General features: G+C 62.3%; 55 protein-coding genes, 1 other RNA gene and 1 riboswitch (1 of these 57 cut by a window edge). Of the genes, 35 read left to right on the top strand and 21 right to left on the bottom strand.

Annotated elements, in window-relative coordinates:
• On the bottom strand, positions 1-1,908 hold the 5' portion of the coding sequence (locus ACX80E_RS09355) for a DUF6541 family protein (RefSeq protein WP_459301641.1). It extends 54 nt beyond the left edge of the window; the window shows 1,908 of its 1,962 coding nt (coding positions 1-1,908); it begins with the start codon at positions 1,906-1,908; its stop codon lies off the left edge, out of view.
• A 400-nt stretch (positions 1,909-2,308) separates the two neighbouring features.
• Here ACX80E_RS09355 and ACX80E_RS09350 point away from each other — a divergent pair, with 400 nt between their 5' ends.
• From ACX80E_RS09350 to ssrA, 14 genes are all read left to right on the top strand, one after another.
• Positions 2,309-3,532 carry a CpaF family protein gene (locus ACX80E_RS09350; protein ID WP_459301640.1) on the top strand — a complete coding sequence of 408 codons (1,224 nt, stop codon included), beginning with the start codon at positions 2,309-2,311 and terminating at the stop codon, positions 3,530-3,532.
• Positions 3,532-4,386 carry a type II secretion system F family protein gene (locus ACX80E_RS09345; protein ID WP_459301639.1) on the top strand — a complete coding sequence of 285 codons (855 nt, stop codon included), beginning with the start codon at positions 3,532-3,534 and terminating at the stop codon, positions 4,384-4,386. Before ACX80E_RS09350 ends, ACX80E_RS09345 begins: the two co-directional genes overlap by 1 nt.
• Positions 4,383-5,321 (top strand): type II secretion system F family protein, encoded by a 939-nt coding sequence (locus tag ACX80E_RS09340; protein ID WP_459301638.1) that lies wholly within the window; start codon positions 4,383-4,385, stop codon positions 5,319-5,321. The genes ACX80E_RS09345 and ACX80E_RS09340 overlap by 4 nt, the downstream gene beginning before the upstream one ends.
• Before the next feature lie 138 nt (positions 5,322-5,459).
• Entirely contained in the window at positions 5,460-5,657 is a 198-nt protein-coding gene (locus ACX80E_RS09335) for a hypothetical protein (protein ID WP_459301664.1), read from the top strand.
• 44 nt (positions 5,658-5,701) lie between these two features.
• A complete protein-coding gene (locus ACX80E_RS09330; RefSeq protein WP_459301637.1) occupies positions 5,702-6,049 on the top strand; it encodes a TadE/TadG family type IV pilus assembly protein in 348 nt (115 codons plus the stop codon).
• Positions 6,030-6,485, top strand: coding sequence for a hypothetical protein (locus tag ACX80E_RS09325; protein WP_459301636.1), 456 nt, complete (start codon positions 6,030-6,032; stop codon positions 6,483-6,485). Before ACX80E_RS09330 ends, ACX80E_RS09325 begins: the two co-directional genes overlap by 20 nt.
• Positions 6,482-6,982, top strand: a complete 501-nt coding sequence (locus ACX80E_RS09320; RefSeq protein ID WP_459301635.1) for a pilus assembly protein TadG-related protein — start codon at positions 6,482-6,484, stop codon at positions 6,980-6,982. Before ACX80E_RS09325 ends, ACX80E_RS09320 begins: the two co-directional genes overlap by 4 nt.
• Before the next feature lie 56 nt (positions 6,983-7,038).
• Positions 7,039-8,157, top strand: a complete 1,119-nt coding sequence (gene prfB, locus ACX80E_RS09315) for a peptide chain release factor 2 (protein ID WP_459301634.1) — start codon at positions 7,039-7,041, stop codon at positions 8,155-8,157.
• Positions 8,158-8,386: 229 nt separating this feature from the next.
• On the top strand, positions 8,387-9,304 hold the full coding sequence (gene ftsE, locus ACX80E_RS09310) for a cell division ATP-binding protein FtsE (RefSeq protein WP_459301633.1): 918 nt from the start codon (positions 8,387-8,389) through the stop codon (positions 9,302-9,304).
• The gene (gene ftsX, locus ACX80E_RS09305) at positions 9,301-10,215 is read left to right on the top strand and encodes a permease-like cell division protein FtsX (RefSeq protein WP_459301632.1); all 915 of its coding nucleotides are present in this window, start codon (positions 9,301-9,303) and stop codon (positions 10,213-10,215) included. The genes ftsE and ftsX overlap by 4 nt, the downstream gene beginning before the upstream one ends.
• Before the next feature lie 137 nt (positions 10,216-10,352).
• Entirely contained in the window at positions 10,353-11,741 is a 1,389-nt protein-coding gene (locus ACX80E_RS09300) for a peptidoglycan DD-metalloendopeptidase family protein (protein WP_459301631.1), read from the top strand.
• Between the two features lie 116 nt (positions 11,742-11,857).
• The gene (gene smpB, locus ACX80E_RS09295; RefSeq protein WP_459301630.1) at positions 11,858-12,328 is read left to right on the top strand and encodes an SsrA-binding protein SmpB; all 471 of its coding nucleotides are present in this window, start codon (positions 11,858-11,860) and stop codon (positions 12,326-12,328) included.
• A gap of 92 nt (positions 12,329-12,420) precedes the next feature.
• Positions 12,421-13,701: a glycoside hydrolase family 3 N-terminal domain-containing protein gene (locus tag ACX80E_RS09290; protein ID WP_459301629.1), complete on the top strand. Its 1,281-nt coding sequence runs from the start codon at positions 12,421-12,423 to the stop codon at positions 13,699-13,701.
• A gap of 93 nt (positions 13,702-13,794) precedes the next feature.
• Positions 13,795-14,160: a transfer-messenger RNA gene (gene ssrA, locus ACX80E_RS09285) on the top strand.
• Between the two features lie 259 nt (positions 14,161-14,419).
• On the opposite strand, the gene ACX80E_RS09280 is transcribed toward ssrA, so the two are convergent.
• The 3 genes from ACX80E_RS09280 to ACX80E_RS09270 are packed head-to-tail and all read right to left on the bottom strand — an operon-like array spanning position 14,420 to position 16,305.
• Positions 14,420-15,127 carry a hypothetical protein gene (locus ACX80E_RS09280; RefSeq protein ID WP_459301628.1) on the bottom strand — a complete coding sequence of 236 codons (708 nt, stop codon included), beginning with the start codon at positions 15,125-15,127 and terminating at the stop codon, positions 14,420-14,422.
• Positions 15,124-15,858 carry a hypothetical protein gene (locus ACX80E_RS09275; protein WP_459301627.1) on the bottom strand — a complete coding sequence of 245 codons (735 nt, stop codon included), beginning with the start codon at positions 15,856-15,858 and terminating at the stop codon, positions 15,124-15,126. Before ACX80E_RS09275 ends, ACX80E_RS09280 begins: the two co-directional genes overlap by 4 nt.
• 54 nt (positions 15,859-15,912) lie before the next feature.
• Positions 15,913-16,305 (bottom strand): hypothetical protein, encoded by a 393-nt coding sequence (locus ACX80E_RS09270; protein WP_459301626.1) that lies wholly within the window; start codon positions 16,303-16,305, stop codon positions 15,913-15,915.
• A 324-nt stretch (positions 16,306-16,629) separates the two neighbouring features.
• Between ACX80E_RS09270 and ACX80E_RS09265 the strand changes: the two genes are divergently transcribed.
• Together ACX80E_RS09265 and ACX80E_RS09260 are read left to right on the top strand one after the other, a co-directional pair.
• On the top strand, positions 16,630-16,929 hold the full coding sequence (locus ACX80E_RS09265) for a DUF4193 domain-containing protein (RefSeq protein WP_103464613.1): 300 nt from the start codon (positions 16,630-16,632) through the stop codon (positions 16,927-16,929).
• Between the two features lie 60 nt (positions 16,930-16,989).
• The gene (locus ACX80E_RS09260; RefSeq protein WP_459301625.1) at positions 16,990-18,645 is read left to right on the top strand and encodes an AMP-binding protein; all 1,656 of its coding nucleotides are present in this window, start codon (positions 16,990-16,992) and stop codon (positions 18,643-18,645) included.
• An 18-nt stretch (positions 18,646-18,663) separates the two neighbouring features.
• Here ACX80E_RS09260 and ACX80E_RS09255 read toward each other — a convergent pair whose 3' ends face one another.
• From ACX80E_RS09255 to ACX80E_RS09225, 7 genes are all read right to left on the bottom strand, one after another.
• Positions 18,664-19,425: a metal-dependent transcriptional regulator gene (locus ACX80E_RS09255; RefSeq protein WP_459301624.1), complete on the bottom strand. Its 762-nt coding sequence runs from the start codon at positions 19,423-19,425 to the stop codon at positions 18,664-18,666.
• An 84-nt stretch (positions 19,426-19,509) separates the two neighbouring features.
• Positions 19,510-20,283, bottom strand: a complete 774-nt coding sequence (locus tag ACX80E_RS09250; RefSeq protein ID WP_459301623.1) for a class I SAM-dependent methyltransferase — start codon at positions 20,281-20,283, stop codon at positions 19,510-19,512.
• A gap of 171 nt (positions 20,284-20,454) precedes the next feature.
• Positions 20,455-21,864 carry an aminotransferase class V-fold PLP-dependent enzyme gene (locus ACX80E_RS09245; RefSeq protein WP_459301622.1) on the bottom strand — a complete coding sequence of 470 codons (1,410 nt, stop codon included), beginning with the start codon at positions 21,862-21,864 and terminating at the stop codon, positions 20,455-20,457.
• A gap of 42 nt (positions 21,865-21,906) precedes the next feature.
• Positions 21,907-22,020, bottom strand: a riboswitch (SAM riboswitch).
• Positions 22,021-22,175: 155 nt separating this feature from the next.
• Positions 22,176-22,991 carry a histidinol-phosphatase gene (gene hisN / locus ACX80E_RS09240; protein ID WP_459301621.1) on the bottom strand — a complete coding sequence of 272 codons (816 nt, stop codon included), beginning with the start codon at positions 22,989-22,991 and terminating at the stop codon, positions 22,176-22,178.
• Positions 22,992-23,195: 204 nt separating this feature from the next.
• The gene (gene rsgA / locus ACX80E_RS09235) at positions 23,196-24,314 is read right to left on the bottom strand and encodes a ribosome small subunit-dependent GTPase A (protein WP_459301620.1); all 1,119 of its coding nucleotides are present in this window, start codon (positions 24,312-24,314) and stop codon (positions 23,196-23,198) included.
• 3 nt (positions 24,315-24,317) lie between these two features.
• Positions 24,318-25,637 (bottom strand): 3-phosphoshikimate 1-carboxyvinyltransferase, encoded by a 1,320-nt coding sequence (gene aroA, locus ACX80E_RS09230; protein ID WP_459301619.1) that lies wholly within the window; start codon positions 25,635-25,637, stop codon positions 24,318-24,320.
• Between the two features lie 6 nt (positions 25,638-25,643).
• Positions 25,644-26,159, bottom strand: a complete 516-nt coding sequence (locus ACX80E_RS09225; RefSeq protein WP_459301618.1) for a DoxX family protein — start codon at positions 26,157-26,159, stop codon at positions 25,644-25,646.
• A gap of 206 nt (positions 26,160-26,365) precedes the next feature.
• Between ACX80E_RS09225 and ACX80E_RS09220 the strand changes: the two genes are divergently transcribed.
• Together ACX80E_RS09220 and rsrA are read left to right on the top strand one after the other, a co-directional pair.
• The gene (locus ACX80E_RS09220; RefSeq protein WP_459301617.1) at positions 26,366-27,145 is read left to right on the top strand and encodes a sigma-70 family RNA polymerase sigma factor; all 780 of its coding nucleotides are present in this window, start codon (positions 26,366-26,368) and stop codon (positions 27,143-27,145) included.
• 2 nt (positions 27,146-27,147) lie between these two features.
• Complete coding sequence (gene rsrA, locus ACX80E_RS09215) at positions 27,148-27,408, top strand: mycothiol system anti-sigma-R factor (protein ID WP_459301616.1); 261 nt, start codon at positions 27,148-27,150, stop codon at positions 27,406-27,408.
• On the opposite strand, the gene ACX80E_RS09210 is transcribed toward rsrA, so the two are convergent.
• The 5 genes from ACX80E_RS09210 to ACX80E_RS09190 form a co-directional block, all read right to left on the bottom strand.
• Positions 27,405-27,953 (bottom strand): group III truncated hemoglobin, encoded by a 549-nt coding sequence (locus ACX80E_RS09210; RefSeq protein WP_459301615.1) that lies wholly within the window; start codon positions 27,951-27,953, stop codon positions 27,405-27,407. The genes rsrA and ACX80E_RS09210 overlap by 4 nt on opposite strands.
• Positions 27,954-28,127: 174 nt before the next feature.
• Positions 28,128-28,202: a 50S ribosomal protein bL37 gene (locus ACX80E_RS09205; protein ID WP_370739471.1), complete on the bottom strand. Its 75-nt coding sequence runs from the start codon at positions 28,200-28,202 to the stop codon at positions 28,128-28,130.
• 93 nt (positions 28,203-28,295) lie between these two features.
• Complete coding sequence (locus ACX80E_RS09200) at positions 28,296-29,057, bottom strand: PadR family transcriptional regulator (protein ID WP_459301614.1); 762 nt, start codon at positions 29,055-29,057, stop codon at positions 28,296-28,298.
• A gap of 156 nt (positions 29,058-29,213) precedes the next feature.
• A complete protein-coding gene (locus tag ACX80E_RS09195; RefSeq protein ID WP_459301613.1) occupies positions 29,214-29,813 on the bottom strand; it encodes a GDSL-type esterase/lipase family protein in 600 nt (199 codons plus the stop codon).
• 83 nt (positions 29,814-29,896) lie between these two features.
• Positions 29,897-33,697, bottom strand: coding sequence for a multifunctional oxoglutarate decarboxylase/oxoglutarate dehydrogenase thiamine pyrophosphate-binding subunit/dihydrolipoyllysine-residue succinyltransferase subunit (locus ACX80E_RS09190; RefSeq protein ID WP_459301612.1), 3,801 nt, complete (start codon positions 33,695-33,697; stop codon positions 29,897-29,899).
• Between the two features lie 321 nt (positions 33,698-34,018).
• Here ACX80E_RS09190 and guaB1 point away from each other — a divergent pair, with 321 nt between their 5' ends.
• From guaB1 to ACX80E_RS09140, 10 genes are all read left to right on the top strand, one after another.
• Positions 34,019-35,518: a GMP reductase gene (guaB1, locus tag ACX80E_RS09185; protein ID WP_459301611.1), complete on the top strand. Its 1,500-nt coding sequence runs from the start codon at positions 34,019-34,021 to the stop codon at positions 35,516-35,518.
• Between the two features lie 310 nt (positions 35,519-35,828).
• Positions 35,829-36,371, top strand: a complete 543-nt coding sequence (locus ACX80E_RS09180; protein WP_459301610.1) for a gluconokinase — start codon at positions 35,829-35,831, stop codon at positions 36,369-36,371.
• Entirely contained in the window at positions 36,355-36,870 is a 516-nt protein-coding gene (gene soxR / locus ACX80E_RS09175) for a redox-sensitive transcriptional activator SoxR (protein ID WP_459301609.1), read from the top strand. The genes ACX80E_RS09180 and soxR overlap by 17 nt, the downstream gene beginning before the upstream one ends.
• 71 nt (positions 36,871-36,941) lie before the next feature.
• Positions 36,942-37,472, top strand: coding sequence for a flavin reductase family protein (locus ACX80E_RS09170; protein WP_459301663.1), 531 nt, complete (start codon positions 36,942-36,944; stop codon positions 37,470-37,472).
• Between the two features lie 275 nt (positions 37,473-37,747).
• Positions 37,748-39,094: a hemolysin family protein gene (locus ACX80E_RS09165; RefSeq protein ID WP_459301608.1), complete on the top strand. Its 1,347-nt coding sequence runs from the start codon at positions 37,748-37,750 to the stop codon at positions 39,092-39,094.
• Positions 39,091-40,149: a hemolysin family protein gene (locus tag ACX80E_RS09160; protein WP_459301607.1), complete on the top strand. Its 1,059-nt coding sequence runs from the start codon at positions 39,091-39,093 to the stop codon at positions 40,147-40,149. Before ACX80E_RS09165 ends, ACX80E_RS09160 begins: the two co-directional genes overlap by 4 nt.
• An 89-nt stretch (positions 40,150-40,238) precedes the next feature.
• Positions 40,239-41,156, top strand: coding sequence for a metal ABC transporter solute-binding protein, Zn/Mn family (locus tag ACX80E_RS09155; protein WP_459301606.1), 918 nt, complete (start codon positions 40,239-40,241; stop codon positions 41,154-41,156).
• On the top strand, positions 41,153-41,998 hold the full coding sequence (locus ACX80E_RS09150) for a metal ABC transporter ATP-binding protein (RefSeq protein WP_459301605.1): 846 nt from the start codon (positions 41,153-41,155) through the stop codon (positions 41,996-41,998). Before ACX80E_RS09155 ends, ACX80E_RS09150 begins: the two co-directional genes overlap by 4 nt.
• On the top strand, positions 41,995-42,873 hold the full coding sequence (locus ACX80E_RS09145) for a metal ABC transporter permease (RefSeq protein WP_459301604.1): 879 nt from the start codon (positions 41,995-41,997) through the stop codon (positions 42,871-42,873). The genes ACX80E_RS09150 and ACX80E_RS09145 overlap by 4 nt, the downstream gene beginning before the upstream one ends.
• A 105-nt stretch (positions 42,874-42,978) precedes the next feature.
• Positions 42,979-44,403 carry a lipase maturation factor family protein gene (locus ACX80E_RS09140; RefSeq protein ID WP_459301603.1) on the top strand — a complete coding sequence of 475 codons (1,425 nt, stop codon included), beginning with the start codon at positions 42,979-42,981 and terminating at the stop codon, positions 44,401-44,403.
• Between the two features lie 4 nt (positions 44,404-44,407).
• Here ACX80E_RS09140 and ACX80E_RS09135 read toward each other — a convergent pair whose 3' ends face one another.
• Positions 44,408-44,815: a Fur family transcriptional regulator gene (locus tag ACX80E_RS09135; protein WP_459301602.1), complete on the bottom strand. Its 408-nt coding sequence runs from the start codon at positions 44,813-44,815 to the stop codon at positions 44,408-44,410.
• A gap of 116 nt (positions 44,816-44,931) precedes the next feature.
• Between ACX80E_RS09135 and ACX80E_RS09130 the strand changes: the two genes are divergently transcribed.
• Complete coding sequence (locus tag ACX80E_RS09130) at positions 44,932-45,588, top strand: MBL fold metallo-hydrolase (RefSeq protein WP_459301601.1); 657 nt, start codon at positions 44,932-44,934, stop codon at positions 45,586-45,588.
• 42 nt (positions 45,589-45,630) lie between these two features.
• Here the strand turns inward: ACX80E_RS09130 and ACX80E_RS09125 are convergent, their stop codons facing one another.
• Complete coding sequence (locus ACX80E_RS09125; protein ID WP_459301600.1) at positions 45,631-46,710, bottom strand: PLP-dependent cysteine synthase family protein; 1,080 nt, start codon at positions 46,708-46,710, stop codon at positions 45,631-45,633.
• A gap of 63 nt (positions 46,711-46,773) precedes the next feature.
• Here ACX80E_RS09125 and ACX80E_RS09120 point away from each other — a divergent pair, with 63 nt between their 5' ends.
• Genes ACX80E_RS09120 through ACX80E_RS09110 form a run of 3 tightly spaced genes read left to right on the top strand, consistent with a single transcriptional unit; the run spans position 46,774 to position 49,127 of the window.
• The gene (locus tag ACX80E_RS09120; RefSeq protein WP_459301599.1) at positions 46,774-47,619 is read left to right on the top strand and encodes a sulfurtransferase; all 846 of its coding nucleotides are present in this window, start codon (positions 46,774-46,776) and stop codon (positions 47,617-47,619) included.
• Positions 47,616-48,665, top strand: coding sequence for an NAD(P)-dependent alcohol dehydrogenase (locus ACX80E_RS09115; RefSeq protein WP_459301598.1), 1,050 nt, complete (start codon positions 47,616-47,618; stop codon positions 48,663-48,665). Before ACX80E_RS09120 ends, ACX80E_RS09115 begins: the two co-directional genes overlap by 4 nt.
• Before the next feature lie 33 nt (positions 48,666-48,698).
• Positions 48,699-49,127 (top strand): HIT family protein, encoded by a 429-nt coding sequence (locus ACX80E_RS09110; RefSeq protein ID WP_459301597.1) that lies wholly within the window; start codon positions 48,699-48,701, stop codon positions 49,125-49,127.
• 22 nt (positions 49,128-49,149) lie between these two features.
• Here ACX80E_RS09110 and hrpA read toward each other — a convergent pair whose 3' ends face one another.
• The 3 genes from hrpA to ACX80E_RS09095 all read right to left on the bottom strand — a co-directional run bounded on the left by hrpA (position 49,150) and on the right by ACX80E_RS09095 (position 54,554).
• Positions 49,150-53,124 carry an ATP-dependent RNA helicase HrpA gene (gene hrpA, locus ACX80E_RS09105; RefSeq protein ID WP_459301596.1) on the bottom strand — a complete coding sequence of 1,325 codons (3,975 nt, stop codon included), beginning with the start codon at positions 53,122-53,124 and terminating at the stop codon, positions 49,150-49,152.
• Between the two features lie 13 nt (positions 53,125-53,137).
• Positions 53,138-53,983: a hypothetical protein gene (locus ACX80E_RS09100; RefSeq protein ID WP_459301595.1), complete on the bottom strand. Its 846-nt coding sequence runs from the start codon at positions 53,981-53,983 to the stop codon at positions 53,138-53,140.
• A gap of 85 nt (positions 53,984-54,068) precedes the next feature.
• Entirely contained in the window at positions 54,069-54,554 is a 486-nt protein-coding gene (locus tag ACX80E_RS09095; RefSeq protein ID WP_459301594.1) for a MarR family winged helix-turn-helix transcriptional regulator, read from the bottom strand.
• A 45-nt stretch (positions 54,555-54,599) separates the two neighbouring features.
• Here ACX80E_RS09095 and ACX80E_RS09090 point away from each other — a divergent pair, with 45 nt between their 5' ends.
• The 3 genes from ACX80E_RS09090 to ACX80E_RS09080 all read left to right on the top strand — a co-directional run.
• Positions 54,600-55,592 (top strand): EamA family transporter, encoded by a 993-nt coding sequence (locus ACX80E_RS09090; RefSeq protein ID WP_459301593.1) that lies wholly within the window; start codon positions 54,600-54,602, stop codon positions 55,590-55,592.
• Positions 55,480-56,001, top strand: a complete 522-nt coding sequence (locus tag ACX80E_RS09085; RefSeq protein WP_459301592.1) for a GNAT family N-acetyltransferase — start codon at positions 55,480-55,482, stop codon at positions 55,999-56,001. Before ACX80E_RS09090 ends, ACX80E_RS09085 begins: the two co-directional genes overlap by 113 nt.
• A gap of 264 nt (positions 56,002-56,265) precedes the next feature.
• Positions 56,266-56,497: hypothetical protein (locus tag ACX80E_RS09080; protein WP_459301591.1), on the top strand; the 232-nt coding region annotated here is incomplete at its 3' end.

Genomic DNA, 56,497 nt, shown 5'->3' with positions numbered 1-56,497 from the left:
CAATCCAGTAGTCTGCGCTAACTGTTCCGATGTTGGAAAGGGTTTGTCCATTTCGTTGATTTGCTGACTCCCAAAATCCAGCAGGTAGAACGAATTAAGGCTCGTGATCGCGTCACAGACTTTCGGATCCCTTTCCATCTCCGACAGATGGCGGAGGATGACCATCTCCTGAGGCGTTGGCGAGGAACTGACCGCTGGAAGTAGAACATGTCGACTCCCCAAGGCATAGACCAATGATGCTCCAGTGGCTGGGTTTGCGATCACGGTTGCATCCGCTGGAATGGTCTGGTGCACTCGCGCAATCAGAGCGGCCTCATTTGTGGAGAGAAGCGGCGCCTCCGGCGATATGCTGTAGCCGCTTCGAGCGCGTTCAACGGCACTGTCGACCGAGTTGTCCTGTGCCATGACACCCAGACCAGCGGCCGCCAGGCTTCCTACGGTCAAGGCGGAGACCCAGCGACGGGGGTGTCCTACCTGGTTGGCCTGCAGTTTTAGACACGCTAGATCAAACAGCCAAATAGTGCCAAAGACCGCAACGGCGATCCCGATGACCGGCAGGAGCGCGGCCAAGCGGTAGCTGTCGTTGTAGAAAACGCCAGTTAGTGATGTGCGCAGCGCGCCCTCTTCGAAGCCGGACACCACTACATATAAGAAAGTGCCTACGGCCAATGTGCCCACTAGCCAGACTTGCTTTTGGCTGCGCACGAGCGCATAGAGCCCTATAACTGTCAGGCAGACAACAACCCAGGAGATGGGGCCTCGCATAGGGGCGTTGGCTACAGCCTCACCTAGGGCTTGTGCGATGGTTTGGGTCGGGAGCCAGAACGAGGCTTTTTCGCTCGGCCGGAACTTATCCCAAACGAACTTTAGTATGAACGAATACGCGACTATTGCAGCAACAGACGCCATCAGCCAGGGCCATGCCAGTTCATGAACATGAGCCGCGCGCAGTCTCATGTAAAACCAGTATGCAATAAGTGGCAACGCGAAGGCTCCGAGCACGATTGCGATGCTGGGATGACTTAGTGTAAGCCCGGGAAGAAGCGCTATCAGCAGAATCAGGCCTCTTAGAGTCCCGGGATGACCGACTCTGGTTACTCTGAGAACATCCGCTACGAGCCCAATGGCGACTGGCAGCAAGGCAATGGCCAGGAAGTTGGGATACAGGACTCCAAACCCGAGCAAAAGATAAGGGAATGCACTGAACGCCCCGGCTAGTGCCCCGGTCATCAAGTAAACGGCGGGCCGGCTGCCCAGCACACGCGTTGTCAGGTACATGGATGAGATTGTCCAGACCAGTGAGCCAATGATGATGTTTGACGCGTTGAGGCTTACTGGGATGGTGGACCCGGCCAGCTGCGCCACTAGCGAGACAAGACCATGCCAGACTGCCGGATAGAACGATCCTGTTGCCAATGGGTCGAGACTTGCAAGTTGCATCGACGAAGCATTGCCGGTGTCCAAGATGTAGCGCACGGCGTTCAGATGGAACACATTGTCATACGTTTGGGAAATGTTTTCTGGCGAAATGAAAACCCTGGTCAGTCGCCAGCCAAGAACTGCGGCCGCAATAGTCAGGCCTCCGATGAGCCCCGCGACGGTTGCGTTGGGAGGGCGAACCCAGAGTGAAACAGCGTCTTTACGGTGCTTAATTTCCACCAAGTAGCGGATACCCAAGGCGGCGCCCGCTACGACCATGGTCACAATGAGCAGAACAATTGGCGTCCAGCGGATATTCGCCGATTGGGCAAAGATGGCACCGGAACCAATCAAGCTCATGGTCAACGGGGCAGACAATGCCAGCCAAGTGATACCGCGGGCTCCCAGCGCCCGTGCCAAGATGGCTCCGGGCAGGAAGATGAGCGCCGCTGCCACTAGCAGGGTTGGAACGGTGTCAAACCAATTCATGAAATTTGGAAGCTCTCCTATGGGGCACAAGCCCATTAACGCCCCCAGGCAGATCGTGGGCTCATGTGATTGTAACAACTGCACTTGTGCTGAGTTGACGAGATCGCTGAATGCCAGGTTAGGGGGGCGAGTTTGAGCCGAGTCTTGGCCAGCGGGTTTTTGGCCGATCCTGAAACGGCGAATCCGCCACGTCGGGCAGTTTGGCCAGACAATAGATTTGCAGATTTCGCGTATCCCAACTCAATCCTGAGATGACTCCCAACGAGTAGGACACTCAGTAGTCCCTACCATCACAGTGTTATCCACAGCGTGTTTTTTGCCACTGGCGCGCCCCGGAGACGAGGGCTATGCTCCTGAACACAGGGTAGGCGAACGCCGCAAAGGGGCGGAAGTGGTTTGATTGGATGCACTGGCACTCGTTGAGGATGAAGTCCGTGAACTCATCCGCCGCAAAGGCCTCGATCCGCTCCGGCAAGGCTCCGAGGTGCGGGCGCTGGTTGATGCAGCCATCAACGACTACGGTGAACGGTCTCTCCTGGGTGCCGTCCCAGCCCTGGCGCAAGGCGACGACGCCCGACGGCACGTTTATAACGCCGTCGCCGGTTTCGGCGTACTCCAGCCCTTCCTCGATGACCCGGATATAGAAGAGATCTGGATCAACGCCCCCGACCAGGTGTTTGTGGCACGGCACGGCGAGTCGGAGCTGACGGGTGTCAGCTTCACCGCCCAGCAGGTGCGGGACTTGGTGGAGCGCATGCTCAAGAGTTCCGGGCGGCGACTGGACCTCAGCTCACCCTTTGTGGATGCCGCGCTGCCGGACGGGAGCCGCTTGCACGTGGTGATACCCGACATCACCAGAAACCATTGGGCGGTGAATATTCGCAAATTTACCGCCCGGGCCAGCAGGCTTGACCACTTGGTGGAGTTGGGGTCCCTCACCCCGCAAGCAGCCCGCTTCCTGGGCGCCGCCGTCAGCAGCGGGTTGAACATTCTGGTCTCCGGCGCCACTCAGGCCGGCAAAACGACCATGCTCAACTGTCTTGCCGCCGGGATTGGCTCGCGCGAGCGGGTGGTCACCGTGGAGGAGATTTTCGAGTTGAGACTGCCACTGCGCGACGTGGTGGGGTTGCAATGCCGCCAGCCGAACCTTGAAGGGGCCGGTGAGATACCGCTGCGGCGCCTAGTCAAGGAGGCGTTGCGCATGCGCCCGGACAGGCTCATTGTGGGCGAGGTGCGCGAGGCAGAGAGCCTGGACATGCTCATAGCACTCAACAGTGGGCTTCCAGGAATGGCAAGCGTTCACGCCAACTCCGCCCACGACGCCGTCGTGAAGATTTGCACGCTGCCACTTTTGGCCGGGGAGAACATCACCGCGGCCTTTGTGGTGCCAACGGTGGCCGCCTGCATCGACCTGGTGGTGCACTGTGTCAGGGCGCCCAACGGCAAACGCAGTGTGGGGCAGATTCTGGCGTTGGGACGCCGGGTGGAGAACGGCATTATCGAGTCGGGACTGGTGTTCAGCACAGTCAACGGCATCCTGAGCGCCTCCGAGACAGCCATGCCGGCGCCGGAAAAATTTGCTGCTGCCGGGTACAGTGTGGCCACCTTGATGGGCGATTCCTAGTGTCCGCCGTGGTGGGGCTGTTGGCCGGGATGGGGTTGTTCCTGATCTGGGGTGCCTGTTGGAGCACCCCAGCCCGCCAGCGCTCGCCGGGGCATGCCAGTAAAATGGCGCAACTGCTGCAGCGGGCCGGGCTGCCCCAAGTCACTCCCGCATCCCTGGTCGTCAGCGCCGCAGGGTTCGCGGTGTTGGTGGCGCTGCTGGTCTTTGTTCTCACGGGGGCTCCGGCCATCGCCGCATGTTTTGCGTTGTTGAGCGGCTATGTTCCGTTCGCTCTGTTGCGGGCTAGGGCGCGACGCCGGACGGCTGTCATGCGCGAACTCTGGCCTGAGGTTGTGGACCACTTGCGCTCAGCCATCCGCGCTGGTCTTTCCCTGCCTGAAGCATTGGTTCAGCTGGGCGCCAAGGGCCCCGTCCAGTTGCGCGAGGAATTCCAATCCTTTGGGGCCGACTACCGGGCGACAGGTCAATTCGAGGGTGCGCTGCAAAAACTCAAGATCAGGCTGGCGGACCCCGTTGCGGACAGAATTATTGAGGCGCTAAGGCTGACCCGAGATGTGGGTGGTACTGATTTGGGCAAGCTCCTGGGGACCCTCTCCGAATTCCTGCGCGACCACGCCAGGACTCGAAGCGAACTTGAAGCCAGACAGTCCTGGACTGTCAACGCTGCACGGCTGGCTGTGGCAGCGCCGTGGATAGTCCTCATGCTGATGGCCACCAGGCCCGAGGCGATAGCCGCCTACAACTCCCCGGCGGGGTGGGCGGTGCTCGGGGGCGGGCTGCTGATCTCGGTGATCTGTTACCGGGTCATGTTGCGCATTGGTGCCTTGCCACAGGAGCAACGGGTACTGCAATGAACGTGCACCAGTTGGTTGTTGTTGCTGCCGGGATAACACTGGGCGCGGGGCTGTGGCTGATTCTCATCAGGCTCCCCGCCATGCGCAGGCCCAGCTTTGCCCAGCGCGTGGAGCCACAACTTCGCTCGGTGACCAGCCGTTCCAAACTCTTGGACGGTGATGAGGAACGCGCGCTCTTTGGCCCGTTGGAGCGGATCTTCCGGCTGGTCTTGTCCGACGCTGCGCACAGGTTGGGGCGATTCAATGTCAGCGTGCACGGACTCAGCGCCCGGCTGGAGCAGGCGGGACGCAGCGAGTCGGCGCTGGAATTTCGGGCCACGCAGCTCTTGTGTGCTGGTGCCGGGCTCGTCGCGGGAAGCCTGGTTTCGCTCTTTCTCCTGTGGCAGGGCAGCATCAACCTCCTGGGCGCGGTGGCGTTGGCGGTCGGCCCCATGGTGAGCGGGTACGTGCTGTACGACTATTTGCTCGGCACCCGGATCCGGCGCCGGCAAACACGCATGCTCGCCGAATTTCCAGCGTTGGCGGAACTCATGGCCCTGGCGGTGGGGGCGGGGGAGAGCGCGGCAAGCGCACTGGAGCGGGTGGCACGCACCTCCAACGGGGTGCTCTCGGTTGAGTTTGGCAAAGTCCTAGCCCAGACCCGTACTGGCATGCCGTTGGTGGAAGCCCTGAGCCAGTTTTCTGACCGCGTCAACGTTGGTGCACTGGCGCGCTTTGTCGACGGTATTACCGTCGCAGTCAACCGGGGCACGCCACTTGCCGATGTGCTCCGTGCCCAGGCCCAGGACGTGCGTGATGTGGCCAAACGGGAGCTGATGGAATCGGCCGGGCGCAAGGAGATAGCCATGATGGTGCCGCTCATTTTTGGGGTGCTGCCGCTGACGGTCGTTTTTGCCGTCTTCCCCGGCCTGGCCTTGCTGCAGCTCGGCTTCTAATGAACAGCCCCATGAACCCAACCAGACAATCGCTTCAGGAACTCAAGCAGCATTATTCGGAGAGGAAGCACCATGCTAATCATGAACAAAATACTGGGGCTGGGCGTTGCGGTGCTGATAGTGGGGAAACAGCTACTCATGACGTTGACACGGCGCCTGAGTCAGCTGTTTCCGCGGTTTGCCCTACGCCCGGCAACGGACCGAACACGCGCCGACGTGCCCGGCTGGGTGCTCATCACCTTGATGAGTGCTGTGCTGGTGGCTGGGCTGCTGGCCATCGCGGGGCCTGCCCTGGAAAGGCTCTTCAACCAGGCCATGGACCAGGTTCAGCCCTAAAGGCAACGACGGCCCGCACCAACACCAGGCAAGCGGGTGCGGCCGTGGTGGACTTTGTTCTGGTCGGTGCCTTGGTCACGGTGATCTTCGTGGCCCTGCTCCAACTGGCGTTGGCCCTGCACGTGCGCAATACCGTGGCCGACGCCGCCTCGTCAGCGGCCAGGTACGGTGCACTGGGGGACAGGACAGCAGCTGATGCCCACGAGCGGGCCACCATGCTGGTGGGCACGGCACTGGGACCCAACTATGTCCAAGACGTCTCCGTCAGCGTGGAAACCCAGAACGGGCTGAACATTCTGCAGGTGTCCATCACCGCGCCGTTGCCGTTGATAGGGCTGTTCGGTCCGGCGCGTTCCCTGGAGATGAGCGGCCATGCCGTCATTACCAAGTAGCACCCCGGCACCAGGGCAGGAGGGGCAGGAGCAGGACGGCAGTGCCATTGTCGAGTTCATCTTCCTGGCCGTGCTCCTCATGGTGCCTGTGGCGTACCTGATCCTGACTGTGGGTCAGGTTCAGGGCGGCGCCTACGCCGCGGTGGGGGCCGCCGATCAAGCAGCAAAAGTGTTTGTCATGCACCGCGACCTACCGGACGCACAGCTCGCGGCAGAACAAGCAGTCCGCCTGGCCATCGAGGACCTGGGTTTTGACGCGGGCGCCGCCGACCTGACCATCAGCTGCAGTGCCGGCTGCCTCACACCCGGCTCAACAGTGAGCGCCCATGTGCAGCTACGGGTGGAACTTCCCGTGGTGGGAGCAGTGCCCGGCGTCAACGCCAACGCGGCCACTGTCGATGCCATGGCCACACAAAAAGTGGGTCGCTTCAAATGATGCTCACTCAAGCAACCACCGCGCTGCACGATCCGGCACCGGCCAACAAGGGCGCAGCGCCCCGGCCAGGCAATGCTGACGGCCATGTCATGGTGCTCCTGATTGGCTACGTCCTGCTCACGCTCCTGGTGGTGACTGTGGTGGCGGCCGCCGGCAGTTTGTATCTGGGGCAGAAGAAACTCCTCTCCATGGCGGACAGCGCAGCGCTCGCGGCCGCTGACACCTTTGAACTCAACGGCGGCAGCACCAGCAGCGACCCGGGCACGCTGCTGACCAATCAGGGCGTGTTTGGTGCCGCACAGGACTACCTGGCCAGTATCCCGGCGCCCGACTCGATCAGCAATGTGGTCCTGGCTGAGGCCACCGGGGCCGGGGACGGGCGAACAGCGCACGTGAGCATCACCGGCGTCGTGCATCCGATGTTTATCAACTTTCTGGTGCCCGAGGGCATCAGCATCACCGTGACCAGCACGGCCCGGGCCAATCTGCTGCTCTGACCCCGGCCCACGCGATCGCCGCTAGGACCACTGCGCATGCCGTAGGCTTGAATATCATGGCAGAGATCGATTTTCCCGCAGAGATCCGCGCACTACGCGCAACCTACATCTCCATTGAGCAAGTTTCCGAAGTGGAGAAGCTCCTGGAGAATATTGAGGATTTGTCCGATCAGGCGGGCTCCCCCAATCTGTGGGATGACCCTGCCGCGGCGCAGAAGGTCACCTCCAAGCTCAGCCACGCCCAGTCAAAGCTGGAAAAGTTGCGCACCTTAGAAGCCCGGATCGATGACCTCGAAGTTCTGGTGGAGCTGGGTCAGGAAGAGGGCGACGCCGATTCTCTCGCCGAAGCGGCCAAGGACCTCCCCGGGCTGCAAAAGTCCCTGCAGGACCTGGAAATTGTGACGCTGTTGGCGGGGGAGTACGACGAACGCGAGGCCGTCGTCACCATCCGCTCAGGCGCCGGTGGTGTGGACGCCGCCGACTTCGCCCAAATGCTGCTGCGCATGTACCTGCGCTGGGCTGAACGCCACGGCTACCCCACAGCCGTCCTGGATACCTCCTACGCCGAAGAGGCCGGGCTGAAGTCCGCCACCTTTGAGGTCAAGGCGCCGTACGCCTTTGGCACGTTGAGCGTTGAAGCCGGCACTCACCGCCTAGTCCGGATCAGCCCCTTCGACAACCAGGGCCGGCGCCAAACCTCCTTTGCCGCCGTGGAGGTCATCCCGCTGATCGAACAAACCGACAGCATCGAGGTCCCGGACAACGAGATTCGGGTTGACGTTTTCCGCTCCTCGGGCCCCGGCGGCCAGTCGGTGAACACGACGGACTCCGCCGTGCGCCTGACACACCTTCCCACGGGCACAGTGGTGTCCATGCAGAATGAGAAGTCGCAGATCCAAAACCGCGCCGCCGCCATGCGTGTGCTGCAATCGCGCCTGCTGTTGCTGAAAAAGGCTGAGGAGGACGCCACGAAGAAGGCCATGGCGGGGGATGTGAAGGCATCGTGGGGGGACCAGATGCGCTCCTACGTGCTCAACCCCTACCAAATGGTCAAGGACCTGCGCACCGAACACGAGGTGGGCAACGCCGCGGCCGTGCTCGACGGCGAGATCGATGACTTCATCGACGCCGGTATCCGCTGGCGCGCCGACAACCGCAACGCCGCCAAGGCCTAGGCGCGTACCTGCAATCCCGGCGGAAACGCCCCATGGCGGCGTCGTCATTGCAGATGCAGCCTAAGAATCCGCGGGTTCACTGATAACGATTCAGCTTCGACACACCGTCGAGGAACCAGTAATCGTCGTGTGCGGAGCCTATAGTCGTTAAGCTGGCGGTTTCTTCCCCCAAACCTCTGCCCGGCCGTCAGCATGCCAGTGATTCTGCTGGGCGGGCAACGAAAAAGTCATGATTCGTTTTGAAAATGTGAGCATTGCTTACGATCGCAAGTCCAAACCTGCGCTCGACGACGTCTCCTTGGACGTGGATCGCGGCGAGTTTGTGTTCTTGGTGGGGTCCTCTGGCTCCGGCAAGTCAACACTGCTGCGCCTCGTACTCCGCGAATACAAGACCCCGCACGGGCAGGTCTACGTGGCCGGCCAGAATGTGGCCAATGTGCCCAGCTGGCGTGTGCCCAAGTTCCGCCGTGGCATCGGCGTGGTCTTCCAGGACTTCCGCCTGATCCAAACCAAGACCGTCTTCGCCAACGTGGCCTACGCCATGCAGGTCCTGGGCAAATCCCGCGCAGCCATCCGCACCGAAGTGCCGCGCGTGCTTGAACTGGTCGGTCTGGAGGACAAGGGCCACCGCAAGCCCACGGAGCTTTCAGGTGGTGAGCAGCAGCGTGTGGCCATTGCCCGCGCCATTGTGAACCAGCCCGGCATCCTGCTGGCGGATGAGCCCACAGGCAACTTGGACCCCATCACCAGCGCCGGCATCATGGACATTCTGGACAAGATCAACCAAAATGGCACCACAGTTGTCATGGCCACCCACGACGACGACATCGTGAACTCCATGCGCAAGCGCGTCATTGAACTGCACTTCGGCAAGGTCGTTCGCGACGAGCACGCGGCCCAGTACACCGCCATGATCCCGATCGTCCCGGCGGCGGTTGCGGCTCCCGCCGCCGTGCCCGTGAAGACCGACGACGCCGAACCCCAGACCCGCCGCCAGCGCGCAGTCAGTGTTGCTGCCGCCGGTGACGATTCAGCCACCCCGGACTCCATGCCGCCGCGGCTGGAACGCAAGCGTCAGCGGGAATTCCCGCTGGCGGATGAGCACAAGACGAGTACCGCAAACTTTGTGAATGAGGACCGACTGTGAGACTTGCTTTCATCATGAGCGAGTTGGGGAGCGGCCTGCGCCGTAACCTGACAATGGTCATTTCGGTGATCCTGGTGACCTTTGTGTCGCTCACCTTTGTGGGCGCGGCCGGGCTGTTGCAAATGCAGATCGGCCAGCTCAAGGGTTTTTGGTATGACAAGGTTCAGGTCACCATCTACCTGTGCACCGACGTGCCGGCCAACACCAACTGCGTGTCCGGACCTGTCACGCCCGAACAAAAAACGGCCGTTGAGGGAATGCTTGAATCTCCGGCGGTAAAACCGTATGTCGAGAATTGGACGTTTGAAACCCAGGACGAGGCGCTGACTCACTTCCGTGAGCAGTTCGCCAACTCACCCATGGTGGATTCCGTGGAAGCCGGAAACCTCCCGTCCTCCTTCCGGATCAAATTGAACGATCCGGAAAAGTACCAGATCATCAACGAGACGTTCTCGGCAACCCCCGGGGTGGATTCGGTGGTTGATCAACGCAAGGTGCTGGAGAAACTTTTCTCGTGGATGAACATTGCCACGTATGTGGCCATGGGTGTGGCGGCTCTGATGATTGTCTGTGCGGCCTTGCTCATTGCCACCACCATCAGACTTTCCGCCCAATCGCGCATGCGTGAGATCGACATTATGCGATTAGTGGGTGCGTCAAAGACGGTGATTCAACTGCCCTTTGTGCTTGAAGGAGTCATTGCCGCCACCATTGGTGCCCTACTGGCCTCCGGTGCTGTGTGGTCCATTGTGGTGTTCTTTATGGGCGGCTACCTTGCCGACGCCAACACGGGGACCCCCTTCATTTCCGCCCGTGAGGCGCTGGTGATCTACCCGGTCTTGATCTTATTGGGCGTAGTGTTGGCCGGGGTGGCATCGGCTGTTTCCCTGCGGAAGAACCTAAAAGTGTAAGGTGAACAGGGGCCTTGTTACTGAAGGTACTCATGTGACTGGTGTTAAAAGTGTCATTATTCGAGGAGCTATACGGCATGAATTCGATATCAAGCGAGGGAATTGGATCCGTGAAATCCCCCCGACTTGGGCGTAACATGCCCAACGCCCGCCCTCGAACGCGCCGTCTCAGCGCTGCGCTCACCGTGCTGCTGGCTGCGGCACTGCTGGGGCTGGTGCCACCGGCGCAGGCCGAGGATCTCAACGACAAGGCTGCTGCCCTGGAGCAGCAGGCACAAGACGTGCAATCCTCATTGGAGTTCGTTGACTCCGGAATCGCCAAGTCAGCTGCCGATTTGGTGACGTACCAGGGCCAACTGCCCGGGGCCCAAGCCGCGCTCTCACAGGCACAGACCCGTGTCAGCGCTGCCGCCGCCGAGTCGAGCTCGTTGGCGGCCCGCATCGACCTGGCACAACAAAGCAAGGACAAGATCACCGCCCAAATTGCTGCCGACGCCAAAAAGGCCACAGCCACTAAGGCCTTGATTGGGCAGATTGCTGCGCAGTCCTACAAGGCTGGCGGACTGCCGGTCAACCTGACACTGATATTGGGTACTGGCTCCACCACAGATCTCGCCAACTCCATTGACTTGGCCGAGCAAGCCTTGCGCAGCCAGACGGCTGCTCTTGAAGCGTTAACCGCGCAAAAGGCAACCAATCAAAACGCACAGGCACGGTTGGCTGCTGTTGAAGCCGAGATCAAGGATCTGAAGCGGCAAGCGGACGCGGCGCTGGCCGCGGAGCAGGTGGCCCGTGATGCGGCCGCCGCCAAGAAAGCCACTGTCGATAAGCTGATAGCCGATTCTGCCACACTGAACGCGAAGCTGGCCTCTGAAAAGCCCCGCATCCAGGCCAAGCTCAAAGCCGTCGAGACAGAGAAGAACGCCGTAGCGGACCAAATTGCCGAGATCCAGCGAAAAGAGCTTGAAGCCGCCGCAGCAGCCGCCAAGGCCGAGGCGGAACGAGTTGCCCGTGAGCAGGCAGCCAGCCAGGGCAACGGCGGCAACGGATATGTGCCCCCGCCCTACGTTCCCCCGGCTCCCGGCAACCCCTCAGCCTTTGGCCTGCGGCACCCCTTTGCCGGGAACATCCCCATCACCTCACCCTTTGCCAGGAATCGCCCGGTTCCCCCGGGCAGCGCCGATTTCAACGGCTCCGGGTACTACGATCACACAGGTGTGGACTTTGGCGCCCAGTGTGGCACACCGGTCTATGCTGCTGCGGACGGAACGGTAGAAATCGCCGGTCAGACTACTGTTGTCTACGGCGGCGGAAACGTGTTGTACATCAGTCACGGTGTTGTGCAGGGAAATGCTTTGATGACAGTCATGTACCACAACTCCTCGGTGATTGTTTCGGCCGGGCAGCGCGTCAAGGCGGGCCAGTTGGTGGGTTACTCCGGAAACACCGGAAACTCAACCGGCTGCCACGCCCACTTCGAGACCTGGCTCAATGGAACTCCTGTCGATCCCATGGGACTGCTCTAAGGTTCATGCCAGCGCCTATCAGCGGGGTGTTGCTACACTAGGGACTCGCGCCGGTGCCATGTTTTGTGCCCCGGGGTGAGCGCACGTATTCATAACAAATGTCAAAGGAGTCAGCTGTGCCTAAAGAAAGTGGCCGTAAAGTTGTGGCCACCAACCGCAAGGCCCAGCACGATTACCACATCATGGATACCTATGAGGCCGGCCTGGTCTTGATGGGAACCGAGGTGAAGTCGCTGCGCGAAGGCCGCGCTTCACTGGTCGACGGATTCGGCACCTTTTACAACGACGAACTGTGGATTGAAGCCGTCTACATTCCGGAGTACCTCAACGGGAGCTGGACCAACCACACGGCCCGACGCCGGCGGAAACTGCTGCTGCACCGCGAGGAACTGGACAAGATTGCCTCCAAGACCCGTGAATCCGGCTACACCATTGTGCCGTTGCAACTGTACTTCCTCGATGGCCGCGCCAAGGTTGAAATCGCCATTGCCCGCGGTAAAAGAGAGTACGACAAACGGCACGCGCTCCGGGAAAAGCAGGACAACCGCGAGGCCCTGCGCGTGATGCGCGAAAAGAACCGCGGCTAGCACCTGGCGGTCTACGCACCGTAGCCGGGATCATTGTCGGGCCCTGGCCTAAGCTGAGAGCAGCAGCATCTGATACCGGAAGGCAGATTGTGGTGGCCCGTAGCAGAAGACGTTGGTGGATACTCGGCACCAGCCTTGTGGTGGTGGCGTTGGTGATCACCCTTGTGGTGGTGTATTCCAGCAAACAACGCGACGAGCCGCTGACCGGCCCGACGGCAACGGGGGTCAGCCCCTCCGCCACAGCCGGTTCCTCGGCCGGCGCGACCACGCCGCCAAGCCCCGCCGGCACAGGCAGCCAGGCTCCGACGTCGGGCGCTTCTGCCGGCGGACTGGCAGGCAGAACGCTCGCTGCCATGACCCTTGAACAAAAAGTGGGTCAGGTGTTGATGGTGTCTTCGCCGGTCACAGGTGCCGACGCCGACTCACGCCATGCCGTGGACACCTTGTACGTGGGCAATCTTTTCATGAAGGGCCGCAGCACGGCCGGACAGGCCGGGATAGCTGCGCAGGTGGCTGACATTGCGGGCAGCATTTCTGGTTCCCGCACGGCCGGTGTCAGGCCCTTCGTGGCCACCGACCAGGAGGGAGGCCTGGTGCAGATCATGCAGGGCGCTGGCTTTGACGTGATGCCCCAGGCCATTGAACAAGGGCAACTGCCGGTGGCCAGACTCCGGTCAGACGCCACCACCTGGGGGCAACAATTGGCCGCCGTGGGAGTGAACGTCAACCTGGCCCCAGTGCTGGACACGGTGCCCAGCGCAGCATTTGCCCCGCAGAACGCCCCGATTGGCGCGTTTGGGCGCCAGTTCGGCTACACCCCGGCCGCAGTATCCAGCCATGGCGTGGCGTTTGCACAGGGCATGGCGGCAGCCGGTGTTGAGGCAACTATCAAGCATTTTCCGGGGATGGGTCGGGTCACCCTGAACACCGATGTTTCCGCAGGGGTGAGAGATGACGTCACCGTGCGCAACGATCCCTATATTGCCCCCTTCCGCGACGCGGTGAACGCCGGTGTGCCGTGGCTGATGGTATCCAACGCCTACTATCCCAAGATTGACAGCACTAATCCGGCGCCATTCTCACGCCTTATTGTCACGGACATGGTGCGCGGCGACCTCGGGTTCAAGGGGATTATTGTCAGCGACGACATTTGCGACGCCGTACAGGTCTCCAGCGTGCCCGTGGCTGAGCGTGGCGTCGACTTCATCGCGGCCGGGGGCACCATGGCGTTGTGCACCAACCAGTCCCTGCTCCCGCAGATGTACGCGGGGATGCTCACCGCCGCGCAGGCCGATCCCGCCTTCGCGGCCAAAGTGGATGCGGCTGCACTGCTGGTGCTGGCGGAGAAAGCGGACAGAGGACTCATCAACTAGCGCCGGTGGGAATAAAACCGGTCGACTATGCGCTAGCATGGATAGTCCACGGAGACTTTCGCAAGGAAGCATCCGTGGTTTGAAAAAACAATAGGGGATGATCGGTTTCGACGGTGTTAGTCGAGACAGGTGAAGCGGGTCGAGGATACAGGGTTAACTCGTAAACGATCTCTGTAAAACATAAGTGCTGACTCAAATCGCACTGACTTCGCTCTTGCTGCCTAAGCAGTAAGACAGTCCGTCAGCCCGGGAATGCTCTCGTCCCGGATCCTGGCGTCATCTAGAGGGCCACTGCTCTAAGTGCTTGTTGTAGGCGCTTAGGGGACTCTTATACAACTGGGCCTGGCAGCTACTTGTTTGCGAGATAGCTGGGGCCGAGAAAAACCGCTGCAAACTGCACCCGGAGAAGCCCTGACAAAGCAACATCGGACGGGAGTTCAATTCTCCCCATCTCCACATCCCTATTGGGACCTGTTCCCCGCCACTGCGGCGGGGGACAGGTCCTTTTTTGTGTGCCCGCGGAGCGGGCGCACCACGCCGGACGGCGAGCCCGAGTTAAACAACTAAGTGGTGGCTCGGTATCTCAACCGAACCACCACTCACCCCCAAGGATTTTGTGAATTAGGCATCGAGATGCTTTGTTCACACATCCATTAGTATGCCAGAAACTAATGGAATAGTGCACATTCTGTGATTGTTGTGGACGCCCAAGGAATGGCTAGGGCCGGGCCCGGTTCTGTGCCGGGAGATTAGCCAGAGACCGCCATACCAACACCATGCCAACAGCAACGGACAATACGGCCGTAAAAGAAACAATCTTCTTCAACGGTGTCTCGTGCCAGGCAGCCAACTGCAGGGGCGCGGAGATGCAAACTAAAAGGAACCCCGAACTCAGGAATGAGGCCGCCACCCGGTCCATCGGTGGCCTGTGTGAGAAGGCTGCTTTTGCTGTGGGCACAACCACGCAGGCTGAGGCATAGGCCAGGTAGGCAACACCAATCCACATATACGTATCAACGGAAGGCTGGTCAAAGAATCCGGCGAGTCCTGTGCTTGAACCCTGAAGATCGGAAAGTAAAAAGGTGATCCAGATCCCCAAGGAAGAAAGCACCAAAACAGCAATGCCCACCGGACCCCGAATGAGGGCGCGGGACAACGGGGAACTGTAGGCGGCAGCAACCCGGGAGGTCAGCAGGAAGAAGACACCAAACAGGCTCACTCGCAGGATGGCATTGGCCAGGTTGACCCCGCCGAGCAGGGTGTCAACGGGCATGTAGATGGCTGGAATACTCAGGGCCACGCTGACGGTAATCAGGGCAAAGGCCCACGACAACCCACGATTGCGCCCCTTGACCATGGTGGGAAGCCGCCAAAGCGTACAGCCGAGGCAAGCAACTAGCGCTGTCCATTGCAGAATTGAAATCATCCCAAGTACTCCCAAACATTGCGGGCCGCAGCCGTGTCGTCCTCGGAGCGCCGCAAAACTCGGCTCAATGCTTCCAGCCGGTCCGCTGTCAAGGAAACCAGGACGCTGTTGGCGGTGCCCCTTAGCGCTGACGCGCAGGAGCCAGCGACCCAACCAGCTTCGGCGGGGGTTAGGAAACCAGTAGCAACCAGCCCGTTGGTTAAGCCAACCCCGGCGATCCTGGCGCTTTCGATGGCCAATTCGGCGCTTAATCTGTTGGCGCTGATCTGCGCTGACAAGTTTTGGGGTGCGATGGCAGCGTTCCTGGCCACCGTCTGCCTTAAGTCGGAAGGGTCAATGGCGTCCAGCCAGGCCCGTACCGAGGATCTGTGGGGGATCGTTGGCAGCGCCACAGGTGCCGGGTCGCTACCAGTTTCGGCCGCTAAATTGCGGTTGAGAATCTCCTGCAACAGGCCGGCGTCGGAAATCTGGCTGAGCAGTTCCGCCGTGGTGGGCACCTTGGCCCCGGCGGCAAGGTCTTCAAACTTGGGAAAGTTGGACAAGGAGGTAACGACCGGCAGGTTCAGAGAGCGGCTGACAGCTGCAATGGTTGCCAGCGAAACGCGCCCACGCACCAGTTGTTGTGCAAGCGTGGAGCGCTTAATGCCTGCCGCACGGCACACAGCCGCCTGACTGGTGGAGCCGGCAACGTCGCCGAGCCAGCATTGGAAGTGCTTTGCCGCAACTGTCATTGTCCCGTACCCCCGAGTCCCTGATGTAAGAAAGTTTTCACCTGAGGGCCAAGTTTAGGGATCCTGCGTGTCGACGATGCCACGGAACCGGCTGCCAACGCCGTCATATTCGCTCCGCCGCATGCCAGCAGCGGGGGCGGGGAGTTCGGAATTGCTGTGAAAGTCGCAAATGACATAGGTGAAATCGGGCCACCACTTCTTAGGCCGCGCCACCTCAAGGAAATCGCAAAGATAGCAGCGTAAATCAACCCAAACAGGGCGTTTGCCTGTTGCATTTGCCCGCGACTGTGCAAGCCATGCCGGAGGATTAGCGTCCATCGAGGCTACTTCGGCCGCGCTCATGCGGGAAGGAATGCCGTTTCGTGCAGCCATTTCCGGCGGAATGTTCAGTGCCTGGGCCACTTGGCGGCGATTCAGCGAAGAATGTGAGGAATAGTTGTTTGCCATGTTCCTTTAAGGATAAGGCGAAGCTGGCCTGCTGGCGATTCAATGCCCGGCCCGGCTGCGTTGCCCGGTCTTTGCGGGACTGTTCACGGCTGGCCGGCACCGCCCTCAAACCGCCATCCAGGGGGTGAGAATGTTCACAGAATACCCGCATAAGGCGTCAAAAGGGGTCTTGTTTTGGCTAGAAGAGAGCAAAACCGTCACCCATACTCTATGCTGTGGGAAAACAGCGGGTAAATAAGGGCGCAAATCCAGCTTTCAGGGGCTAGGATGGGGCGCTGAAACACCCCGCCGAAACCACGAGCACTTCAGGAGTTTGAAAACCGCATGGCAACGGATTACGACGCACCCCGCAACAAGGACGAAGACCACGAGACAGAGTCGCTTCAGGCGCTCCAGGTTCAGCGTGGCGGTGCCCAGACGGCTCACATTGACGTCGAAGATTCAGACACGGCCGAGGGTATGGATCTACCCGGAGCCGACCTCTCCAATGAGGAATTGGTTGTTCAGGTCATTCCGGCACAGGACGACGAGTTCACTTGTTCATCGTGTTTCCTGGTCCGCCACCGCAGTCAGGTTGCGCGCGAAAAGAACGGCCTGCTCTTCTGCAAGGACTGCGAAGGCTAACTGGCCCTTGCACAACTCAGCGCCTAACCGCGCTGTGCGCAACAAGGCAGGGAGCCGATCATGGTGGCACGTGTGCAGGAACTGTTGGACACCTTCGCCGCGCCCGGGGCATGTGCGGCGACGTTATTGTGCGATCGGCACCCCGCCAGCGCCACGGCCTTTACCGTCATAGCCGCTGACCTGAGTTTTGTTGATATTAGTTACGGCGAGCTGCGGGAGAAATCCACGCGGTTCGCCGCTTCTTTAAGCTCTTTGGGTGTGCGCCGCGGCGATCACGTGGCCACGCTTATGGCCAAATCGGCCGAACTGGTCATAGCGCTGCTGGGCCTTTGGCGTCTGGGCGCCGTGGACGTTCCCTTGTTCACCGCCTTCGCCCACGACGCCATTGATTTCCGCCTACAAGCCAGCGGCGCCCGCATAGTGATTTGCGACGCCGATCAGCGCAACAAACTGGTGCCCCCGGGTGAGGTTCCCACCGACGCCTCCCGCCTAGTCATCGTGGCTCGCGGGGAAGCCTATGGCTACGATGTCTCACTGGCCGAAATGGTGGCCGGCAAGGGTGCCTTCGCCGAGCTGGAGAACGCGCAGCCGGACGACGGCGGATCGGTTGCCGTTGGCGGCGGTGGCCACCTGGCGCAGCTGTTCACCTCGGGCACCACTGGATCACCCAAGGGCGTGCCCATCCCGCTGCGGGCTGTGGCATCCTTTGCGGGATACCAGGAGTTTGGCCTGGATGTCCAAGCCGATGACGTCTTTTGGAATGTGGCAGACCCCGGGTGGGCGTACGGGCTGTACTTTGCCTTGCTGGCGCCGCTGGCCACGGGAACCCGTTCACTGCTGCTGTCCGCCGGCTTCAACCCGGCACTCACCTGGGCTGTCATGGAGAAGTTTGGTGTCACCAACTTTGCCGCCGCGCCCACCGTGTACAGGTCCCTGCGCGCCGGCTCCACCCCTGAACAACGCCACGTGCTACGACGGGCGTCCAGCGCCGGGGAACCCTTAACCCCCGACGTCATCTCCTGGGGTCGTGACGTTTTTGGTCTTGACGTCCGTGACCACTACGGCCAAACCGAGCTTGGCATGGTGGCGGGCAACGCCTGGGCCGATGCGCTCCTGGCACCCCTGCGGCCAGGCTCCATGGGTGTGTCCCTGCCGGGCTGGACGGTGAATGTGCTGGCGGAACTCGATGACGAACTCGCCGCCGACGGCGAACCCGGACGGGTGGCCATCAACGTGGCAGCGAGTCCGTTCATGTGGTTCGGCGGCTACGTTGCTGCCGCCGAGAAAACAGCGCAGCGCTATACTGCCGACGGCGCGTGGTACCTGACAGGGGACTCCGGACGTCGGGACTCCGACGGGTTCATCTACTTCTCCTCGCGCGATGATGACGTGATCATCATGGCCGGCTACCGTATTGGCCCCTTCGACGTGGAATCGGTGCTGCTGAACCACCCGGACGTTTCCGAGGCTGCGGTGATTGGCACCCCCGATGAGATCCGCGGGGAAGTGTTGGAGGCTTTCGTGGTGCTCCGCGACCCGTCGGCCGCCGGCGAGGCCATGGTGACTGAACTGCAGCAGCTGGTGAAAACCCGTTTTGCCGCCCACGCCTATCCGCGGCGCATCCACTTCGTCTCCGAGCTGCCCAAAACACCCAGCGGCAAGGTTCAACGCTATGTGCTGCGCAAAGCCCGGGCAGCCATGCAGGATCTTCCCTAGGGGCTCCGGGGGAGCGCCCTAGATCTCCGTCGCTGAGGAGTGTGGATTCATCAGCGAACCGCCGGTGAGATCCTGCACGGAACAGCCGGGATGCGATCCCGTCGATGTCAGCCACAGCGACGCCGCAACCTCGTACGCCAAAGCCAAGGGGACGGCGTCGTGCGGGGCATTGAGCTTTCTCACCTCAATGCCCGCACCAAAGGGCAGGCGCGACAACACCAACAGGCCCGTATCCAGGCCAATGCCGTGCTGCTCCAGATAGCGCAGCAGTTCGGGATCGTGATCGCTGATACGGCTGACACTGCCGCTATGGCCGGCGTCCAGCTCGTCGAGCCGGTGCGAGGGGGCCATGATGATCTTGCCGTCCGGGTCAGGGATGGGGTCACCATGTGGATCCCGGGTGGGGTGGCCCAATTTGGCGCTCATGCGCTCAATGAAGTGCTCGGACACTGCGTGCTCAAGCTGTTCGGCCTCGTCGTGCACCTCATCCCAGGTGTAGCCAAGCTCACGGACAAGGTAGGTTTCCAGGAGCCGATGCCGGCGCACCATTGACAACGCGAGCGACAAACCACTCTCGGTCAGGTGGATGGGGCTGTACGGCTGGTGATCCACCAAGCCCTGGTCCTTGAGCTTGCGCACCATCTCCGAAACGGAGGAGTTGGCCACGCCCAGCCGGGTGGCCAGGGCTGTGGACGTGATGGGCTTGTCCTGCCACTCCGTGTAGGCATAGATGACCTTGACATAGTCCTCGATGCTGGAGGAGGTGGCGGTTTGTTTCACAGAAACTAGCCTACCGCTAGGCGCGCCCGGCGCACGTCAGCGGCTACAAAACTCCGCCCATGAACTCGGGCCGGGTTCACGGGTCTAGCCGAGCTTGTGCGTGCGCCACGTCTGGGCCACATAGGGCAGCTGGAGTTCCTCCTCAGCGAAGTGGCCCAGATGCTCAAGGAGGTACCACCGGAGATTCGTCATGACCCTGGCGCGGATGGGATCGGCCGCCTTGAGGTAGTAGCTGCGGGACTTGGCGAGCTCCATGATGGCCTCGGGCGTCACCTGTTGCATCCACCGGGTGTTGTGAACCTGGGGTGCGGCGAATTCTTTTCCGACGGTGGGGCGGAAATCAGGCTTGTGCACGTCTCCGGCGTGCATGATGCGGGCCAGGCGGTGAACCCACGGGACACCGACGTCGAGCTGGTTCCAGATCAATCCCAGGGTGCCGCCCGGGCGCAGCGTCCGAGCAATCTCGGTGCTGGCGGCGAGGGGGTCGCACCAGTGCCAGGCTTGTGCCACAACTGCCAGATCCATCGAGGAGGTGGCCAGCTCAAGGTGCTCGGCCGTGCCGACAATGGTGGTTGTGTGGGGCAGGTCCGCCAGCAACTGGGCCAGCATGTCCGCCGAGGGGTCCACGGCGGTCAGCGACCAGCCGTGCTGGGCCAATAGTTGTGTGTACTTCCCTGTTCCCGCGCCCACATCAAGGACGTCTTGGATAGGACGCGGGGAAGCGGCAATCAACCAGTCAAGGGAATCATCGGGGTAGCTGGGGCGGACCTTGTGGTAGTGGCTCCCGCCTTCTAAGAAGGCCGCGCCCATATGCCTGCGCCGTTCGGCGTCAAAGACCGGTCCGCCTACCCCTGCCATGGTGCCCCCGAAAAGTTGTGCCGTTTTGCCCGTTCAACAATACCCGTGGTGGAGTCAACCTGCCCACCCAAACGCTATCGCAGCAATGGCTGGTTTTTGCCGGACGCTGTCTCACCGGGTGCGATAGGGATCCGAAAGAACTGACCATTGCTGCGAGAGGGTGTGTTTTTTCTAGGTGTTGCAGGGGGCTGCGCCGGCGGTGCCGGGCGTGTTCGGCGCCCACTCCGGGTACACGCGGTTGTCATTGGCTGGAATCCAGCGCCCTGCATCAACCACATAGTCCCAGCCGAGCCCGTCGCGCAGCAGGGTGCTCACGCCCTCGAGCAGGCGCGCGGCGTCCTCAAGCCGGGAGCCCACACCGAAGCTGGCGCGCAAGGATCCCGATGGTAAGCCCAAACGGTTCAGCAGCGGGTGGGCGCAGAACTTGCCGTCACGCACGCCCACGCCGTGTTCGGCTGACAAATATGCGGCGACCAGCCCGGCGTCGTACCCGGTGACGGAAAAGTTCACCACACCGATGCTCCCGCACTCGGGGTAGTCGGTGGAGTCGGTGAACAGCGCATGGACGTTGACGCCGTCCACCGCGGCGAAGCCAGCCACCAGGTACTCCCGCAATTGCTGTTCGTGGCTGTGCCAGTCCTTGGCGTCAAGCGCTGCCAAGGCGGTGGCAGCCTTCGCCAAGGTGGCGGCACCCAGGACGTTGGGGGAGCCGGCCTCGTGACGGGCGGGGCCCTCGCTCCATCTTGTCGATTCCAAACGGACTTCCTTCACGGCCCCGCCACCGGCCAGGTGCGGTTTGCCCGCATCCAGCCAATCCGAGCGACCCACCAAAACGCCCGCACCAAAGGGGGCGTACAGCTTGTGGCCGGAGAAGGCCAGATAGTCGATCCCGCTGGCGTTTAGGTCGATGCGGCGGTGCGGGGCCAGCTGGGCCGCATCGACAACAATGCGTGCGCCGTAGCTGTGGGCCAGTGCGGCAAGTTCGTTCACGGGCAGCACCTCACCTGTCACGTTCGATGCACCCGTGACAGCCAGGAGCAGCACGTTGCCGGCCCGCAGCTGTGTCTCAACGCGAGCAAGGGTTGCTGTGATGGACTCGGCGGCCACCACCGATCGGTGCGGCAGCGCCTGCCACGGGAGCAAGTTGGCGTGGTGCTCAATGTCCAGGTACAAAACTTCGCCGTGGGCGTTGGAACGGCCCTCGGTGAAACCCTTTTGGGTCAGCAGGCTCTGCACGCAACCAGCCAAAACGTTCAGCGAATCGGTGGTGTTGCGCGTGAAGATGACTGTGTCGTCGGGGCGCGCGCCCACAAAGTCGGCCACAATTGTGCGGGCATTTTCATACACGGAGGTGCTCACCTGGGAGGCAAATCCCGCGCCCCGGTGCACGCTGGCGTAGTACGGCAACACCTCGTTCAGGTGTTCGGCCACGTCCTCAAGGGCCGGGGCCGATGCAGCGTAGTCAAGGTTGGCGTAACGTATCTGACCACCGTGGATCAAGGGGGCGGATAAATCCTGGCCCACCACCGGCAACAAGGGGGAGTTGACCAGGGAGGTTTTTTCCAAAAGGGCGTTGCTCATCGATAATTCCTTCGACGGAAGGACCCTTGGAGGGAGCCAAGAAGTCCGCGCTTGCCATGACCGTTCCGGCCTGGCCAGGTCGTCACCCGGGGCACCCCGCCGCGAAAGGAGGGTTGCCGGCCAGCAAACCGGGGTTTAGCGCTGGCACTCGTGACCTATGCCAAAAACAGTAGCCCAAGAATGTCCTTCTCGCATTTGTTACGTCACAAAATCCCTCTGCCGCGGAACCGGGGCCGAACCGGCGCCGGGTGGACAAAAAAGAACGACGGCGGAAGCCGCCGTCGTTCTTAACACACTTGAGCTATTTGGTTCTAGCCCAGCAAATCATCCCAATTGGGGTTCAGGCGCTGCAAAACTTCCGTGTGCAAGATGGAATTGGTGGCCAGGGCGTTGCCGCCGAAGGGGCCGTCCGCGCCTTCCAGGGAGGTGAAGCGGCCACCAGCCTCGGTCACGATTGGCACCAGGGCGGCCATGTCGTACAGGTTCAATTCGGGCTCGCAGGCGATGTCCACGCTGCCCTCGGCAACCATGCAGTAGGACCAGAAGTCTCCGTACGCGCGGGTGCGCCAGACGTCGTCGGTGAGCGAAATGAACTCGTCACGATTACCCCGCTCAGCCCAGCCGCTCAGCGAAGAATAGGACAGTGAGGCGTCCTTGAGCTCTGCAACATTGGAGACGCGGATGCGAGTGGCTGCGGCCAATGACCTGCCCATGTAAGCACCTGTGCCCTCGGCGGCCCACCACCGTTTGCCCAGGGCGGGGGCGCTCACCAAGCCAACAACGGGGCGGCCCTCATCGACCAGGGCGATCAGCGTGGCCCAGACAGGCACCCCGCGCACAAAGTTCTTGGTGCCGTCAATGGGATCGATGATCCAGCGACGCGTTCCATGACCGGTGCTGCCGAACTCTTCGCCCAGCACCGCATCGCGCGGGCGAACCCGGGAAAGCTGGCTGCGGATTGATTCCTCGGCCGCCTTGTCCGCATCCGTCACCGGTGTCAGATCGGGCTTGGTCTCAACTTCCAGATCAAGGGCCTTGAAGCGGGCCATGGTCAGCGAATCCACGCTGTCCGCCAAAACATGGGCCAGGCGGAGATCGTCGTTGTACGTCTGGGGTTCAATCGTCATGTACAACACGCTATCGGTAGTTGGGTCAATACTGCGGGATGACGCACAGCGGGGGAGGTCGGGCAGCCGGATCCGGCATTTTTCCGGCGACTATCCGACGCGTCGGCCGCGGGCGGCCTTTGGCGTCTCCTCTACGTCGCCTACAAAAAATGTCGGATCCGCCTGCGAGGTGCAACGGTTGGGCCCACGGTGGCTTCGCCGCAGTTACTCGATGATGCCCAGTTCCTTCTCCGCTGCGCGGCCCTCTGTCCTGTCGCTGGTGCCCAGCAGGCGGCGCAGTGAGGCCAGACGGGCCGGTCCGGCGTCGCCGGCGAGCCCTGCAGCCACATAGGGGTCCAGGCCGCAGTTCACCGCGACACTGTCATGCTTGCAACCGCGTTCGCAGTCGTCGGTGCCGGGCTGCAGGTCCGGGAAGGCCTGCAAAATCCTATTGGGGTTCACATGGGCCAGTCCGAAGGAGCGGATGCCCGGGGTGTCAATGATCCAGGAGCCGGGTTTGCCGTCTTCGATCCGCAGGGCGAGCGCCGATGAGGAGGTGTGGCGCCCGCGGCCCGTGACGGCATTGACGCCGCCGGTGGCCCGCTGGGAACCCGTCAGGGCGTTGACCATGGTGGACTTTCCCACGCCGGAGTGGCCCACCATGACGCTGACCTTGCCGTTGAGGTAGCCGTGCAATTGCTCCACGGCACCACCTGCCAGCAGGGCGGAGTCGCCGTCGTCGCTGCGGGCATCGATGCCGGAAGCACCGTCAGCAGCCGTCCGGCTGATAATGACTGTCATGTCCAGGTGCTCATAGTTGGCCAGCAGCTCTGCCGGATCCTTGATGTCGGTCTTGGTGATCAAGAGCAGCGGTTCAATGCCGGAGTCGTAGGCTGCCACCAAAGCCCTGTCGATGAATCCTGTGCGCGGTTCGGGGTTGGCAGCGGCCACCACAATGACCAGCTGGTCGGCATTGGCCACCACCACGCGCTCCACGGGATCGGTGTCATCGGCGCTGCGGCGCAGCAGCGTCCGGCGTTCCTCGATCCGTACCAGCCGGGATAAGGTGTCGGGCTTGCCCGTCACGTCACCAACCAGTGCCACAAAGTCCCCGGCCACCACGGGATTTCGCCGCAGTTCCCTAGCCCTGGCCGCAATCAGTGTGCGTTCGGTGGGCTCATTCTCATCGACAATGGCCGTGTAGCGTCCGCGGTCAACCGTGACAATGCGGCCAATGACGGCTTCCCCGTAGGCTGGCCTGTCCTTGGTGCGGGGCCGGCTGCCCTTTTTATTGGCCCTGACCCGGACATCGGATTCGTCCCAGTTGCTGTAGTCCTTTGCCATGCCTTACGCCTTTGCGCCGGCCGCCGCGGTCTGTGAAACCATGGCCGCCCACATGGCCGGGAAATCGGGCATTGTTTTGGCTGTGGTGCCAATGTTCTCAACCTCGACGCCGGGCACGGCCAGGCCGATGATGGCGCCAGCAGTTGCCATGCGGTGATCGTGGTAGCTGTGGAACACCCCGCCTCGGAGCGGGGCCGGGGTGATGATCAGCCCGTCCTCTGTCTCTTCGGCGTTGCCGCCCAGGGCGTTGATTTCAGTTACCAGGGCAGCCAAGCGGTCGGTTTCGTGCCCGCGCAGATGCGAAATGCCGCGCAGCCGTGACGGTGTTGCGGCCAAGGCGCACAGGGCTGCCGTTGACGGCGCCAGCTCGCTGGTGTCAGCAATGTCCACGCCACGGATTTCGGGGCCGCCGGTGACAGTCAAGACACCGTCTTCCAAGGTGACTGTGGCGCCGAACTGGGGCAGGATTTCACGCCACTTGTCACCGACCTGGGTGGTGTTGGCAGGCCAGTTGGGGATGCGGACCGTGCCACGGGTGGCGAGGGCGGCAGCCAGGAACGGGCCGGCGTTGGAGAGGTCTTGTTCCAGCACCACGTCAAAGGCGGCGACAGGGCCGGGTGCAACGATCCAGTGATTCGGGGTGGAATCGTCAATAACAACACCCACGGTTCGCAGGATCGCCACTGTCATCGAGATGTGGTCAAGGCTGGGCACCGAATCACCGGTGTGTTCCAGGTGCAGGCCCTGGGTGAAACGTGGGGCCACCAGCAACATGGCGGAAATGAACTGCGAGGAACCGCCGGCATCCACGCGCACGTGGCCGCCCGCAACATCGCCCGTGCCGTGCACGGTGAACGGCAAGAAGCCATCCTCGCCGTCCTCCACCCATACGCTAAGGCCCTCCAACGCGGCCACAATCGGAGCCATGGGGCGAACAAGAGCTGCGGGATCGCCGTCGAACGTCACGGCACCAGAGACCAGGGCAGCCAGCGGGGGAACAAAACGCATGACAGTGCCAGCGAGTCCGCAGTCCACCCTGATACCATCCTTGGGCGCCACATGATCGGCGGGGATGGGTGTGACCACAAGATCGGGGACAGCCCCGCTGCCGGGAAGCTCCGTAATGGTGGCACCCATGGCACGCAGCGCAGCAATCATCAGGTCGGAGTCGCGGGACTGTAGGGGCGCACGCAAGCGGGATTCGCCGTCGGCAATGGCGGCGAGGACAAGATACCTGTTGGTCAGCGATTTAGAGGCCGGGATGGTGACAGTGGCGTCCAAGGGTGTTGTGGAGAAAGGCGCGGGCCAATGGGCTGCGGTCATGGGTTATTACTGTCCTGTCACGTCGTGAGCTAACGCGCGAACTGTCTTGTCCGCATTCTTCAGTTGCTTGTGTGTGGTCTTCTTGCCGGTTTTGAGCAGCTTTTCCGCCCGCCACGCCAGGCCGGGGCGTCCTGCTGTATCCACACTGGCCAGCAGCGCACCACCCACCAGACCAATGTTCTTGGCCAGCTGATGGCGGCGGTGGGAGCGGTTTTCCTTGTTGGTGGGCTCGGCGGTGCGGTACTCCACCACTGTGTTCAGCCCGGCCGTGACGGCGAGCACCATCGCTGCGGCGCGGGAGCATTTCCCTGTGGCCAACAAAATGCCTGCGCCGACCTGTGTTCCGGCCAGCACTCGGGCCAGTGACTTTTCGCTGACTTCCATGGGCAAAGCGGCACTGAGCGGCTGCAGAACGGGCCGCAACTGCGCAGCTGTTTGGTCTGCGTGGCGCAGCCGGTCAAGGCCGGCAAGGATGAATGATGATGCCAGCATGGGGCGGGCAAGTGCGCGAACAATGGACAAGAAGGCCTCCTTGGTGGTGCTCTGTGCATCCCGCTGACTTTTCTGCCGGCCAAACGGAACGCCAATGTTGTGTCTAAGTCTCCCACGTCTGATTCGCTGATGCCGAGTTTGCGGAATATCCGACGCCGTTCCCCGGTTTAGTAGATAGGCGGCCTGTCCTGTAGGGGGCCGGCCGGGCAGACAAACCATGCGAGCGAAAGGCGGCAATGCAGACACTGAACCATTCGGCAGCCCTGAAGCTGAGTCTGAGCATAGACTCAACAGTGATGAACATTTCCGAGCCTGAGCAAACCATTGAGTCAGCTGCGCCGATCCTCGACGCCGAGCCGTCCAACGCTGCGCAATCCTCGCCTGTGCAGAGCACTGATGTGGAGGCGGTGGACGTTGCCGCCGAAACCGCTGACGCTAGGCGTGCGCGCTTTGAGCGTGACGCCATGGTCTATGTTGACCAACTGTACTCAGCGGCCATGCGCATGGCCCGCAACCCCAGTGACGCCGAGGATCTGGTGCAGGAGGCCTACACCAAGGCGTTCTCGGCTTTTCACCAGTACAAGCCCGGCACCAACCTCAAGGCGTGGCTGTACAGGATTCTGACCAACACGTACATCAACTTGTACCGTAAGCGGCAGCGCGAACCCCTCCAGTCCAACGCCGACAGCGTTGAGGACTGGCAGCTGGCCCGGGCGGAGTCGCACACCTCCCGGGGTTTGCGTTCGGCCGAGGCGGATGCGCTGGATCACTTGCCGGATTCTGATGTGAAGAACGCCTTGCAGGCCATCCCGGAAGAGTTCCGGCTCGCGGTGTATTTTGCCGATGTGGAAGGCTTTGCGTACAAAGAGATTTCAGAGATCATGAACACCCCCATTGGCACCGTGATGTCACGGTTGCACAGGGGACGGAAGCTTTTGCGAGATATGTTGGCCGACTACGCCGTCGATCGCGGCTATGTCAAGGACACCACTCAACTGACGGAAACGGAGAAATAATCATGGGCGACTGCCAAAGCCTCGGCGATTGCGACGACGAACGGATCGGTCGGATCTACGAGTACCTGGATGGGGCACTGTCCCTGGATGACATCACCGAGATCAAAACCCACCTGGACGGCTGCGAGGACTGCGCGCACCAGTATGACTTGGAATGCGTCATCCGCACGGTTGTTAAGCGTTCCTGCAAGGAAGCGGCTCCGGAAACCCTCAAGGCAGCTATTCTGGCGCGCCTGCATGAGAACAAGCCCGCAGCCGTCTAGCCAGGCCGCTGCGTGATGGTGCCGAGGGAACTGGCCGGCCGGCCCGTCACCCGGCGGTGCATTGAGCCGGCGATCACATGTGCTTGTGCTTTTGCCAGCTCAGCCTTTTCCCCGGCAAAGAGCATGTCCACGGTGCTGCTCCACAGTGTCAGCCACCGATTGAAGTGCTCCCCGGTCAGTGGTTCCTTGGCATCAACGTCAAAGTGGATATTCAGGGCATTGCGTTTGTAGAGTCCGGCCTTGAACAGCACGGTCTGCCAGAAGTCAGCCATGATGGGCAGATGCTCGGCCAAGTCAAGGTCAAGGTGCGCCACCTCCGTGAAGATGGGCCCCAGCAGGTCGTCGGCAAAAGCCTTGGTGTAAAAAGTCTCCACCAGCTCAAGGATGTCCGCCCGGTTGGCGATATCGGGGAGCTGAACCACCGGTTCGGGCACTTCCGAAGCTGTGTAGGCGTGGAGGTTCGACGTCGTTCTGCCGGAGTTTGGTGCTTGACTGCCCATGGTTGCCCGGCCCGTTACTGCCAAGGCAATCGGGATTCCTGCCACTGGCAGTCCAATAGGGTGAGCAGCACGATGGGGACCATTTCCTTGCCTTCACAACGGGTGGGGAAGTTACACTTCCAGCTTAGCTTTGCGCCGGCGCATGCGCACCGGTGCGGGAGCACAAAAGCCCGCCCCGCCGAATGGCGGAGCGGGCTTTCGCATTTGTTACGTCAAGACTTACGTGTTGGGACGCTTACCGTGGTTAGCGCCGCCCTTTTTACGATCCCGACGCTTACGTGAACGCTTCGACATAGCTGTCTCCAATCATCTAGAAAGACCTTCAAAAAAACGATCCTTACCCATTTTGGCATAAGTGACTCATGCGTGCCTAACCGAGAGGACCATTCACTTCTTCAACGAAGCCCGGATGGCGATGGCTGACTGGTTCAGGACGGTTCCGAGCGTCACAAGGTCTAGCTCGTCCAGACCGTTCCGGGCTGCGTGCAGGCGCAAGTCCAGCCGCAGGTCATCGCGGAATTTTTGCAGCAGGAACTCGGCCTCCTTGAGTTGCTTTCCGGTGACAACGGTTTCGCTTCGCGTTGTTCGTGCCGCGTGGTGGGCCTGGGTTTTGGCGGTTTCGGCGCTGGCTGCCAGATCTGCCCGCAGGCTGCGCATGTTTTCCTGCACATCCACCCGAATATCGTCTGCGAGCCTTCGCACGGAGGCAGAAATTCTGGCCTGAACCTCGTTGAGCTCATGGCGGCGTTGTTCAAGCTCGGACCGGCCCGCAGCTGTCAGGGAGTAGACGGTGCGCCGCCCCTCCATGGTGGTCTGCAGCAGCCGCTCCTCCTGAAGTTTCGCCAGCCGCGGGTATACAGTCCCTGCACTCGGGGAATAGGTGCCACCGAAGCGGTCGGTTAAGGCGCGAATGATCTCATAGCCGTGTTGGGGGCCTTCCTCCAGAACAGCGAGTAAGTACAGGCGAAGGGCGTGGGCAATGATTTCCCCGCTCACGGTGTCCAGGGTCAGCAGCCCTTCGGTGGCATCGGACATCAGGGAAAGGGTGACTGTGCGCAGCGTTGTCTTGGCGCTGCCACTGACCATGCCGTCGCCATTGACTGTGCTTGACCAGACAAACGCGCCCGGGGGAACGGCGCTGCTGATCACGGCACTAGCGCCCTGCTGAAAGTTGATCAGACGCGGCAACCAGGTGGCGGCGTTGACGGTCCACGAACAACTGACCCGCAGAAAACGCCGAAAACACGCGCTTTTAGCGCGATTTTCGGCGTTTCCTGCGGGTCAGTTGCGCAGGTTAGGGGAGGATCAGTCAGCCTCGGGCAGATCCAACCACTGGTACCAGCCGCGGTGCAACACCAGCCACGCCATGAGGCCGTAACCGGCCTGACCGGGGGAGCCGGCATTGGCCGCTATGTCATTGCGCCACTGTTCGTGGTTCTGCAACGGGGCGAAGGTGTCAACGTAGTGGTGCTTGCGACGGGTGGTGACATCGGCAAACGCTGCGTTGAGCTCCGCCACCTTGCGGTTCAGTGCAGGATCCAGCGTCGGCGGTGGGCCCACCACAAACACGGGAATGTTCAGCTGGGTGGCACCATCTAAAATATTGGCCAGATTCAACCGGCTGCGGGCAGTGGACAAACCGTACTCAATGTCACGGGCGGAGAGGCCAATGACAAGCCGGTTCTCATGAAAGTCATCAAAACGTCGGCCGGCCTCGTGCAGCCAACGGCCCGCCAGCGTCTCGGTGCCCTCGCGCGGAGACGCCAGAACAAACGACTCAACCGAGACGGTGTCCTGTGGAGTCCTTGCCAATACCCTGCCTAGCCAGCCCAATGCGCGGGGATCGCCCACACCCGCCACTAACTCGTCCCCAACAGCCACAATGCGCAGTTCCCGCTTGTCCACGGCGCCCCTTTCATTCCTACAAAAATTGAAGTCACAAGAAAAGATGCCCGGCCTGATAATGCAGACCGGGCATCAAAAACGCTCTAGCTACGCTCGAAGGCCTGCTTGATCAGCAAGGTCTGTTCAACCGCGTGGTTCTTGGCCGAACCTGTTGCCGTGGACGCCGAGGCCGGGCGTGATACCCGGTTCAGCTTCTGCTCCAGAACAGGGGCCAAGTTCAGGCCCATGAACGGCCACGGACCCTGGTTAGCGGGTTCGTCCTGTGCCCAGACCAGCTCGGCATTGGGGTACTTGGCCAGTTCAGCCTTGATCTCCGCCAGCGGCAGCGGGTACAGCTGCTCCACACGGATGATGGCAACCTTGTTGTCTCCTGCCTTATCGCGTGCTGCGAGGAGGTCGTAGTACAGGCGGCCGGAGACCAGCACAACGCGGTCCACTGCGTTGTTGTCCACGGCTGCATGTTCGCCAATCACCGGGCGGAAGCCGCCTGTGGTGAAGTCCGCCACCGAGGACGCTGCAGCCTTCAGGCGCAGCAACTGCTTCGGGGTGAAAATGATCAACGGCTTGCGCGGGCGGAGGTAAGCCTGGCGACGGAGCAGGTGGAAGTGGGAGGCCGGTGTGGTGGGGTTAGCCACAATCATGTTCTCTTCGGCACACATCTGCATGAAACGCTCAATGCGTGCCGAGGAGTGGTCAGGACCCTGGCCTTCATAGCCGTGCGGCAACATCAGCACCAGTGAGGAACGCTGACCCCACTTTTGCTCGGCCGAAGAGATGAACTCGTCGATGACTGTTTGTGCACCATTGACGAAGTCACCAAACTGCGCTTCCCACACAACCAGTGCGTCCGGACGCTCCACCGAATAGCCGTACTCAAAGCCCATGGCGGCGTATTCGCTGAGCAGGGAATCATAGATCCACAGTTTGGCCTGGTCTTCGCTCAGGTCCCGCAGCGGTGTCCAGACCTCGCCATTGGCACGGTCGTGGAAGACTGCGTGACGCTGCACGAAGGTGCCGCGGCGTGAGTCCTGGCCGGCCATGCGGACAGGGACGCCCTCAATCAGCAATGAGCCAAACGCTGACAGCTCGCCAAAGCCCCAGTCGATGTTGCCCTCGCGGGACATCGCCTCACGCTTTTCCAGCAGGGGCTTGAGCTTCTGGTGAACCTCAAAGCCTACGGGGATCTGCGTGTGGACGGAACCAATCCTGGCCAGCATTTCGGCGCTGATGGCGGTGATCTGGGGATCGTTCACGCCGGAATCGCTCTGCTGAGCGATGGGGCGCTCCAGGTCGGAAACGGCCGCAGCATCCTTGGTGACGATCGGGATGGGGGAGGTCTGGGCTGCGTGCGTTTCAGCAAAAACACGTTCCAGACGTTCCTGGTAGTCACGCAGGAGCTGCGTGGCTTCCTCTTCGGTGATGTCGCCACGGCCAATCAAAGCCTCGGTGTAGAGACGGCGCACTGAACGCTTGGCCTCGATCAGGTTGTACATGAGCGGCTGTGTCATCGAGGGGTCATCACCCTCGTTGTGACCACGACGGCGGTAGCAGACCATGTCGATGACAACGTCCTTGCGGAAACGCTGCTGGAACTGGTAGGCCAGCTGGGCTGTACGTACCACTGCCTCGGGATCGTCACCGTTCACATGGAACACGGGGGCCTGAATCATCTTGGCGACATCGGTGGAGTACACCGATGAGCGTGAGGACGACGGCGCCGTGGTGAAGCCAACCTGGTTGTTGACAACAACGTGAATGGTTCCACCTGTGCGGTATCCGCGCAGCTGGGAAAGGTTCAGGGTTTCTGCAACAACACCCTGGCCGGCAAAGGCGGCGTCACCGTGAATCATGATCGGCAGCACGGGGAAGTTCTCGCCCTGGTCCAAACGGTCCTGCTTGGCGCGGACAATGCCCTCAAGGACACCGTCAACAGCTTCCAGGTGGGACGGGTTGGCGGCGAGGTAAACCTTCGTCTCGTTGCCGGCGTCGGACGTGAAAGTACCCTCGGTGCCCAAGTGGTATTTCACGTCGCCCGAGCCCTGCACGCTGCGAACGTCCTGGGTGCCCTCAAATTCGCGGAACACCTGGGCGTAAGTCTTGCCCGCAATGTTGGTGAGCACGTTCAGGCGGCCACGGTGAGCCATACCAATGGCCACCTCATCCAGACCGTCGTCGGCAGCATCGGAGATGATGGAATCCAGCAGCGGAATCAAGGATTCGCCACCCTCCAGGGAGAACCGCTTCTGCCCAACAAACTTGGTCTGCAGGAACGTCTCAAACGCCTCCGCCGAGTTCAGTTTGGAGACAATGCGCAACTGCTCTTCACGGCTGGGCTTGGAGTAAGGGTGCTCCAGCTCGTTCTGGAACCATTCGCGCTGCTCGGGTTCTTGAATATGCATGTACTCCACGCCGGTGGTGCGGCAGTAGGCGTCACGGAGCACACCCAAAATATCGCGCAACAGCAGTTTCGCCTTGCCACCGAAGCCGCCGGTAGGCCATTCGCGGTCAAGATCCCACAGCGTCAGGCCATAGGTGAGCACGTCCAGATCCGCGTGCTTGCGCTGGACATACTCCAGCGGATCGGTGTCTGCCATCAGGTGGCCGCGCACACGGTAGGAGTGGATCAGCTGCTGGATGCGGGCAACCTTGTTGATCTCATCGGCCGGGTCAACCTGCAGGTCAAGGCTCCACCGCACGGGCTCGTACGGGATGCGGAGGGACTCAAAGATCTCATCATAGAAATCATCGGCACCGAGCAGGAGCTGGTGGACCCGCTTCAAGAACTCGCCGGAGCCTGCACCCTGAATGACGCGGTGGTCATAGGTGGAGGTCAGCGTCAGGATCTTCGAGACGGCGTTCTGGGCGATGATCTTGGGGCTGGCACCCTGGTATTCGGCAGGGTAGTCCAGTGCGCCAACGCCAATGATGGCTGCCTGGCCCTTGGACAGGCGCGGAACCGAGTGAACGGTGCCGATGCCGCCGGGGTTGGTCAGCGAAACTGTTGTCCCGGAGTGGTCATCGGCTGTGAGTTTGCCGGCGCGGGCGCGCTTGATCAGGTCCTCGTAGGTGCGCCAGAACTCGGCGAAGTTCAGCGTTTCTGCGCGCTTGATGTTCGGCACCATGAGCAGGCGTGTGCCGTCGGGCTTGGGCATGTCAATGGCAATACCAAAGTTCACATGCGGCGGCTGGACGGCCACCGGCTTGCCGTCGATCTGGTCGTAGTACACGTTCATGGACGGGAATTCGCCCAACGCCTTGATGACGGCGTAGCCGATCAGGTGCGTGAAGGAGACCTTGCCGCCACGTGCACGGGCAAGGTTGGAGTTGATGACAACACGGTTGTCAATGAGTAGCTTGGCCGGAATGGCGCGAACGCTGGTCGCCGTGGGGACTTCCAAGCTGGTGATCATGTTCACGGCGATGGCCTTCGCCGGGCCGCGCAGCACAGTCTGGACAGCCTCTTCAGGAACAGCGTTGTTCTTGGCGGACTTGGGCAGCTGGGCCGGGATGGGGGTGGTGCCGGTACGGGCTGCGTCCTTGGCAGGGGCAGGAGGCCGCGGGGCGGCCGGTGCCTTGGCAGCAGCCGCGGGCTGCGCTGCCACCGGCTGTGCTGGGGTGGCAGGTGCCCGGCCGGCGGCGGGGGCCGGCGTCGTCCTGGCTACAGGCGCTTGAACTACTGGGATCTGGGCCGTGATGGGTGTGGCGTGGCTAGCTGTGTGGCGTCCGTTGCCCGCGGCGTCGTCAGCAGCGAAACCCTCAAAGAGTGGCCACCACTTGGCATCGACCGAATTTTTTTCGCTCTTGTAGCGTTCATACAGTTCATCGACGAGCCACTCGTTGCCGCCAAATTCTTCGGGTAGACGGTGGATGGATTGCTCTGGCACGTGTATTACGCCTCTTCCATGAGATTTTATTGCCTGCTGTGCAACCTTGCGCAGGGCGACGGCACCCGAATCTGGCGGATGCTGACGGCGCAAAATTGCGTAGCCTATTCGAAAGTTGGTTGGGGTCCAACAAACCCCTTCCGCAGTAAGTCTAGTAAGCAATTTGGCTTGTAGGCCAATCTGTGATGTGGCGCGCCCGGATCAGCGCCCAGAAATTGCCCAAATTCTCGGCACCGGGCGGTTCGTGTTGGCTAGACTCGAAGCCGGGCGGCCCGCATCCACCAAGGTGCCGCCAACTGTCCCACAGTTGCAAGGAGTGCCATGCGTTTTCTCAACCAACCAGCCACCGATCTGACATATTCAGATGTCTTCCTTGTTCCGTCACGGTCCACTGTGACGTCACGGCTGGACGTTGACCTGACAAGCGGTGACGGCACCGGGACCACGATTCCCTTGGTGGTTGCCAATATGACAGCCGTCTCGGGCAAACGCATGGCCGAAACTGTTGCCAGGCGTGGTGGCATGGCCATCTTGCCGCAAGACATTCCCCTTGACGTGCTGAAAACTGTCACCGAATGGGTCAAGCAGCGCGATTCCCTGTACGAAACCCCCTTGTTGATGGGCGCCGGGGACATTGTTATTGATGCCGTGCACCTGATGAGCAAGCGTCCACACAACGCCGTGGTGGTGGTTGACGGCAGTGACTTTGTTGGGGTGGTGCGGGGGACCGACTGCGAAGGCGTAGACAGGTTCTCTTCCCTTGCCTCGGTCATGCGCTCCAATGTGCTGACTCTTGATGCGGCACCCTTTGACGAGATTCGGGTTCGGGCCGATGCCGGCGTTCTGGACTACGCCCAGGCCAAGGCGCTCACAGATGATGCGCTGCGGAACGCCTTTGCCGTGCTGGACGCCGCCGGAACTGACTACGCGCCAGTTTTGCGCTCGGGCGAGGTGGTGGGTGTGCTGACCCGCACCGGTGCCCTGCGGTCGACCATCTACCAGCCGGCCCTTGACGATTCCGGCCGACTCCGCCTGGGCGTCGCCGTAGGGATCAACGGCGACGTGGCGGCCAAGGCGGCTGCGCTGCTGGAATATGGGGTTGACGCGCTGGTGGTTGACACGGCCCACGGCCACCAGGAGAAGATGCTCGATGCCCTGCGCGCCGTGCGTGCCCTGGCCCCGCCGGTTCCTGTGGCTGCCGGCAATGTTGTCAGTGCCGCCGGGGTGCAGGATCTGGTCGAGGCCGGGGCAGACATCCTCAAAGTGGGGGTTGGCCCCGGCGCCATGTGCACCACCCGCATGATGACAGCCGTCGGCAGGCCCCAGTTCTCCGCCGTTTTGGAATGCTCGACGGCGGCTGCACAGTTGGGTGCACACGTCTGGGCCGACGGCGGCGTGCGGTATCCGCGGGACGTGGCCCTTGCCCTGGCCGCCGGCGCCAGCCAGGTCATGATTGGTTCCTGGTTTGCCGGCACCTACGAAAGCCCCGGAGACTTGCAGACCGACCCCGGTGGACGCCTTTACAAGGAGAGCTTTGGCATGGCCTCCGCCCGGGCCGTGCAAAACAGGGCCTCGGGGGACAAGGCGTTTGAGCGCGCCCGCAAGGGCCTCTTCGAGGAAGGCATTTCCACGTCCAAGATGTACCTGGATCCGGCCCGGCCAGGGGTTGAAGACCTGCTGGACATGATTACGGCGGGGCTGCGCAGCTCGTTCACCTATGCGGGGGCTGCCTCACTGGCACAATTCCGGGAACGGGCCATAGTGGGCGTGCAGTCAGCAGCCGGCTATGAGGAAGGTCGGCCGCTGCCGCAAAGCTGGTAACAACGTCCTGACATCATCGAACGTACAGTTGTTGTGGATGTTCTCGCCAAAAATCCACAACAACTGTACGTTCGATTCTCAGAATCGCTGGGATGATGCGGCGGTTGTGGTTGCCAACGTGAAGGGCCCCGCCCCTTGAACGAGCTGTAGGTGTTGGACGGGCATCCTTGAAGGTTGTTGAGATCTCGTGCCATATCACCGAGGTGCCCGTGCCTTGCTCGATGGCGCCAAAGGCCGTGATCGGCACAAGCCAAACGACGGGGGGACACCAATGGGGGCTCGCGTCGACGGCCCTGATATACAGGAGATTATGAATACCTCGCAGTCTGATTCTGAAGTGAACTCCACTGCCCCGCAAGTGGTGGTTATGGGCGTGTCCGGCTCCGGCAAGAGCACCATTGGTGCTTTGGTGGCCGACGCCATGAATCTTCCGTTCCTGGACGGCGACGCCCTGCACCCGCTGGCCAACATTCACAAGATGGCCGAGGGCACCCCCCTGACGGATGAGGACAGGTGGCCCTGGTTGGGGATTGTTGGCGATGAATTGGCAGCCGCCTCGGCCAAAGGCATGGTCATTGCGTGCTCGGCCCTCAAGCGCCGGTACCGCGACGTGATCCGCGCCAAGGCGCCCGGAACCATATTTTTGCACCTGGACGGAACGCTTGAGGTTCTCAGTGCGCGCCTGGAGGGCCGCTCCGGCCACTTCATGCCGCCGTCGCTGCTCACCTCCCAGCTGGCTGCCCTAGAGCCCCTCGCCGTTGATGAGCGTGCGGTCGTCATTGATGTGTCCGCCGGCATCACAGCCATCTTGGTGGAGGCGCAGGCGGGCATCGGGCGTGTCCTGTCCCACTGATCCCCTGAAGGACGACGCCGGCCACCCCCGCCGCGCCGACGAGGAGTTAAGCGTGGGCCAGGTTGCCCAACGCGCCGGCGTCAACGTCTCGGCCCTGCATTTCTATGAGCGGCAGGGGCTGATCTTCAGCACCCGCACGGCGGGCAACCAGCGCCGCTACCAGCGCCCGGTGCTGCGCAGGGTGGCAGTCATTCGCGCCGCGCAGCGGGCCGGTGTTCCACTAGCCCTGATCGCCCAGGCTTTCGCAGAGTTGCCGCCCAACGGTGTGCCCACCAAGGCTGACTGGCAGCGCCTCTCTGCCGCCTGGCAGCACGAACTGGATGCGCGCATCCTCGCCCTGGAGAAACTACGGGGAAGCCTGGGCGGGTGCATTGGTTGCGGCTGCTTGTCCCTTGCCGAATGCGGCTTTGTGAACCCGGATGACCAGGTGGGTGGAGCTGGCCCGGGAGCCCGCGCCTTCGACGGCACGGCTCAACCGCCGCAGGGCGGGCCAACTTGACCTCAACCATGGTTGAGGTTTTAGGGTAGTTGCTGAGATGATCCAGCAGCAGCGAGAGGAATACCTTGTCAGTGATTGTGCGCCCGGAGATCGATCCGGCCCGTAATATGACAGGCGACTTTAAAAGCGCATTTGGCGAGCACCCGGCGGGCGTTGCCATTATTACCGCCGACTCCGGCACGGGACCTGTGGGCATTACAGCCTCCTCGGTGGCTTCCGTCTCGGCAGAACCGGCCATTCTCGCCTTCTCGTTGGCCGCACAGACAGGATCCGCTGCAGCCATCGCTGTCGCCGACACTGTCATGGTGCACCTGTTGTGCGCCGCCGATCTGCATCTGGCCAAGGTTTTCGCCAGCCCCGTCACCGAACGGTTCACCGACGCCATGGACTGGCGTGCCTTGGAAACTGGTGAGCCTCTGCTGCGTCATGGGGGTTACGCTTTGAGAGCAAAAATTCTGACCCGCACCGAGGCCGGCAACTCCTTGCTGCTTGCTGCCGAGGTGCTGGACGTTATTGCCCCCACACGCCAGGGCGTGCCGCTGGTGTACCACCAGCGCAACTATCACGGCCTGGGTGGGCACACCATCTTGCCCGGCCTGTAGAGACAAGATCAGGGGGGCGCGCGGGCGCGCTCATGTACACTGAATAGCCTATGGAAAGTATATCTAGGGGCCGGCGCAACGGCTTGCGGAGCACCTCAAGACGCTCACGCAAACCCGTTGACAATGCCGGCAAACCCCGCACATGTGACCACAATTCCCCAGCCTCCCCCGGAGCTGCAGCGGCCGGCCCCGGCGCCGACCACCCTCCGCCGGCGAGCAACCCCCACTCCGGCGCGACGCTCATGCGTTGCGCGGCAGAACGGGGGAGCCACTAAATGGAGTGGATCCTCTTAGCAGCTGGTTTGCTGCTGATCCTCGGTACCGGCTTCTTCGTGGCCGTTGAGTTTTCCCTTGTCGCCCTTGACCAGTCTTCGGTCCAACGGGCAGTGGACAATGGCGATAAAGCCGCCCAACCCTTGTTGCGTTGCCTGAAATCGCTCTCCACCCAACTCTCCAGCTGTCAGCTGGGCATCACCTTGACAACCTTGTTGACGGGTTTCCTCATGGAACCCTCGCTGGGTGCCTTGCTGACCGGGCCGCTGAGTGCTGTGGGCGTGCCGTCGGCTGCCGTATCCGGCATCGCGCTGGCCGTGGCCATGCTGATCGCCACCCTCCTGTCCATGCTGATGGGTGAACTGGTGCCCAAAAACATGGCCATCGCCAAGTCCTTTGAAATTGGCAAGGCTGTGGCCCGCCCGCAACTGGTTTTCACGGCCATTTTCAAGCCGGCCATTGTGGTGCTCAATGGTTTTTCAAACAAGGTTTTGAATCTCTTTGGCATGGAAGCCAAGGAGGAGATTTCCGGGGCCAGGTCCCCGGCCGAGCTTGCCTCGCTGGTGCGCCGCTCAGCGAAAATGGGCACCCTTGATGAGGGTACGGCAACGTTCGTGGCACGCACCCTGAGCTTCTCCAAACGAACGGCGGCAGATGTCATGACCCCGCGCATGCGGGTTGAAACCATCGAAAGCACCCAGTCGGTGGCTGCAGTTGTTGACGTTGCCCGGCGCACCGGGTTCTCCCGTTTTCCCGTCATTGGTGATTCACCTGACCATATCTTGGGTGTTGTGCACCTGAAAAGGGCTGTTGCCGTACCCTTTCACAAGCGGCCCTCGATTGAGGTTGGCGCGATCATGACGGACGTGCTTTTTGTGCCCGAGACGGTGCACCTGGACGCGTTGATCCTGGAATTGCGTGAAGGCAATCTGCAGATGGCGGTTGTCCAGGACGAATACGGCGGCACGGCAGGTGTCACCACCTTGGAAGACCTGGTGGAGGAGATTGTTGGCGAGGTTTCCGATGAGCATGACAGGGTCAAGCCCGGCATCTTGTTGGCGGCCGATGGCACCTGGTTCTTCCCGGGCCTGATGCGCCCCGACGAGGTCAGCGAACGCATCGGCCCGCTCCATGTTCCCGACGAGGCCGGCTATGAGACGGTTGGTGGATTCATGATGGCGGAGCTTGGCCGCATTGCTGTCGTGGGGGACACGGTGGCAGTGGACGGTGGCTTGTTGGTTGTTGACAGACTTGAACGACGCCGGATAGATCGGATCCGCTTCATCCCGGCGCCCTCCCACGAGGGTGCGGACACAGACGCCACGACTACAGCTGGTGAGTCTCGATGAACCCCTGGGCCGGAATTGCCTGGCTGGTGGTGCTGCTGGCCGGCAACGCCTTCTTCGTTGCGGCAGAGTTTGCCATTATGACTGCCAGGCGCAGCCAGATTGAACCCTTGGCCGACGCGGGCTCCAAACGTGCCAAAATCACCCTTGGCGCCATGGAGAACGTTTCCTTGATGCTGGCCTGTGCGCAGCTGGGCATCACGGTGTGTTCCCTGCTGATCTTGAACGTCGCAGAACCTGCCATCCACCACCTCTTGGCCGAACCACTGCACGCAGTGGGCGTGCAGGACAGTGTTGCCGCTCCGGTGGCGTTCGTGGTGACCTTGGCCCTGGTGACATTCCTGCATGTGACATTTGGCGAAATGGTGCCCAAGAACATGAGCGTGTCCTCAGCGGACAAGGCTGCCTTGTTGTTGGCTCCTCCGCTGGTGCTGGTGAGCAAGGTGGTGCGCCCGCTCATTGTGGCGTTGAACTGGGCCGCCAACCACATGGTGCGGCTCTTTGGCATTGAGCCGGCGGCTGAAGTTGCCTCAAGCTTCACCCTCGAGGAGGTGCAGTCCATTGTTGCCGAGTCCACGCGCAGCGGTTTGATGAATGACCAGACAGGACTCATCACAGGGGCGCTGGAATTCTCCTCGCAAACGGCACAGGGAATCATGGTTCCCCGGGCCGACCTTGTCACCTTGCCCGCCGACGCCACGCCCGTGGACTTTGAACACGCCGTGGGTAAAACAGGCTTCTCCCGATTTGTGGTCGCTGATGCAACGGGGACGCTTTTGGGCTATCTGCACCTCAAGGACATTTTGCGGATTCCGTTGGAGCGCTACCAAAAACCCATTGGTGAGGGACGTGTGCGCTCCATGGTGAACCTGGCCGCCACGGAGGAAATTGAGGACGTGCTCTCCACCATGCAGCGCACGGGCTCACACATGGCCCGAGTGATCGACGACGGTGGCCAAACAATGGGTGTCCTGTTCCTTGAAGACGTGATTGAGCAGTTGGTGGGCGAGATTCGCGACGCCACCCAAACGCACATTCAGGAGCGCAGAAGGAACTAGCCGACACGGCTTGATGCGAACGATTCCTAACATGGGCTATGCTGGTCTTATTAGTAATTGTTCTCATTAGTATTTTACAAAGGACTCCCATGTCTCACAGCCGCCGCTCACTTCTGCTCCTGGGCGCAACCCTCACCGCCTCCCTCACCCTGGCTGCCTGCGGTGGGGGAGGCGCCGGCCAGAACGCGGATGACACAGTGTCGGTGGTTGCCTCCACCAATGTCTATGCAGATATTGCCCAAGCCATTGGTGGCGAGCAGGTCACTGTGCATTCGATCATTAGCAAGGCCGGCGCAGACCCGCACGGCTATGAGGCCAACGCCCAGGACAAGCTTGCGGTTTCAAAAGCCCAGATTGGCATTGAAAACGGTGGCGGCTATGACGATTTCTTTGCCCAGCTGGCCAAGGGGCAGCTGGAGGCCGGGCAGATCGTCAATGTGAGTGAGCTGTCCGGTCTGGAGATGGGCCCGGAGTTCAATGAACACCTGTGGTATTCGCTACCTGTCATGTCCAAACTTGCCGACGATCTGGCCACTCGCTTTGCTGCCGCCAAGCCCGAGAAAGCATCGGCGTTCACCACCAGGGCCACCGAATACAAGGCAAAGTTGCAGGACTTGGAGGCCAGGCTGGCGCAGCTGAAGAAGTCCCACAACGGCACAGCCGTGGCCATCACCGAACCGGCTCCGCTGTACCTGCTGGAGCAGGCCGGCCTGGTCAACAAGACGCCTGAGAAATTCAGTGAGGCCGTGGAAAACGGCGCCGATGCGGCTGCGGCCACAGTCACTGAATTAAAGACCCTGCTGACCGGCGGAACGCTCGCCCTGCTGGCCTACAACGAACAAACCCAGAGCCCGCAAACCGAGCAGCTCAAGGCGGCCGCCCAATCTGCCGGGCTGCCCGTCGTTGATTTTTCTGAGACACTTCCCCCGGAAACCACCTACGTGGACTGGATGGTTGGTAATGTTTCTTCCTTGGAACAAGCCCTAGCCTCCGGCGCGGCCAAGTGAGCCCATCAGCTCCGGCAGTCATCAGCCTCAACGCCGCCACTTTAAAATATGGCCAACGAACTCTCTGGAAAGACCTGAACTTGGAGGTCCGGCCGGGCGAGTTTTTGGCTGTCCTGGGCGCCAACGGCAGCGGCAAAACCAGCTTCCTGAAAATCCTTTTGGGCCTGTCCCAGCTGAGTTCCGGCCAGCTCACCATCAACGGCGCCCCCGTCAAGCGCGGCAACCGCGCCATTGGCTACGTGCCCCAGCAAAAGAACTTCGCCCCCGACACGCCCCTGCGGGCACGGGACGTGGTGGGGCTGGGCGTCGACGGTGACAAGTGGGGTTTCCGAGTGCGCGGCAGAGCCCATCACCAGCGGGTCGATGAGCTGCTGGCCCAGGTGGGGGCCACCAGCTACGGAAAAATCCCCGTGGGAATGCTCTCCGGTGGTGAACAGCAAAGGCTGCGCATCGCCCAGGCTCTGGCCGCAAAGCCGCAGGTACTCCTGTGCGATGAACCCCTGCTGTCCCTTGACCTGCACCATCAAAAAGCAGTGAGCGCCCTGGTGGGTCAACAAGCCAAACACCACGGAACCGCCGTCGTCTTCGTCACGCACGAAATTAACCCGATCCTGGAGCATGTGGACCGTGTGCTCTACCTGGCGGGGGGGCGTTTCACCGTGGGAACCCCGGCGGAGGTCATGACCACGGAGGTACTTTCGCGGCTGTACGGCACACACGTTCAGGTGCTGCACATGGACGGGCGGCTGGTTGTGGTGGGCAGGCCGGATACCGTCATTGACGGCCACCTGCCGCAGGGCGAGGACAGCCACGACTTTACACACGGGCAGGTACCTCTATGAGTTGGGCAGATTTCACCGACGCCGTCTTTAGCTTCTCCAACTACGCCGAACTGCTGCCGCTGTTCCGCGACACCTTGCTGGCGGGCGCCATTCTCGGTGTTGTGGGCGGGCTCATTGGCACCTTCGTCATGATGCGGGACCTGGCGTTTGCCGTCCACGGCATTGCGGAGCTGTCCTTCGCAGGGGCGGCGTTTGCTCTATTGATAGGCGCCGATGTCATCTTTGGCTCGCTGGTGGGCTCGGTGTTTGCCGCCTTGCTGCTGGGCGTCATGGGCGTGCGGGCGCGGGAGAAAAATTCGGTCATCGGGGTGATCATGCCTTTTGGGCTGGGCCTGGGCATATTGTTCTTGTCCCTCTATGAGGGCCGCTCCGCCAACAAGTTTGGTTTGCTGACCGGGCAGATTGTCTCGGTCGATTCCACCCAGCTGTCCGTGCTGGCCGGCACGGCACTGGTGGTTGTCGTGGGGTTGGCCATCATCTGGCGTCCCCTGACGTTCGCCAGCGCCGATCCCGACATTGCCACGGCGCGCGGTGTTCCGGTGCGGACGCTCTCCCTGGCGTTCATGTTTCTGCTGGGCATTGCCGTGGCGTTGTCCATCCAGGTGGTTGGGGCGCTGTTGGTGTTGGCCCTGCTCATCACACCGGCCGCGGCGGCCCTGCAAGTCACGGCCGCCCCGCGCATGGTGGTGCTGCTCAGCGTCGCGTTCGCCATGACCTCCACAGTCGGTGGCATCATGCTGGCACTTGGCGGCAGCATCCCCATCAGCCCCTACGTGACAACCTTGTCGTTTGTGATTTATCTGCTGTGCCGGGTGGCCGGAGCGTGGCGCAGGCGCCGGGGCTGGTCCGCGCGGCCAACCGCCGTCGCTGCCTAGCACGACGAATTCAGCGCACGGTCCCTGGCCGATGGTGCGCCACTCTTGCGGTGGCGCACCATTTGCCGCTAACCATGCGCAGGGCAATGGGCTTAGCGTTTAACCATGGACTGGTTGTATGCGGACTGGTGGGGCACCCCCGACTACGATGTTGCACGCTTTGTGCTCCAGCGCGGCATTGCTGCCGTGTACGTCATTGCGTTTGTTTCCGGCGCCCTGCAATTCCCCGCACTCGTGGGCGAGCACGGGCTGTTGCCGGTCCCGCGCTACCTTGCCCGGGCCGCACGGACGCCCGGACCATCCCTGTTCCGCTGGCGGTATTCGGACGCTCTCCTGCGCACTGTGGCGTGGACGGGAGCAGTCCTGGCCCTCACTCTAGTGCTGGGCCTGCCGCAACAGGGCCCGGCGTGGCTGCCCATGCTCGTGTTTCTTGCCCTGTGGCTGCTGTACATGTCCGTGGTGAATGTGGGCCAGATCTTCTATGGTTTTGGCTGGGAAATCCTGCTGCTGGAGGCCGGTTTTCTGGCAGCCTTTCTTGGCTCCGATCAAACCCCGACGCCGGTGATCACCCTGTGGCTGTTCCGCTGGCTGCTGTTCCGGCTGGAGTTTGGGGCAGGCATGATCAAGATGCGCGGCGACAGGGTCTGGCGTGATCTGACGGCCCTGTACTACCACCACGAAACCCAGCCCATGCCCAATCCGTTGAGCTGGTGGTTCCATCACCTGCCCAAGCCCCTGCACAAGGTGGAGGTGCTGGGCAACCATGGTGCCCAGCTGTTCATCCCGTTCCTGCTCTTTGCCCCGCAACCGGTGGCGACGTGGGCGGCGGCCGTGGTGCTCGTGACGCAGGCATGGCTGGTGTTGTCAGGCAATTTTGCCTGGCTCAACACGATCACCTTGGTGATAGCGTTCTCGGCCATCGAGGATTCGGTGCTGGCCAAGCTGGTCCCCGGCGTCGCTGTGCCAGCTGGCACCCAGACGGCGATGGGCACCCCGGCCTGGTTCGCCGTCGTCGTGCTGGCCATGGGTCTGCTCATGCTGGTGCTGAGCTGGTGGCCGCTGAAGAACCTCTGCTCGCGGGAGCAGGCCATGAACGCCAGCTTCAACCGCTGGCGGCTGGCCAACGCCTATGGGGCGTTCGGCAGCATCACGCGCGAGCGGTACGAGGTGGTGGTGGAGGGGTGGGACGGGCACGGCTGGCGCGAATACGGCTTTCGCGGGAAACCGGGTGAACCCTCACGCATGCCGCGGCAATATGCGCCCTACCATCTGCGGCTGGACTGGCTGATGTGGTTTCTGGCGTTGGGGCAGCCCGGCCTGGACTGGTTCATGCCGTTTTTGAACAAACTGCTCGTGGCAGACCCCGCTACGCTCAAGCTGCTCCGCCACGACCCGTTTGGCGGGCAGGCGCCGGAGCAAGTGCGGGCCCGCGTTTTCGCCTACCGCTACACCTCGTGGCGGGAATGGCGGCAAAGCGGCGATTGGTGGGTGCGCGAGCCAATGGGCACGCTGGTGCCGCCCATCGGCTGAGTGCTCAGGCCGCCGAGCACTCCGGGCACAGGCCGTAAATTTCCACTGTGTGCTGGACTTGGGTGAAGCCATTGGCCTTGGCCGTTGACGCAGCCCAGCTCTCAACGGCGGGCGCCTCAACCTCCACCGTCTTGCCGCAGTTGCGGCACAACAAATGATGGTGGTGGCTGGTGGCGGAGCAGCGCCTGTACAACGTTTCGCCCTCGTCATTGCGCAGCGTGTCCACCGCGCCTTCCTCCGCCATGGAGGCCAATATTCTGTACGTTGTGGCCAGCGAAACCCGGATGTCTTGCTCGTGCAGCAAACGGTGCAGGTCCTGCGTACTGACAAAGTCATCCAGCGTGTCCAAGGCAGCGCTGATGGCCACGCGTTGTTTCGTGACGCGCTGCTCCTTCACCGGTGCATCGCTCATGGGTGGACTCGCTTTCTCGAGGCTTAGATCCAATGAACCAGCCTAGCGCACCCACCCGTGAACTTGCTGGTGCCCACGTCCTTGGCGGGGCTCTGGGACAGGCATAGGCTGACACCATGTTGTTGACGAAATTCACTCATGCCTGTGTCCGTCTGGAGCAGGAAGGCCGGGTGCTGGTGCTGGATCCGGGGATCTTCTCCGAGTCCGCCGAGGCGCTGGCCGGGGCCGACGCCGCCTTGATCACGCACGAGCACCCGGACCACTATGACGCCACCGCCCTGGTCAAGGCCCTGTCCCAGTCCCCGCGCCTGAGCATTTACGCCCCCGCAGGTGTGGCGCAGGACTTACGGGCCAAGGCGCCGGGGCACGCGGGGCAGATTTTTGTTGCGGCAGTGGGGGAGGCATTTACCGTGGCCGGGTTTGCTGTGCAGTGCTTTGGCGGCCAGCACGCTGTGATCCACCCGACCGTGCCCGTTGTTGCCAATGTTGGCTACCTGATTGACGACGACGTTTATCACCCGGGCGACTCCCTCATAGTTCCGCACGGGGTGAGCGTGGGCACGCTGCTGGTTCCCCTGCACGCGCCGTGGTCAAAAGTCTCGGAGGTGGTGGATTTTGTGGTCTCGGTGCGGGCCCCCTGGGCATTTCAAATCCATGACGCGCTGCTCAGTGCGCAGGGCCTGGCGTTCACGGAGTCGCACGTGGCCCGGATTGGGGCGCTCCACGGCGTGAAGTTCCGCCACCTGGCACCGGGCCAGTCCGCGGAGATTTAGCGCGCCCCCGCCGCTGTTCGCCGGGCCTGCCGGCCTGTCGGGTCAGCCGCGCCAACCGCCGCCGGCGAAAAAGTCCTCGATGATGCGCAGCTGCGGGGCCGGATCCAACCCCTTCTCAGCCAGCCACGCCGGGTTGTTGTAGCTGCCCGCATACCGTTCGCCGCCGTCGCACATCAATGTGACAATGCTGCCGGTAACACCGCCGGCAACCATCTGGGCCACCAACTGCCACACGCCCCAGAGGTTGGTGCCGGTGGACGGCCCGGCGTGCAAGCCTGTCAGCTGGGCAAAGTGCGTCATGGCGGCCACGGACGCCGCATCGGGAACCTCAATCATTGAGTCGATGACGCCGGGGACAAAGCTTGGCTCCACCCGTGGCCTGCCAATGCCCTCAATCCGGGAGGAATTGCCAGTAACAGTGCCGAGGTCGCCGTTCTTCCAGGCCGGGTAAAACGCCGAGCCCTCGGGGTCCACCACTGCCAACTGCGTGGCGTGGCCATGGTAGCGAATGTACCGCCCGATGGTGGCTGAGGTGCCACCGGTGCCAGCGCCCACCACCACCCAGGCCGGTTCGGGGAACCTCTCATGCTCCAGCTGGCTGAAAATGGACTCGGCAATGTTGTTGTTCCCGCGCCAATCCGTGGCCCGCTCGGCATACGTGAACTGGTCCATGTAGTGGCCGTTGCTTTCACGGGCAATATGGGCTGCTGCCGAATAAACCTGCTCGGCGTGATCCACCAGGTGGCAGCGGCCACCAAATTGTTCAATGAGAGCTATCTTCTCCGGGCTGGTGGTGCGGGTCATGACGGCCACAAAGTCCAGGCCCAAAAGTTGCGCAAAGTACGCCTCGGAGACGGCAGTGCTGCCGGAGCTGGCCTCCACAATGGTGGTGCCCTCATTGATCCAGCCATTCACCAGCCCGAAGAGGAACAATGACCTGGCCAGCCGGTGCTTCAAACTACCCGTCCTGTGGCACGACTCGTCCTTGACATACAGGTCAACTCCCCACCGGGCGGGCAACTCAATCTTGTACAGGTGGGTGTCGGCCGAACGGTTGTTCTCGGCCTGGACTTTACCAATCGCGGTGCGGGTCCAGGACCACGACGTCTGTGCAGTGTTCATGCAATTGAGCGTATCGCAGTACATTATGGTGATGGATCACTGAATTCCCTAAGGAGCCCGTCAATGTCGGTTTTGATGAATGTTGCCTCCCTCCATGAGCGCCTGACAGCCGGGACCCGCACCGTGCTGTTGGATGTGCGCTGGGCGCTGGGTGATCCCCACGGCCATGAGCACTATGTTGCCGCCCATATTCCCGGCGCCGTGTACGTAGACATGGAGGCCGAGCTGGCTGCCCACGGTGCACCGCAGGAGGGCCGGCACCCGCTGCCCGCCGAGGCGGATTTTGCCCACACCGTCCGCCGCTGGGGCATCAAGGCCGGGGACACTGTGGTGGTTTACGACGACGCCGGCTCGGCGGCAGCCGCCCGCGCCTGGTGGCTGCTGGGTTATGCGGGCCTGGACAGCATCTTCCTGCTCGACGGCGGCTTGGCCGCCTGGCGCGCAGCGAAGCTGCCGCTCGCAGCAGGTGAGGAGCGCGCGGAGCCGGGCGACGCCGTCGTACGGTTTGGCGCGAAGGAAACCATCGACGACGACGGTGCCGCGCAGTGGGACGGGATTTTGCTCGACGCGCGGGCCCGGGCGCGGTACCGGGGCGAGGTGGAGCCGATTGATCCGCGTGCGGGGCACATTCCCGGGGCACTCAGCGCGCCGACCACGGAGAATCTAGCAGCGGACAAGCGGTTCTTACCTGTGGCGGAGTTGCGGGCACGGTTTGCCGCTCTTGGCGTGGTGCAGGGCTCGGCGGTGGCCGTCTACTGCGGGTCCGGGGTGACGGCGGCGCATCAAATTGCCGCGTTGGAGATTGCCGGGTTCACGGCGGCCTTGTACCCGGGGTCATGGTCGGCGTGGTCGAATCAGACCGGGCGCCCGGTGGAGACCGGCGATAACGGCGATAGGGTTGAGGCATGACCCACGTAAAGGCTTATGCAGCCGACTCAGCCACGTCAGGACTCAATCCCAGCACCGTGGAACGCCGCGATCCCGGGGCCCATGACGTTGAAATCGCTATCGAATTTTGCGGCTTGTGCCACTCAGATGTGCACACCATCCGTTCGGAGTGGGGACCGGCCAAATACCCGCTGGTCCCCGGCCACGAAATTGTGGGCCTCGTCAGCAACGTTGGCGACGCGGTGGAGGGCTTCACCGTGGGCCAGCGGGTGGGTGTTGGCTGCATGGTGGATTCCTGCCGCGAATGCGATTCGTGCCTGGAAGGCTTTGAGCAGTACTGCGAAGTGGGCAACGTGGGCACGTACGGCGTGGCGGATCCCCGCAACGGCGGCGGCATCACCCAGGGCGGGTACGCGCAGGCGATCGTGGTGGATGAAAACTACGTGGTACACATTCCGGAGGGCATGGACCCGGCGGCGGCAGCTCCCCTGCTGTGCGCGGGCGTCACCACCTACTCGCCGTTGAGCTACCTCGACGTCCAGGAGGGCGACAAGGTCGGTGTGATTGGTCTTGGCGGTTTGGGCCACATGGCCGTGAAGATTGCCAAGGCCATGGGTGCGACCGTGACAGTCTTCACCACCTCGCCGGCCAAGGCTGCTGCCGCCGCGGAACTGGGGGCCGACGCCGTGGTGGTTTCCACCGATCCGGCGCAGATGGCTGCGGCTAAGAGCTCGCTGAACGCCATCTTGGACACGGTGGCCGCCGTGCATGACATCAACCCCTATCTGCGAACGTTGGCGCGCGACGGCGCCTTGCTCCAGCTGGGCCTGCCGTCGGAAAAAATGCCGCCCATCGATCCGGGCCTGTTGATCCGCAAGCGCCTGGCCTATGGTGGGTCACTCATTGGTGGCATTGCCGAGACCCAGGAGATGCTTGACTTCTGTGCCGAGCATGGCATTGTCTCCGACATTGAATTGGTGTCCGCGCAGGAGCTGGACCGCGCGTATGACCGCATGGTGGTGGGCGATGTCAAGTACCGCTTTGTGCTCGACGCCGCCACCTTGTAAGCCACTAGCCGCATCCGTTTGAGGGAGTAATTCTTGAGCACCTTGTTTAGCAAAATCATCAACGGCGACATTCCTGCGCGGTTCATCTGGCAGGACGCGGACTGCGTGTCCTTTTTGACCATTGGACCCTTGACCGAGGGGCACGCCCTGGTGGTGCCACGGCTCGAAGTGGACAAGTGGACCGACGCGTCACCTGAACTCATGGCCAAGCTGATGGGTGTTGCCCAAACCGTGGGCCAGGCCCAGGTGGCTGCCTTTGGTGCGCCGCGCGCGGGAGTGATCATCGCCGGTTTTGAGGTCGAACACCTGCACATTCACGTGTTCCCGGCCTACGGGCTGGAGAACTTTAGTTTTGCGGCCGTGGACAACAATCCGGACCCGGCCGTCATGGATGCTAGTGCACGCAGGCTCCGTACTGCCCTGCGCGACGCCGGCCACGGGGAGTTTGTCCCCGACGCCTAGCCACCCCTATTGATGGGGAGGTCTAGGACATGGCCTTCGCCAGCGCCACCCGGATGCGTTTCTCGGACACCGAGTACGCCGTCCCCAGCTCCACGGCGAAGAGACTGACGCGCAGCTCCTCGACCATCCAGCGCACGTGCTCCAGCCCGGCGGTTGAACGTTGCCCGGGCACCAGGGCCGCCACGGCGTCGTCGTACTCGTCCTCCAAACGCTGCACGGCCGCCATCGACGCGGCGTCGCGGGCCACATTGGACGGCAGCTTTTCCAGCCGCTTCTCAATGGCCGCCAAATAGCGCGGCAGCTGGCTGAGCTGGGCAAAGCCCGTCTTTGCCACGAAGCCCGGATAGACCAAGAGCTCCAGCTGTTGCTTGATGTCATTCAGGGCACTGATCAACGGCAGGCTGGTGGTCTCGCGGAGCTTCTTGTGGATGCGCATATTGGAGGCCAGCACACGCTCCACGACCGCCGTGACCGAGAAGACGGTGTCAATCAGTTCGGCCCGCACCACTTCATACAGGGCGTCGAAGTCCTGCTGGTTCCACGTGAGTTCCGCGGGCGTGAGCTTGTCGATAGCGGCCAGCGTGCAGTCGGCAATCAACTCGGTCACCGAACCGTGCGGGTTCTGGCTGAACGTCAGCTTTTCTGTGTTGCTCAGGTGGTCCAGGACATACCTGTCCGGGGAGGGCACCCGCAGGGCCAGCAGCCGGATGACGCCGCCACGCATGGCAGCCTCCTGCACATCCTGGCGCTGGAACACCCGGACCCCTGCCGTGCCGCCCTCATCCACCAACGCCGGATAGCCCGTCACGGTATGGCCGGCCACCAGGCGCTTCACCTCGCGCGGCAGTGTGCCCACGTCCCAGGACGTGAGCCCGGAGCGCTCCCGAATGCCGGAGGTGTCAGCGGAGTTGCCGGGGATGTTCGACGCCGGGCCCTTGCCTTGCGCCGTTGCCGCACCAGCCGCCGTGGTGCCGCCGGCAGCGCCCCTGCCGTTCCTTCCGGCGGGCGCACCGAGCGGCGCTCGCCCGGCCTGGGTGGTCTTCGGTGTTGCACCCAGCGATTCGGCGATGGCGCGGCGGGTCGCGCCGGCCAGCTGCTCCTGCAACCGGGCCAGGTCCTGGCCCTCCTCCAAAATGCGGCCGTCTTTGTCCACGACGGTGAACGTCATGCGCAGATGCGCGGGCACTGCATCCCAGTTCCAGGACCCGGGCGGGATCACCTGGCCCTTGATCCGGCGCAACGCCAACTCCAGGGACGGTTCCAGCGCATCCACAGATGGGTCAAAGTCCTGCGCCAACGCAGCGGCAGCCTGCCGGCCAACATCCGGGGCCGGGATGAAGCTCTTCCTGATGGCCTTGGGCAGCGACTTGATCAAGGCCGTCACAAGCTCAGCCCGCAAGCCCGGAATCTGCCACCTGAACGGGGCCTGCGGCAACTGGTTCAGGAACAACAACGGCACCTGAACACTCACGCCGTCGGACGGGTTCGGGGCAGCACCTGGCGCCGTCGGATGGAATTCGTAGGACAGCGGCAGCACAAACTCGCCCTCCGCCCAGGTCTTGGGGAACGCAGCCTCGTCAAGCTCCGGCTCCTCCGCCATGACCACGTGGGTGTCAAAGTCCAGCAGGGCCGGGTTCTGGTGCCGGGCGTCCTTCCACCACGTGTCGAAGTGCCGTTCCGACACCACGTCGGGGCCCACCCGATCGTCATAAAACTCAAAAAGCGTCTCGTCGTCCACCCGCAGATCGCGGCGGCGCATGCGGGTCTCCATTTCCTCAACCTCGGCCAACAGGGCCTGGTTGCGGTGGAAGAACTTGTGGTTGGTGTGCCAGTCACCCTCCACCAGGGCGTGCCTGATGAACATCTCGCGGCTGAGCTGCGGATCGATGGGCCCGTAGTGGACGCGGCGGCTCGGGACAATGGGCACCCCGTACAAGGTGACCTTCTCATGAGCCATGACCGAGCCCATTTTCTTGGACCAGTGCGGCTCGCTGTACGTGCGCTTGACCAGGTCCGGGGCCACCTGCTCGGCCCACAGCGGATCAAACTTGGCCGCAACACGGGCCCATAGGCGTGAGGTCTCCACCAGTTCGGCGGCCATGACCCAGTCCGGTGATTTCTTGAACAGGGCAGAACCCGGGAACACCATGAACTTGGTGCCACGGGCGCCGGCGTATTCGCGCTTGCGCTGGTCATACAGGCCAATGTGGCTCAGCAGGCCCGTCAGCAGGCTCATGTGGATGGCGTCGTGGTTGGCCACCGGATCAATCGCACCGCCGGAGACCTTGATATCCAGCGACTTGCCCATCTGCTTGAGCTGGGCGAACAAGTCCTGCCACTCACGAACCCGCAGGTAATTGATGAACTCGGCCTTGCACAGGCGCCGGAATGCGCTGGAGGACAGCTCCTCCTGCTTGTCCTTGATGTACCGCCACAGGTTCAGGAAACCGGTGAAATCGGAGTTTTCATCGGCAAAGCGCTTGTGCTTTTCGGCGGCAAGCTGCTGCTTGTCGGTGGGGCGTTCACGCGGGTCCTGGATGGTGAGGGCGGCGGCAAGCACCATGACCTCGGCTGCCACGCCGCGTTTGGCAGCCTCCACAATCATCCGGCCCAGCCGGGGGTCCACCGGCAGTTGGGAGAGTTGACGTCCGACGCCGGTAATCCCGCCGGCGGCGGTGACGGCACCGAGTTCGCGCAGCAGTGTCACGCCGTCGGTGATGGCCCGGGAGTCCGGTGGCTGGACGAAGGGGAACTTCTCCACATCCTTGGGCCCCTTGGCAACACCCATGGCCGTCATTTGCAAGATGACGGCGGCCAAGTTGGTCCGCAGGATTTCCGGGTCGGTGAACTCGCTCCGGGCTTTAAAGTCATCCTCGGAGTAAAGGCGGATGCAGATGCCGTCGGAGACACGGCCACAACGCCCCGAGCGCTGGTTGGCCGACGCCTGGGACACCCGCTCGATGGGCAGGCGCTGCACCTTGGTCCGGTGCGAGTACCGGGAGATGCGTGCGGTGCCCGGGTCGATGACGTATTTGATGCCGGGCACCGTCAGAGACGTCTCGGCAACGTTGGTGGCCAGCACAATGCGCTTTCGCGAACCGGTCGTGAAGACGGCGTGCTGCTCGGCCAGGGAGAGCCGGGCATAAAGGGGGAGGATCTGCACATCGCGCAGGCGCGGATTGGTCTTGGCCCGGCCCGCTAAGGCGTCCGCTGCGTCACGGATCTCGCGCTCGCCGGAGAAGAAGATCAGGATATCCCCGGGTGCCTCCTTGGACAGTTCATCCACGGCGTCGCACACAGCGTCCAGTGGGTCCCTATCCTCCTCACTGTTGCCGCCGTCAAGGCGACGGTCGGTTGCCAACTCGAGTTCGTCGTCGTCAGTTGCTGGACCGCTCAAGGGGCGGTAACGAATCTCCACGGGGAAGGTGCGTCCGGAGACTTCCACGATGGGAGCCGGGCCCTCGGGGGAGGCGAAGTGGTTGGAGAAGCGCTCCGGGTCGATCGTGGCCGAGGTGATGATGACCTTCAGATCCGGGCGTTTGGGCAGGATTTGGCGCAGGTAGCCCAGGATGAAGTCGATGTTCAGGGAGCGTTCGTGTGCCTCGTCAATGATGATGACCGAGTACTTGCGCAGGAGCCGGTCGCGCTGGATTTCCGCCAGCAGGATGCCGTCGGTCATGAGCTTGATCTTCGTTTGCGGCCCCACATGGCCGGTGAAGCGGACCTGGAAGCCCACTTCCTGGCCGATTTCCACGCCGAGTTCGCTGGCGATGCGCTCGGCCACGGTGCGCGCGGCAAGGCGGCGCGGCTGCGTGTGGCCAATCAGGCCCTTCTCGGCCAGGCCCAGCTCCACACACATTTTGGGGATCTGGGTGGTCTTTCCGGAGCCGGTTTCGCCGGCGATGATGGTGACCTGGTTGGCGGCGATGGCTGCCATGAGGTCCTCGCGGTGCTCCGAGACCGGAAGCGCGGGCGGGTACGTGATAGTCAAAGTCATGGTGTCACCCAGTTTATGCGGTTATTGGCGCACCGGTTCCTTCGCGGGCTCTCGTGCGGATGGTGAGCGAACCCTTTGCCGCCAGGGCCAGAAGCACGACGCCGGCCAGGGCCAGTGCCGCTCCGCCGGCCGTGCCGGCGACTACCCAGTTGGGGGACGCGGTTTCTGCCCCTGCGGCGCCCCATGCCAGGGCTGCCAGGATGACTGCCGTGCCGAAGTAGGCAAGGAGTGCCCCGTTGGTGAAGTTCAGCAGGTTCCGTGCCGAGAGTTCGCGCCAGCGGCGGTCGGCTGCAGACATGCGCGGATCCGTCAGGGCGCGCGTGGTTGTCAGGCGGTGCAGGACCAAGAGTGCGGAACCGCCCAGGGCAACGACCATCAGAAGGAGGGGCACGCCGTCGTTCTTCATGGAGGTAAATGCAGGTACCAGCCCTGCGACGATGACGAACGCTGTGAAGGCGGCCAGAATCGCGGCCGGCAGGATGAACGCGAGCTTCGGCAGCAGCGGGGGCCTGGCGTTGTCGGACGGGAGTTTGGCGGCGGGGAGGGCCGAGAACAGGAGTAGCCCGCCGCTGGCCGAGAGCCCGGCTGTGGCGGCCAGCGGCAGCCCCTCCTGGCCGGACAGGCCGATGGAGACCCGGAAAAGGGTGGCAAACATGACCGCCGCGAACGCGATTGCTGCCACCATGCGCCATTGGGCCTTCTTCATGGCTTTGTCCAGCTCAGCGGGCGTGGCCTGGATCTGTGCCCTGCCGAGGCCGATGGCCAGCGGTGCCTTCTTCTTGGCGATCCATGATGCGGTGGCGGTGGTGGCGCAGGCCAAAGCGGCAAGAATCGCCAACGCAGCAATCAATTTGGTCATGGAGGAAAGTCTTTCATGGATCACCCCGGCGCCGGCCCGGCAGCCAGTGGGTCCGGCAACCAGTGGGTCCGGAGGGGGCGGTGGGTCAGCGGGCCGCGTCGCTGAGTTTTTGCAAGAGTGTGGCCAGTTGGGCCTGCTCCACCTTCGTCAGTGCGGAGGTGATGGCATGTTCGGTGGCGAGGTGGTCCGGCAGGACTGCCTCGATGAGATCCCTGCCAACCGGGGTCAAGGAGACCATGGTGCCGCGTCCGTCGTCGGGGTTTGCCCGCCTGGCCACTAGGCCGCGGTGCTCGAGCTTGTTCAGGCGCTGGGCCACCGCGCTGCTGGAAATCATGGAATCGCGCGCCAGTGCCGCAGGCGTGAGGCTATAGGGGCGGCCGCTGCGCAAGAGGGTTGCCAACACGTCAAAGGTGGATGCGTCCAGGCCATGCCGCGCAAAGGTCTCGGCGAGACGGGCGTCGACGGCTGACGCGGCCCGGCCAAGGCGCCCGATCACTGCCATCGGAGACACATCAAGGTGTGGCTTTTCGGTGCGCCACTGGGAAAGGATGCGATCTAGTTGCTCTGCCATGGCACCACACTAGCAATTCGCTAAGCACTTAGTTATATTAGCTAAGTGCTTAGTAAAAATTATCTGTTGATCATTGTCACGTCCCTTGCTCCGGTCCTGTGGGGCTCCACCTACCTCACCACGACGGTTTTCCTGCCGGAAGGCCGCCCGTTGCTGGCTGCCGTGCTGCGGGCGCTGCCTGCCGGGCTGCTGCTGCTGGCACTGTCGCGGCGGGGCCCGGAAGGTTCGTGGTGGTGGAAGTCGTGGGTTCTGGGGACGCTGAACATTGGCGCGTTCTTTGCCCTACTGTTTGTGGCGGCCTACCGGCTGCCCGGGGGAGTCGCCGCCATTGTCGGAGGGGTCCAGCCGCTGCTGGTGATCCTGCTGGCAAGCCCGCTGCTTCACGAGAAACTGACCCTGCCGCGCATGGCGGCTGGTGCGGGCGGCGTCTTTGGTGTGACGCTCATTGTGCTGCAGTCACAAGCACGCCTGGATGCGCTGGGGCTGGCCGCAGCGGCCGGCGGCACCTTGTCCATGGCCGCGGGTACGGTGTTGGCCAAGAAGTGGGGCCAGCCTGTCTTGGCAACCGGGGAAGTGGTGTCGCCGCTGGCCACCACTGCGTGGCAACTGATCGCCGGGGGAACGTCACTGGCCGTTCTGTTGATGCTCTTTGAAGGGCTGCCTACGTCTCCCCTGAGCGGATCCAACATCCTGGGCTACCTGTATTTGTCGATCGCGGGGACGGCATTTGCCTATTTTTGCTGGTTTCGGGGCTTGGCCCGGCTGCCCGCCGGCGCCGCGGCCTTCCTGGGCCTGCTCAGTCCTGTGGTGGCCATTGCCCTGGGCTGGTTGGTGGCAGGCCAGTCGATGGGGCCGTGGCAGCTGGCGGGCATTGTGGTGGTCCTGGTTTCTGTCATTGCGGGGGTGGGCATGAAAGGGTTGAGGCATGGCACAGGAAAACCAGAACCGGAACTCGGCGGTGTTGGCGAACTTTGCGCTCGCGGACCGGAACTTTACGCTGCGCAGGGCGGAAGTTTCCGACGTCGGGCCCATCGTTGAGCTCATCGCACGGGACCAGTTGCGGGCATCGGCCGAGTCGGCGGACCCGGCGAAGCGGGCTCCGTACCTCGCCGCTTTTCAGGCCATTGACGCAGATCCGGCCCACCTGCTGTGCGTGGTGGACGATGAGGGCGGTGCCGTGGTGGCGACCATGCAGCTGACCCTTCTGCCGGGGTTGGCCCGCGGCGGTGCCACCCGGATGCAGATTGAGGCGGTTCGGGTGGACGAAGTGTTGAGGGGGAATGGTGTCGGCTCGGCCATGATTCGTTGGGCTGTCGCCGAGGCTGGCCGGCGGGGAGCGGCGCTGGTGCAACTCACCAGCGACGGTTCGCGCCTGGATGCTCACCGATTCTATGGGCGTCTGGGTTTTGTGCGGTCGCACGCGGGGTTTAAGTTGCGGCTGTCTTGAGTGTTTGGTGGTGTGTGTTTGGGCGTCTTTGTGGATTTTTGCCTGATTGATTCCTCCACAGGCCCGGCTGGGGGTGTGGTCATCCACAGATTTCGCTTCAGGGGTTTGTTGTGCTGTCAGAGTGTCGGACCCTGCCCATAGAATATAGGTAGCAGAAGAATAGAAGTGATCCGTATAAGTTTCTGATGACGATTCCAGTTTTTAGCCACAGATAAGGGCTTTGATTCTCCGAATTGACGCTGGACTGGCAAGGCGGTGAGTGGCATGGCGGTACCTGAATGGTTCGGCTCTACAGCCCATGATGCTGCCGCCCTGGCCACCGAAAAGGGAACGGGCACCGCAGGCTCGGCGCCGGTGGGTGCCGTCGGCCGGCAGTTGCCCGCACACCCTGTGAGCTGTGGCGTGGCAGCGATGGAGAAGTGCCACGACTTGGTGGCTGTCGCTTCGGTGGTGTTGGAATCCTGTGGCAGCTTCTTTGACCCTGTGGTTCTGGCAC

This window comes from Arthrobacter sp. TMN-49 (genome assembly GCF_054511095.1).
The sequence above is the reverse complement of the archived record's forward strand: the minus strand, read 5'-3'. Positions and strand labels throughout refer to the sequence as shown.

What these genes read in the sequence shown, in the direction of transcription:
- ACX80E_RS09340 (WP_459301638.1), top strand. Translation starts at nt 4,383, where the DNA reads ATGAACGTGCACCAGTTGGTTGTTGTTGCTGCCGGGATAACACTGGGC.
- ACX80E_RS09335 (WP_459301664.1), top strand. Translation starts at nt 5,460, where the DNA reads ATGACGTTGACACGGCGCCTGAGTCAGCTGTTTCCGCGGTTTGCCCTA.
- ACX80E_RS09325 (WP_459301636.1), top strand. Translation starts at nt 6,030, where the DNA reads ATGCCGTCATTACCAAGTAGCACCCCGGCACCAGGGCAGGAGGGGCAG.
- ACX80E_RS09320 (WP_459301635.1), top strand. Translation starts at nt 6,482, where the DNA reads ATGATGCTCACTCAAGCAACCACCGCGCTGCACGATCCGGCACCGGCC.
- prfB (WP_459301634.1), top strand. Translation starts at nt 7,039, where the DNA reads ATGGCAGAGATCGATTTTCCCGCAGAGATCCGCGCACTACGCGCAACC.
- ftsE (WP_459301633.1), top strand. Translation starts at nt 8,387, where the DNA reads ATGATTCGTTTTGAAAATGTGAGCATTGCTTACGATCGCAAGTCCAAA.
- ACX80E_RS09300 (WP_459301631.1), top strand. Translation starts at nt 10,353, where the DNA reads ATGCCCAACGCCCGCCCTCGAACGCGCCGTCTCAGCGCTGCGCTCACC.
- ACX80E_RS09280 (WP_459301628.1), bottom strand. Translation starts at nt 15,127, where the DNA reads ATGATTTCAATTCTGCAATGGACAGCGCTAGTTGCTTGCCTCGGCTGT.
- ACX80E_RS09275 (WP_459301627.1), bottom strand. Translation starts at nt 15,858, where the DNA reads ATGACAGTTGCGGCAAAGCACTTCCAATGCTGGCTCGGCGACGTTGCC.
- ACX80E_RS09270 (WP_459301626.1), bottom strand. Translation starts at nt 16,305, where the DNA reads ATGGCAAACAACTATTCCTCACATTCTTCGCTGAATCGCCGCCAAGTG.
- ACX80E_RS09265 (WP_103464613.1), top strand. Translation starts at nt 16,630, where the DNA reads ATGGCAACGGATTACGACGCACCCCGCAACAAGGACGAAGACCACGAG.
- ACX80E_RS09260 (WP_459301625.1), top strand. Translation starts at nt 16,990, where the DNA reads ATGGTGGCACGTGTGCAGGAACTGTTGGACACCTTCGCCGCGCCCGGG.
- ACX80E_RS09250 (WP_459301623.1), bottom strand. Translation starts at nt 20,283, where the DNA reads ATGGCAGGGGTAGGCGGACCGGTCTTTGACGCCGAACGGCGCAGGCAT.
- ACX80E_RS09245 (WP_459301622.1), bottom strand. Translation starts at nt 21,864, where the DNA reads ATGAGCAACGCCCTTTTGGAAAAAACCTCCCTGGTCAACTCCCCCTTG.
- hisN (WP_459301621.1), bottom strand. Translation starts at nt 22,991, where the DNA reads ATGACGATTGAACCCCAGACGTACAACGACGATCTCCGCCTGGCCCAT.
- rsgA (WP_459301620.1), bottom strand. Translation starts at nt 24,314, where the DNA reads ATGGCAAAGGACTACAGCAACTGGGACGAATCCGATGTCCGGGTCAGG.
- aroA (WP_459301619.1), bottom strand. Translation starts at nt 25,637, where the DNA reads ATGACCGCAGCCCATTGGCCCGCGCCTTTCTCCACAACACCCTTGGAC.
- ACX80E_RS09220 (WP_459301617.1), top strand. Translation starts at nt 26,366, where the DNA reads ATGCAGACACTGAACCATTCGGCAGCCCTGAAGCTGAGTCTGAGCATA.
- rsrA (WP_459301616.1), top strand. Translation starts at nt 27,148, where the DNA reads ATGGGCGACTGCCAAAGCCTCGGCGATTGCGACGACGAACGGATCGGT.
- guaB1 (WP_459301611.1), top strand. Translation starts at nt 34,019, where the DNA reads ATGCGTTTTCTCAACCAACCAGCCACCGATCTGACATATTCAGATGTC.
- ACX80E_RS09180 (WP_459301610.1), top strand. Translation starts at nt 35,829, where the DNA reads ATGAATACCTCGCAGTCTGATTCTGAAGTGAACTCCACTGCCCCGCAA.
- ACX80E_RS09165 (WP_459301608.1), top strand. Translation starts at nt 37,748, where the DNA reads ATGGAGTGGATCCTCTTAGCAGCTGGTTTGCTGCTGATCCTCGGTACC.
- ACX80E_RS09160 (WP_459301607.1), top strand. Translation starts at nt 39,091, where the DNA reads ATGAACCCCTGGGCCGGAATTGCCTGGCTGGTGGTGCTGCTGGCCGGC.
- ACX80E_RS09155 (WP_459301606.1), top strand. Translation starts at nt 40,239, where the DNA reads ATGTCTCACAGCCGCCGCTCACTTCTGCTCCTGGGCGCAACCCTCACC.
- ACX80E_RS09145 (WP_459301604.1), top strand. Translation starts at nt 41,995, where the DNA reads ATGAGTTGGGCAGATTTCACCGACGCCGTCTTTAGCTTCTCCAACTAC.
- ACX80E_RS09140 (WP_459301603.1), top strand. Translation starts at nt 42,979, where the DNA reads ATGGACTGGTTGTATGCGGACTGGTGGGGCACCCCCGACTACGATGTT.
- ACX80E_RS09135 (WP_459301602.1), bottom strand. Translation starts at nt 44,815, where the DNA reads ATGAGCGATGCACCGGTGAAGGAGCAGCGCGTCACGAAACAACGCGTG.
- ACX80E_RS09130 (WP_459301601.1), top strand. Translation starts at nt 44,932, where the DNA reads ATGTTGTTGACGAAATTCACTCATGCCTGTGTCCGTCTGGAGCAGGAA.
- ACX80E_RS09125 (WP_459301600.1), bottom strand. Translation starts at nt 46,710, where the DNA reads ATGAACACTGCACAGACGTCGTGGTCCTGGACCCGCACCGCGATTGGT.
- ACX80E_RS09120 (WP_459301599.1), top strand. Translation starts at nt 46,774, where the DNA reads ATGTCGGTTTTGATGAATGTTGCCTCCCTCCATGAGCGCCTGACAGCC.
- ACX80E_RS09115 (WP_459301598.1), top strand. Translation starts at nt 47,616, where the DNA reads ATGACCCACGTAAAGGCTTATGCAGCCGACTCAGCCACGTCAGGACTC.
- hrpA (WP_459301596.1), bottom strand. Translation starts at nt 53,124, where the DNA reads ATGACTTTGACTATCACGTACCCGCCCGCGCTTCCGGTCTCGGAGCAC.
- ACX80E_RS09100 (WP_459301595.1), bottom strand. Translation starts at nt 53,983, where the DNA reads ATGACCAAATTGATTGCTGCGTTGGCGATTCTTGCCGCTTTGGCCTGC.
- ACX80E_RS09095 (WP_459301594.1), bottom strand. Translation starts at nt 54,554, where the DNA reads ATGGCAGAGCAACTAGATCGCATCCTTTCCCAGTGGCGCACCGAAAAG.
- ACX80E_RS09085 (WP_459301592.1), top strand. Translation starts at nt 55,480, where the DNA reads ATGGCACAGGAAAACCAGAACCGGAACTCGGCGGTGTTGGCGAACTTT.